This window comes from Pseudomonas sp. DL, from assembly GCF_047199225.1.
Taxonomy (GTDB): Bacteria; Pseudomonadota; Gammaproteobacteria; order Pseudomonadales; family Pseudomonadaceae; genus Pseudomonas; species Pseudomonas aeruginosa.
The window spans coordinates 1,521,235-1,578,905 of sequence record NZ_CP178323.1 but is presented as its reverse complement, the minus strand read 5'-3'; the positions used below and the strand labels follow the sequence as shown (position 1 = coordinate 1,578,905).

The following is a 57,671-nucleotide window of genomic DNA, read 5'->3' as shown; positions in this document are numbered from 1 at the left end:
CGCCTTCCGGCAACTGGCCATGGCGGTGGACACGCATATCTTCCGCGTCGCCAACCGCACCGGCATAGCACCGGGAAAGAACGTTCTGGAAGTGGAGAAGAAACTGCTGAAGTTCGTGCCGCGCGAGTACCTGCTCGATGCCCACCACTGGCTGATCCTGCATGGCCGCTACGTCTGCAAGGCGCGCAAGCCGCAATGCGGAAGCTGTCGGATCGAGGACCTGTGCGAATACAAGCACAAGACTTCAGACGATTGATCAACTATTCGAAATCCTATCTTTACGATTGAAAAAATCTTTTTTACCAGCCACGGCTTTGTCGCTATAAGGTGCGCCATTACCACCCCATAAGTTGGAGTGAATGTCATGGCAAAAGCCAAAGAAGAACTCGAGATCGACGACGAAGCCGGCGTTGAAGAGGATGACGGCGAGGAAACCAGCGTCGAGGTGGCCAAGACCAACCTGACCAAGCGTCGCATCATCGACAACCTGCTGGAAGAACGCCGCCTGCAGCGCCAGTTGTCGGACTACGACTTCGACTTGTGAGCAGCGACGTCCACACCGCAAGCAAGCCCCGCAATTGGCGGGGCTTCGTTTTTCCGGCGGCCATGAAAAGCCCGCCGAAGCGGGCCTGAACACCGGTGCGATCGAGCCGAGACCGCCATGCCCAGCCGGCACGCGCCGGGCGGCGGCCACGGCAACCGCTATCCGACGGTCGCCGTCCCGGCCGTCCCGGATAACGCCCTCAGGGTCGCAGTTCGAACAGCGCCGGCAGCGGCGGCCACTCCGAAGGCACCTTGCGGAAGCGACTGAAGCCGGCGGCCTCGGCCATCTGCCGCGCGCGGTCCTCGCCCATGAAGGCGCCGAGACCCTCGCCGCCGTGGGACAGCGAACAGGTCATGCAATACAGCGTGCTCTGCGGGTACATCACGCGACCGAACAGGTTCATGTTCTCGTGCAGTTCCTGCGACAGGTTGAGTTCCACCATCAGGTAGGTCCCATCGTCGGCGGTCGACTCGCGCAGGTCCTTCATCATCTGCTGCGGGTCGGTCGCGTCGTGGATGACCACGAAGGTCGTGACGAAGTCGAACTTCTTGCCCGCCAGCGCATCGGAATCGCTGACCTCGAAGCGCACCCGGTCGCCGACCCCCGCAGCCTCGGCGTTCGCCCGCGCGCGTTCGATGGACGGCGCGTGGAAGTCACAGCCATAGACCTGGGCTTCGGGGAACGCCTTGGCCATCATGATCGCGGCCAGCCCGCTGCCGCAGCCGAAATCGAGCACGCTGCCACCCGCCTGGAGCTTTTCCTTGACGCCATCCAGCGAAGGAATCCAGTGCTGCACGAGGAAGTGCTTGTACCAGGGCATGGTCATGCGCTCCATGCCTTCCCAGGTTTCCAGCGGGAAGGATTCCTCGGGGCAACCGCCGCCGCAGCGGAAGGCCTCGATGATCTTCGGCGCCATGCTCACGAAGGGCACGCTCAACTGGATGATCCCGCCGGCGAAATAAGGCGAGTCCTCGTCGGCGAGCACCGGGACGAACTCGGCCGGCAACCGATAGCTCCTGCTCTGCGGATCGTAGGCCAGGTAGTTGCCGGTGACCATGCTGCCCAGCCATTCGCGCAGGTAGCGGGTGGTGTAGCCGGTCTGCTGTGCCAGCTCCTCCAGGGTCACCCATTGGCCATGGGCGAGCGCCTTGAACAGCCCCAGGCGGTCGCCGATGTAGAGCATCGCGCCGCGCAGGGTATTGCCGTAGTCCTCCATGATCCGCGCTGAAAACTGCTTGACCTTCGCGGTTTCGATCTCGTTAGCCTTTGTCATTCTTGTTCTCCGTTGATGTGCAGTACCGCCGCCTCTGGCGGCGGGTGATTCAGTGGTGGCTGGCGACCTTGTCCAGCACCTTGTCGACGATGGTCCCGGCCATGCCGAGATGGGTCCGCGGCTCGAACAGCCTGGCCAGGGTTTCCTTCGGCATGACGGCGCCCACCCGCGGATCCGACTCGAGCGCCTGGCGCATCGGAATCCGCTTGCGCTGGCAGGCCTGGGTGATCTCGAAGATGATTTCGTAAGCGCTGCTCTTGCCCAGTTGCTTGGCCATCTCGAAGACGAACGCCTCGGTACAGATCGCATCGCTGTATGCATTCGCCGTCCGCGCCATGGTCTCGTCGTGGACCGTGAGCCCGTCGATGGTGTCGGTCAGCAGCGACAGCGCCATCAGCGCATAGTGGGAAACGTCCGCCACCGCACACCATTCCAGGCGCGTGCCGCGGTAGTCCCGCTCGTGCTCGAGGATCATGGCGTCCAACGCGAGCAGGACCTGGGCCTTGGCCAGCCGGGCCAGCACCACGACCTGCTCGCAGCCTTCCGGATTGCGCTTGTGGGGCATGGTGCTGCTACCGATCTGCTGCTGCGTCCAGCCCACCTCCAGCTCGCCGATCTCCCAGCGGTTCAGGGTGCGGATCTCGTCGGCGATCCGCGCCAGGGACGCGGTGACCATGGCCAGGGTGCTGACGAACTCGGTAACCCGGTCGCGGGACACGTGCCAACCCGCCAGCGGCACGTCCAGCGACAGCCGCCGCGCGAAGCTTTCGAGCAGGAGCATGGCCTCGTCGCCGAAGGCGGCCATCGTGCCCACGCCGCCGAACAGTTGCACCACCAGGATCCGCTTGCGCGCCTCGCCCAGGCGTTCGCGGTGACGCAGCAACTCGTCGATCCAGCCGGCCACCTTCAGCCCGAAGGTGGTTGGCAACGCCGGGATCGAGTGGGTCCTGGCGACCATCAGCGCATTGCGGGTCCCGCTCGCCAGCACCGAGAGCCGGTCCAGGAGGATGTCCAGCGCCCGCTCCGTTTCATCCAGCACATCGCGCATTTCCAGGGACTGCGCGGTGTCCTGGATATCCTGCGTGGTCGCGCCGAAATGCACGTACTCGCGCGCGCTGGGGCTGCAGTTCCGTTGCAGCGCACCCAGCAGGGGCATCAGCGAGTGCCCGGTGCTGGCCACGCCGTCGGCGATCTGCTGCAGGTCGACGGCCGAAAGCCTGGCGGCCTTCGCGATCTCCAGCGCGGCCTCGGGCGGGATGACGCCGACATCGGCCTGCGCCAGCGCCAGCGCCGCCTCCACGTCGAGCCAGCGTTGCAGGCGGCAGTGGCTACAGAAGATCCGTCGGCTCACCGGACCGGCGTAGCCGCCGCCATGGGTTTTAGAGTCAACGATGTGACTGTGTTCGTGCTTGCAGGACGACTCGGCCGGTGCGCCGCCGAAGCTCTGCGGATGCGCGGTGCACGAGGAACGGGCAAGCATTTCCAGCGATTCAGCATCCATCACCTATCCTCCATCACGTACTGGGACTGACCGGGATTTCCTTGGGAAGAGGCGGCGCCTTCGGGCCTGTCGCCCGACGCGCCGGTTCGTGGTTTGCCGGCGACCAGGTCGACCATCTCCGCGGCGAGGCCGACGTAGCCGACGGGGTCGAGCAGTTCTTCGAGCGCCTCGGCGCTGAAACAGCCGCGCAACCTTGGCTGCCCGAGCAGCGCCTCGCGGAACGGAACGCCCTGCCGCTGGGAGGCCTGGGTTATCTCATGGAGCAGTTCGTGGGCGGTCTGCTTGCCGAACTGCCCCGCCAGCGCGAGCATGACCCGCTCCGACAGGATCAGCCCACCCAGCAGGTCGAGGTTGGCGCGCATGCGTTCCTCGCGCACCTCGAGCCCCTCGGCCAGCACCGCCTCCATGCGGGTCAGCAAGGCGCCGGCGTAGACGAACAGCTCCGGCAACGCCGCCCACTCGATGCGCCAGGCGGTGCCGTCGCGCTCGTGCAACTGGAACGCGGCATCGGTGAGCGCCACCATCTGTGCCCGCACCAGCCGCGACAGCGCGCTGACCAGGTCGACCGACGACGGGTTCCGCTTGTGCGGCATGGTGCTGCTGCCCACCTGTCCCGGCCGGCTGCCCTCGCGTACCTCGTCGATTTCGCTGCGCTGCAGGTGGTAGATCTCGTTCGCCACCCGGCCCAGCGTCACCGACACCTGGACCAGCAACCCGGCAACCTCCAGCACCCGGTCCCGGGCGCTGTGCCAACTGGTCGACGGCGCGCCGAGGCCAAGCCTGGCCAGGGTTCGCCGCTGTAGCTCGAAGCCCTGGGCGCCGAACGACGCCAGGGTTCCCACGGCACCGGTCAGATTGCCGACCAGGACGCGTTCGCGCGCCTCGTCGAAGCGCGCCAGGTGACGGTCGATTTCATCCACCCAGACGGCGACCTTGTAGCCGAAGGTCGTGGGCAGCGCCTGCTGCCCGTGGGTGCGTGCAACCATCGGCGTGTGCTGGTGGCGCAGGGCGAGCGCCAGCAGATGGCCACGGATCGAATGCAGGAGCCCGAGCGTATGGCCCCAGGCTTCCTTGACCTGCAGCATCAGCCCGGTGTCGAGGATGTCCTGGGTGGTCACGCCATAGTGCACGTACTCCCCCCAGCTACCCTCGCACAACCTCGCCAGGGCGCGGATGGTAGGCACCAGCAGGTGCCCTGTCTCCAGGCTTTCGCGGCCCAGTTGGGTGAGGTCGAAGCGCTCCACCTGGGCGGCGCGGTCGATCTCCCGCGCCGCCTCGTGGGGGATGATGCCCATCTCGGCCTGGGTCGCCGCCAAGGCTCGCTCGACATCCAGCCACCTCCGCACCTGGTTGGTATCGGAAAAGATCGCGGCGAATGCCGGGGACGAGTAGGCGCCCCCGTGTATACGGGATTCCGTAATGTGACTTGGCATTTTCGAGTGCTCGCTTTGTCCCGGTGGAAGTCACTTGACGCTCTGCATCTCTTCCCAGATCGCGTCGTAATAGGCCCTTTCCACACGGAAGTGCTGCGATAGCGAGGTCAGGAACGCATTCTGGAACTGCACGTCCGGAATCCGCCGCGCGATGAGTTGCCATTCGCGCTTGGCCCGCGGCGGTACGAGGCTGATGTGGACCTTGTAGTACTCCGCCTGGTCCTCGCTCAGGCCGGCCTGGAGCAGGGCCCGATAGAGCTTTTCGTGGTTCCCCGGCACGACCAGTTCGGTGATGTAGAACACCGCCAGCCCCCAACCGACCTCGGCATGCCGGAAGGCACGGGCGCGATTGTTCAGGTAGGCGATTTCCTCGGGCATCGTCGACACGGCCTGGAAGTCCGCCTCCAGGCCGATGGCCTCGAGCAGCTTGGCCAGCAGGCGCGGATGCGAACCCTTTTCGTCTTCCTCGCCCAACTCGCCATAGAGGTAACGCGCGAGCGCCGCGGCCTCGTCCACATCGGTCAGGTTGACCAACAGGTCGGCCGCATCGCGGTACAGGCGGAAGGTGCGGAACCACTGGTGACGGAGGAACACCTGGAGCTGCGCGCGGGAGGCCGAGCCGGAGAACACGTACTGCGACATCGGGTGCCGCTCGCGGGACTGCGCGGCGATTTCCTGTTCGAGACGCTTCTGGAAATCCTCCTCGGACAGCGCCCTGGAAAGATCGGCGGCGGGCATGAAACGCTCTTCGACGCGATAGATCGCCCGGGCCAGCCAGCGCCGGGTCTGGGCGGTCGCCACGTCGTCGCTCAACGAAAGGACGTAGAGCAACTGCTGGTACGCGGCATAGGCCTGGCGGTCGCCCTTGAGCCCTGCCTCGGCCAGCGCGGCCAGCTTGCTCGCGGCGCTATCGATCTGGCGGGAAGTAGCGTGGACGGCCAGCGCATCGGCAACGATGCGTGCTTCTTCGATGGGCAGGTTCTGCAACTGCGGCAGGGAAAAATTGCGGGTATTCATCCTGTACTCCTTGTTCTTGTTCTGGATAGGCATCAGGCCATGGCCAGGGAATTCGCCTGCATCTGCTCCCAGAGCAGGTCGAAGTAGGCCCGGTTGATTTCGAAGTGGCGCGCCAGCGACTGCATGAACTGGCGCTGGAAGTCTTCGCTCGGCGCGAACTTGGCGATCAGCGCCCACATCTCCTCGGTATCGATCTCGTCCTGGGTGCCGTGCAGGCGATGGAACTCGCTGGGTTGCTCGGGCACGCCCAGGCGCTGCAGGAGTTCGTAGATGCGCCGGTGGTTGACGCAGCTCACCGACTCGACCGCGTACAGGAGCGCAAGGCCCCAGGCGACATCGGTGTGCCGCACGCAACGGATACGGTTGTTGAGGTAGGCCTTCTCCAGCGGATGCAGCGCCGGGAAATCGATGCGCAGCGGTATGTCGAAGTAGGTCATCAGGTGGGACAGCAACGCGGGGTGCGAGCGCTCCGGCGTCTCCGCCCCGGCCTCGCCGTAGAGGTTGCGGTAGAACACCGAGGCGTCCTCGATGTTTTCGAAGCGGAAGGCCAGCTCCGCCAGGAGGCTGTAGAAGTTGTAGGAACGGACCCAATGGTGTTCCAGGAAGAAGCGCACGTCCTCGACCGGCGGCGTGCCCTGGAACAGGTGGACCGACATGGGATGGCGCACCCGGCTGCGCGCCTCGATCTCGGCGTCGACCTTCTTGCGGAACTCCTCCACCGGGACGGCGCTGAAACCGGCCGGCTCGGGAGCGAAACGATCCTCGACCAGGTAGACCTGGCTCGCCATCCAGCGGCGGGTCGGCTCCGTATGCGGATCGCTGCCTACGTGCAGTTCCAGGAGCAACGCCTGGTACTGCGCGTAAGCCGAAGCATCGCCGCCCAGGCCTTTGGCCGTGACCGCGAGAATCGCCTCGAGCGCGAGCGTGATCTGGTCCAGGGAGGCACCGGGTTTCAAGGCTTCAGCCAGGAGAGCCGATGCATTTCGGGCAGGTTCCGACATTGTCCGCTGGGAACGGATATTCATATCGGAGGAAGAACTGCAGCATTGCTGTAACGGATTTGAAGTCATTTGGATCACCCTTGTTTTTGTTGTTGTGCGGGGCGACCGTAAAGCTTGCCACGGTGGCAAGGTCAAGCAATGCAGCGGCCTTCTCGGCGGACAACGGAGTTCGCCGAAAGGTGCTCTTCGATAACACTGGATGCGCTGCGAAAAACCCCGAGCTAAAGGCCTGCGAATCCATCGGAGAATAACCTTTAGGGTTTCCTGTCAGCGCCTCTTTCCGTTCACATAACTGTCACCTCGCGGCCGACTGAAATATTGATTTACAAATTCCAAAGCGTTCTTTCCACAATAGCCAAGCGCCATTGATGGCATATGGCGCGCAGACTTCAATGAAAATCATTTTCCTATTGCCGGCACTGGGCGAAACGCTACTATCCGACCCTACGCCTGCGTCATGCCCATGCACTCAACGGCCCTCCGGATAACCGGCCTCGCTCAACGCCTCGAGGAATGCGTGCTTGTCCAGAGTGCTCTCGACCCTAGCCTCGCGCCGAGGGGGATCGGTCTCTACGCGCGCCTGGGGATCGACGCCGTGCAGGATACGGGTGACAGTCTTGGCACAACCGCCGCAGGTCATGTTCGGAATATGGAAAGAAAACATCGCAACCTCCTGGTTTGTTGACTCCTGCGAACCATGAGTCCTGCCATCGTGACAAGGTCAACTCATAAATCTCTCAGGTAAACCAAACTTTCAAAAATTCATATGAATAGTTCCAGAGGTTATTCCGCAAACTTCAAACAACGGGCAAAGCCAAGAACGAACATATAGAACAACTCCGCCAGGCAATCGAGACACCGCATCAGCCAGCTCCACTCACCACTGAAGAACCTCTCGACGATATGTATTCGACGTCTCCGTGCGGCGCGAGCGCAGAGGCACAGGAGTGACTTCGTTCAATAAGAAACGGCGGGCAGCCGGAACGTACCTGAAGAACAATGAGAAAGTAATACTTCCCCACTCTTCTGAACATTGAAGTCCCGAGCAGATACTTTCCATCTGCCCTCTTCACTCATCCATCTGAATGAACTACCGAAAAAGAGTTCGGAACCGACTTATCGATAAGGCGGACAGGGACGAGCGATCCGCGCCAGGCAATCCGTACTCCCGGGGTTCGCCAAATAACCGGAGGACGCGCCGCACGGCCCTCGACCTAGGCAGTCGAGCGAAGGCCGGCGGCCGGAAACCGCCGGCGGCTGATCAGGAGCGACTGTCGCGCTGCCGTGCCACGCCTGGAGAGGTATCGTCGGTAGCCACGCCACAGCGCAGGCTTCCCAGCCACCACCCAGCGCCTTGTAGATACCCACGACGGCAAGGCGCTGCTCGGTGCGCGCGATGCTCAATGCGCGCCGGCTGAGGTAGTCCGAGCGTTCCGCCTCGAGCACGTCCAGGTACTCGCCGTCCCCCTGGACGAAGCGTTCCCGGGCCAGGCGCGCCGCCTCGCGATTGGCCGTCGCCTCGAGCAGGCGCAGGCGGAGCCTGTCAGCGGCAGCGCCATAGCCGTTGAAGGCATCATCGGTCTCCTGCAGGGCGCGCAGCACCGTCCGGTCGTAGAGGATCAATGCCTCCTGCGCACGGGCCTCGCTGGCGGCGATCCGCGCCCGCACGCGACCGCGGTCGAGTAACGCCCAGCGAATCACCGGGTTCAGGACGTTGAAGGACGTACCACTCTCGTCCAAAGCATCGAGATTGCCGGCGACCAGGCCGATCGAGCCGCGTACCTCGACCTGCGGATACAGCCCCGCGGTCTCGACGCCGATACGTGCGGTCGCGGCCGCCAGGTTGCGTTCGGCCGCGGCGATGTCGGCGCGACGCGCCAGCAGTCCCGCCGGATCGCCGACCCCGAGGGTGCGGAGCGTCAGCCTTTCCCCGGAGGCACGGGCGACCGGCGGGCTGAAGGCCTGCGGGGCTTCCGCGAGGAGAACGGCCAGCGCATTGCGGGTGGCGGCGCGGCGCCGTTCGAGGTCGGGCACGGCCGCCTCGACGTTGTGCAATAACGCTTCGGCGCGCAACCGGTCGAACTCGTGGGCGGAGCCGGCGCTGACCAGGCGCTCGACCATCTCCAGGCTGTCGCGCTGGTTGCCGGCGATGTCATGGACCACCGCAAGTTCGGCCTCGATGCCCTGTAGCTGGAACCAGGTCATGGCAACCGTAGCCGCGACGCTCGCCTGCACGTTGCGCAGCAGGGCCTCGCGCGAACCCGCCTGCGCCTCGGCGGCCTCCACCGAGCGCCGCACCCGGCCGAACAGGTCGATTTCCCAGGAAGCATCCAGCGCGCCGCGATAGGTCTCGATGTCGCGCTGCTGGCCGGCCGGTGTTTCCACCTCGCCGCGCCGCCGGGCCTGGTAATCGAACGCCGGCCCGCCGCGCGGCAGGAACTCCTCGCGGTTCTCGCGTAGCAGCGCCTTCGCTTCGTCCAGGCGCGCGCCGGCAAGGGCGATGTCGAGGTTCGCCGCGAGCGCCCGCTGGATCAGAGACTCCAGGGCTGGCTCGTCGAACCCGCGCCACCACTCGATCTCCACGCCACTGCCATCGATAGCCGCCGGCATCGCGCCGAAGCTGGCCGGTGCGGACGCGCTCGGCGGCGCATAGTCGGGCCCCACCGCGGCACAGCCGCCCAGCAGGATCAGCGCGCTCAACGAAGACCGCAGGTATCGCTTCATGGACGGCCTCCCTCCAGATGCGCCAGGCTGCCGCCGGCGCGTCGCTCCAGGCGCGCCGCCAGTGCCCGTACCAGTACGTAGAACACTGGCGTGAGGAACAGGCCGAACAGCGTTACCCCGAGCATCCCGGCGAATACCGCGACGCCCATGGCCTGGCGCATTTCCGCTCCGGCGCCGCTGGCCATGACCAACGGCACCACGCCGGCGATGAACGCCAGCGAGGTCATCAGGATCGGCCGCAGGCGCAGGCGGCAAGCCTCGACCACCGCCTCCAGCGCACGGGCGCCCTCGGCCTCCAGCGTGCGGGCGAACTCGACGATCAGGATCGCGTTCTTCGCCGCCAGGCCGACCAGCACCACCAGCCCGATCTGGACGAACACGTTGTTGTCGCCGCCCACCAGCCACACCCCGGCGATCGCGCTGAGCAGGCACATCGGCACGATCAGCAGGACCGCCAGCGGCAACAGCCAGCTGTTGTACTGCGCGGCGAGGATCAGGTAGGCCAGCAGCACGCACAGCGGGAAGATGAACAGCGCGCTGTTACCGGCCAGCTTCTGCTGGTAGGTCAGGTCGGTCCATTCGAAGGTCATGCCCTCGGGCAGCACTTCGCCGGCCAGGCGCTCCATCAACGCCACCGCCTGTCCCGAACTGACGCCGGGAAGCGCGCCGCCGCTGATATCGGCCGACGGATAGCCGTTGTAGTGGATCACCCGGTCGGGACCGGAGCTGGGCGTCACGGTGACGAACGAGGACAGCGGCAACATCGCCCCGGCGGCATTGCGTACCTGCAGGCGCCCGATGGCTTCGGCCTGCATGCGGTGCGGCGCATCGGCCTGGGCAGTGACCTTGTAGGTGCGCCCGAAGCGGTTGAAGTCGTTGATGTACAGCGAGCCGAGGTAGACCTGCAATGCCTCGAACACATCGGCCAGGCGAACGCCCTGGCTCTTCACCTTGGTGCGGTCGACCACCACCTCGAGCTGCGGGGCATTGATATCGAAGCTGGTCATCAAGCCCCCGAGCTGGCCGGACTCAGTGGCCTTCATCATCAGCACCTGGGTCTGCCTGGCCAGGGCTTCCAGCCCGGCGCCGCCGCGATCCTCGACCTGCATCTTGAAGCCGCCGATGGTTCCCAGCCCCGGTACCGGCGGCGGTGGGAAGACCCCGAGGAAGCCGTCGGGAATGCTGGCGAACTTGGCTTGCAGGCGCCCGGCGATGGCCAGCGCGCCGAGATCGGCGGAGGTGCGCGATTCGAACGGGTCGAGCATGAAGAACATGACCGCGGCGTTCGGCACGTTGACGAAGCCGTTCACCGACAGGCCCGGGAAGGCCACGACGCTCTCCACCCCCGGCTCGTCGAGGCCGATCCGGGACATCTGCCTGACCACCGCATCGGTACGCTCCAGCGACGCTCCGTTCGGCAACTGGGCGATGCCGACCAGATAGTACTTGTCCTGCATTGGCACGAAGCCCGGTGGCACCGCCTGGAAACCGACCCAGGTCAGGCCAAGCAGGCCCCCATACACCACCAGAGCCAGGCCGCTCACCCGCACCACCTTGCGCACCGCGTTGCCGTAGGCCTCGGGGGCATTTCGCAACGGTCGGCCGAGGACCTGGAGCAGTCGCTGGAAGCGCCCCGCCACCGCACCTCCGGCCGGCCGCGGACGCAACAGCAGGCCCGCCAGGGCCGGGCTGAGGGTCAGCGAGTTGAGCGCCGACAGGATGGTGGAGATGGCGATGGTCAGGGCGAACTGACGATAGAACTCGCCCTGCAGGCCACTGAGAAAGGCCGTGGGGATGAACACTGCCGCCAGCACCGAGGTGATCGCCATGATCGGTCCGGTAACCTCGTCCATCGCACGCCGCGCGGCCTGGAGCGGCGGCTCGCCGTTCTCGATGTGGCGCTCGACGTTTTCCACCACCACGATGGCGTCATCGACGACGATGCCGATCGACAACACCAGGCCGAACAACGACAGGGTATTCAGCGAGAAACCCATCAGGTGCATGACGGCGAAGGTGCCGACCAGCGAGACCGGCACGGCCATCAGCGGAATCAGCGAAGCACGCCAGCTACGCAGGAACAGCACCACCACCACCACGACCAGCAGGATCGCCTCCAGCAGGGTGGTGGCCACGGTCTGCAACGAAGCGCGGACGAACACCGTCGGGTCGTAGGCGATGCGCGCGCTCAGGCCGGCCGGGAAGTTGCCTTCGAGCCTCGCCACGGTGGCACGCACCGCTTCGGCGGTATCCAGCGCGTTGGCTCCGGGGCTCTGGATGATCTGCAAGGCCACCGCCGGCTCGCCGTCCAGCAGGCTGCGCAGCGCATAGGCATCGCCGCCCATCTCGATCCGCGCGACGTCGCGCAGGCGCGTCACCTGGCCGTCGGCGCCGGTGCGGACGATGATGTCGCCGAACTGCTCTTCGTCGCTCAGCCGCCCGAGGGTATTCACCGTGACCTGGAAGGCCGCGGTGGAGTCCGGCGCCTGGCCGACGGCGCCGGCCGCCGCCTGGACGTTCTGTTCGCGTACCGCGGCGATCACTTCGCCCGCCGTCAGCCCGCGCGCGGCGATCAGGTCGGGGTCGAGCCACAGGCGCATGCTGTACTCGCCGGCGCCCCACACCACCACATCGCTGATCCCCGGCAGGCGCAGCAGTTCGTCACGCACCTGGAGGTAGGCGTAGTTCGAGATGTACAGCGGGTCGTAGCGTTGCTCCGGCGACAGCAGGTGCACCACCATGAGGATGTCCGGCGAGGTCTTCTGGGTGACCACGCCCTGCCGCTGCACCTCGTCGGGCAGGCGCGAGAGCACCCGCGAGACCCGGTTCTGCACCTGGATCTGGGCCATGTCGGAATCGATGTGCTGGTCGAAGGTGATGGTCAGGATCATTCGCCCGTCGGTGGCCGACTGCGAGGACATGTACAGCATCCCCTCGACCCCGGTGATCGCCTGCTCCAGCGGCGTCGCCACCGTCTGCGCGATCACGTCGGGGTTGGCGCCGGGATAGGCGGTGGTCACCTGCACGGTCGGCGGCGTCACCGCCGGGTATTCGCTCAGCGGCAACTGGAAGAACGAAACGATGCCTCCGATCATCATCAGCACCGAAAGAACGATGGCGAAGATCGGCCTATCGATGAAGAAGCGTGGGAATGTCATTGTGCGGCCCCCACGGTCTTCGACAGGTCGACGGGCGTGCCATCGATTTCCGCAAGGCGCGGTGTGATCTGCATGTCCGGCCGGACCAGGCCCTTGACGACGATGCGCTCGCCCGGCTGCAGGCCCTGGCGGACGACCCGCAGGCCGTCGACCATCGGGCCGAGTTCCACCGGCCGGTACTGGGTCTTGTTGCCTTCGTCGACGACCAGCACATAGCGCCTGCCCTGGTCGGTGCCGATGGAATGGTCGGCGACCAGCACCTGCGCGCGAGGCTTGCCGGTCTCCAGCCTGACCTTGGCGAACAGCCCCGGCGTCAGTTGCCCGTCCGGGTTGTCCACCACCGCCCGAACCCGGACCGTGCCGGTCCCGCGGTCGGCGGTGTTGGCGAGGAAATCGAGGCGACTGCTTCGTCCATAGGACTCGTCGGTGAGCAGCGCCACCTTGACCCTGGGGGCCTGCTCGCCTTCCCTGCCGCGGGTCGGCGCCAGGGCCTGCAGGTAGGTGCGCTCGTCGACATCGAAGTACACGTACAGCGGATCGACCGAAACGATGCTGGTCAGCGCGGTGACGCCATTGGTGACGTAGTTGCCCTCGGTGACCTGGATATGCCCGACACGCCCGCCGATCGGTGCCGTCACCCGCGTGAAGCCGAGATCCAGTTGCGCCGCGTCGAGGGCGGCCCTGGCCGCATCGACCTGGGCCTTGCTGGCATTGCGCGAGGCGATGGCGCTGTCGAGCCGCTCCCGGGCGACGACCTTCCGCGCATACAGCAGCTCGGCTCGCTCGTGTTCGGTGCGCGCCAGCAACGCCGCGGCCTCGGCCTCGCGCAGGCGTGCCCTGGCGGCATCCTGCGCCGCCTTGAACACGCGCGGGTCGATGAGGAACAGTTGCTGGCCCTTCTCTACCAGGCGGCCTTCCGGCACCGTAACGTCCTGGATGTAGCCGGCGACGCGCGGCCGCAGTTCTACCTGCTCGACAGCGGTCAGCGAGCCGGTGAACTCGGCGTAGGGTGTCACCGGGCGAACCACCACCTCGGCTACGGGAACGCTTGGCGGGGCGCTCGCCGCTCCCGGCGGCGCCGATTCCCCGCAGCCAGCGATAAGGGCCGCGACACCTAGCGTCGCGGTGATGCGGATGAAGTGTCTGAGATTCATTGTTGTGCCTTCCTGGTCTGAGCCTGCGTGGCCTGGCTGGACGAAACCGCTTCCGTGGCCGGTTATCGACCTTGACACCTTGGCAAGGTCAACCCCCCTTTTTTCCGACCTCATGGCGAAGGCGCAGCGAGCTTTCGGCCGGTCACCGGGGGCGGGACGCCTGGCACGCTCGGAGACGCAGCGGGCAGCTCGGGAGGGTGGCGGAGGCAGGCCGACCGGCTATCGACGGCCGGCCCAGGGAAGAGGCGAAACGCCCCGTAGGAAGGGAAGTCCGGCAAAGGGCCGGTCGCCGGGACGGGGACGATCCCGATCTCGCAGCCGGTTGCCGGCCACATGGTAAAATCCGCCTTTGACCGTGAAGCTCGAGGCAATGAAAATGCGCATTCTCCATACCATGATCCGGGTCGGAAACATCGATCGCTCGATCGATTTCTATACCCGGGTGCTAGGCATGACCCTGCTCAGGAAGAACGACTATCCCGACGGCCAGTTCACCCTCGCCTTCGTCGGCTATGGCAACGAGGCGGATTCCGCGGTGATCGAGCTTACCCACAACTGGGGCGTGGATGCCTACGAGATCGGCACCGGCTACGGCCATATCGCCATCGAGGTCGACGACGCCTACCAGGCCTGCGACGACATCCGCAACAACGGCGGCCAGGTCACCCGCGAAGCCGGGCCGATGAAGCACGGTACCACCGTGATCGCCTTCGTGACCGACCCGGACGGCTACAAGATCGAACTGATCCAGAAGTCTTCCTGAACGGCCCCGGCTATCGCTTTCAGCAATCCGTAACGAAGAACCCCGGCTCATGGCCGGGGTTCTTCGTTCCATCGCAGGCGGCGCGCATCGATCAGGACAGCGTGCGGCCCTTGTTCGCGGCGATGCGCATGCGCAGCGCGTTGAGCTTGATGAAGCCCGCGGCATCGGCCTGGTTGTAGGCGCCGCCGTCTTCCTCGAAGGTCGCGATGTTGGCGTCGAACAGCGAGTCTTCGGACTTGCGGCCCACCACCACGACGTTGCCCTTGTACAGCTTCAGGCGCACTACGCCGTTCACGTTGACCTGCGAGGCGTCGATCATCTGCTGCAGCATCAGGCGCTCCGGGCTCCACCAGTAGCCGGTGTAGATCAGGCTGGCGTACTTGGGCATCAGCTCGTCTTTCAGGTGGGCCACTTCGCGGTCCAGGGTGATCGACTCGATGGCGCGGTGGGCCTTGAGCATGATGGTGCCGCCGGGGGTCTCGTAGCAGCCACGGGACTTCATGCCGACATAGCGGTTCTCGACGATGTCGAGGCGGCCGATGCCGTTGATCCCGCCGACGCGGTTCAGCTCGGTGAGCACCTCGGCCGGGGTCATGTCCTTGCCGTCGATGGCGACGATGTCGCCCTTGCGGTAGGTCAGCTCGATGTAGGTCGGGGTGTCCGGCGCGTTTTCCGGGGAAGCGGTCCACTTCCACATGTCTTCTTCGTGCTCGGTCCAGGTATCTTCCAGCACGCCGCCTTCGTAGGAGATATGCAGGAGGTTGGCGTCCATCGAGTACGGCGACTTCTTCTTGCCGTGGCGCTCGATCGGGATGCCGTGCTTCTCGGCATAGTCCATCAGCTTCTCGCGGGACAGCAGGTCCCACTCGCGCCAGGGCGCGATCACCTTGACGCCGGGCTTCAGCGCGTAGGCGCCCAGCTCGAAGCGGACCTGGTCGTTGCCCTTGCCGGTGGCGCCGTGGGAGATGGCGTCGGCGCCGGTCTCGTTGGCGATCTCGATCAGGCGCTTGGCGATCAGCGGACGAGCGATGGAAGTGCCCAGCAGGTACTCGCCTTCGTAGACGGTGTTGGCGCGGAACATCGGGTAGACGAAGTCGCGGACGAATTCTTCGCGCAGGTCGTCGATGTAGATTTCCTTGACGCCCATCGCGCGGGCCTTGGCGCGAGCCGGTTCGACTTCCTCGCCCTGGCCGAGGTCGGCGGTGAAGGTCACCACTTCGCAGTTATAGGTATCTTGCAACCACTTCAGAATTACCGAGGTATCCAGGCCGCCGGAATACGCCAGGACTACCTTCTTCACATCCGCCATGCCATCACTCCACGGGGGTCGTCACGAAAAGCGACAATTCTACGCAGGGCATTCGGGAAATTACAGAGGGGCGACAGCTTTAGACGCAAAAGCGACAGATTCTATCGTTTGCGCGACTCAAACCGTGGGTTTTCCCTGAAGCGAGGCGGCCGGAGGCTTCGGTGCGGCAGGTTCTGCCGCGGGCGGCGCCGGCTTGTCCTCGGCCTTCGGCGCTTCCGTCGCCGGCTCGACCACCGCCTCGCGCGACAGGTGCACGGTGACCCGGCGGTTGCGCGCACGGTTGGCGGCGCTGTTGTTGGCCACCAGCGGGTAGCGCTCGCCGTAGAAGCGCACGTTGATCTGGCTTTCCGGCACCCCGTTGCTCTTCAGGTACTCCTGCACCGCCAGCGCGCGGCGGCGCGACAGGTCGCGGTTGGTCAGGCGGTTGCCGCTGTTGTCGGAGTGCCCGTCGAGTTCGATCCGGTTGATGCTCGGATCGGCCTTGAGCAGTTGCAGGATGATGTCCAGCTTGGCTCGCGCCACGTCGTTCAGCGCCGTGCCGCCGTCGGGGAAGCCGACCTGGGCCAGCTTGACCTGGTCGAAGTTCACCGGCAGCAGCTTGGCGATGCAGGCCTGGTACTGGCTGTAGACGCTGGCGAAGCGCGCCGGCAGCAGGCGCACCTCCAGGCGATCGCCCTGCCAGGTGCGATGGCGGACCAGCGGGCTGCGCCCCTCGAGCAGGCCGGTGAGCAACCGACCGGCCTGTTGCTGGTTGCTGTTGAACGGCACCTCGCCGCTACCGATGCTGACCTGGCCAAGGTTGATGTCGCCCTGTCCCGGTCGCCAGGGCGGCGCGGCAGCCAGCAAGGTCGCCGACCCGCGCCCCAGCCACTGGGCCTCGGGCTTCAGGCGGAAGGTCGCCTGCTCGCCGGCACGCCGGACGAACTCGCCGACCCCGAAATTCGCCACCGGCTGCGACAGGCGGCATTCGAACTGGTCGCCTTCGACCTTCCACTCGACGCTCTCCAGCCGCGTCTGGAAGGTCACCGCCAGCGCCGGCAGGCTGCTGAGCAGGAAAGGCAATAGAAGAAGGCGCGGCTGCACGACGGCGGGCTCCGGGAAAGCGTCCAAATACGAAGGATGTATCGGACGGCCCGGACAAAACTTGATAGCGAGTGCCCCGCCCCCCCTTTTCCGGTAGCATTTCCCCCCACGAAATCCCGTCCTGGAAGCCCCATGTCCGACCGTCTCACCCTCCTGCGCCCCGACGACTGGCACATTCACCTGCGTGACGGTGCCGCGCTGGCCAATACCGTCGGCGACGCCGCCCGCACCTTCGGCCGCGCCATCGTCATGCCGAACCTGGTGCCGCCGGTGCGCAACGCCGCCGAAGCCGACGCCTACCGGCAGCGCATCCTCGCCGCCCGCCCCGCCGCCAGCCGCTTCGAGCCGCTGATGGTGCTGTACCTCACCGACCGCACCAGCGCCGAGGAAATCCGTACCGCCAAGGCCAGCGGCTTCGTGCATGCCGCCAAGCTCTATCCGGCAGGCGCCACCACCAACTCGGACTCTGGCGTGACCCGCATCGACAATATCTTCGAAGCGCTCGAGGCGATGGCCGAGGTCGGCATGCCGCTGCTGGTGCATGGCGAGGTGACCCGCGCCGAGGTCGACGTATTCGATCGTGAGAAGCAGTTCATCGACGAGCACCTGCGCCGGGTGGTCGAGCGCTTCCCGACCCTGAAGGTGGTCTTCGAGCACATCACCACCGGCGACGCCGCCCAGTTCGTCCGGGAAGCCCCGGCCAACGTCGGCGCGACCATTACCGCCCATCACCTGCTGTACAACCGCAACCACATGCTGGTCGGCGGTATCCGTCCGCACTTCTATTGCCTGCCGATCCTCAAGCGCAACACCCACCAGGAAGCCCTGCTGGACGCCGCGGTGAGCGGCAATCCGAAATTCTTCCTCGGCACCGACTCGGCGCCGCACGCCCGCCACGCCAAGGAAGCCGCCTGCGGTTGCGCCGGCTGCTACAGCGCCTACGCCGCCATCGAGCTGTATGCCGAGGCCTTCGAACAGCGCAATGCGCTGGACAAGCTGGAAGGCTTCGCCAGCCTGCACGGCCCGGACTTCTATGGCCTGCCGCGCAACACCGACCGGATCACCCTGGTCCGCGAGGAATGGCAGGCGCCCGCCAGCCTCCCCTTCGGCGACTTCGACGTGGTGCCGCTGCGCGCCGGCGAGACACTCCGCTGGAAACTGCTGGAGGCCGGGGCATGAGCGAAGACAACTTCGACGACGAATTCGACGGCAGCCTCCCCAGCGGCCCGCGCCATCCGATGGCGCGCCGCTTCCGCGGCTACCTGCCGGTAGTGGTGGACGTCGAGACCGGCGGCTTCAACTCGGCCACCGACGCGCTGCTGGAAATCGCCGCGACCACTGTCGGCATGGACGAGAAAGGCTTCCTGTTCCCGGAACACACCTACTTCTTCCGCATCGAGCCCTTCGAAGGCGCCAACATCGAGCCGGCCGCGCTGGAATTCACCGGCATCAAGCTTGACCACCCGCTGCGCATGGCGGTGCAGGAGGAAGCGGCACTCACCGAGATCTTCCGCGGCATCCGCAAGGCGCTGAAGGCCAATGGCTGCAAGCGGGCGATCCTGGTCGGCCACAACAGCAGCTTCGACCTCGGTTTCCTCAATGCCGCCGTGGCGCGTACCGGGATCAAGCGCAATCCGTTCCATCCCTTCTCCAGCTTCGACACCGCCACCCTGGCTGGCCTCGCCTACGGCCAGACGGTCCTGGCCAAGGCCTGCCAGGCCGCCGGCATGGAGTTCGACAACCGCGAGGCGCACTCGGCACGCTACGACACCGAGAAGACCGCCGAGCTGTTCTGCGGCATCGTCAACCGCTGGAAGGAAATGGGCGGCTGGATGGATGACGACGACTGAGCCTCGGCCCACTTAGGCGGATAACGCCAGGACGTTATCCGTCCTACGCGACCGGTCAGGCAATCTCCCCCTCTTCGGAGCGAGGCGCGTGACCTGGGATGGGGCTGCCGGCCCTCGCGAGCCCATGAAAAAGCCCCGCCGAAGCGGGGCTTTTTCCAACGCGCGAAGCAGGCTCTTCTTACAGCTTGCTGGCGTTCTCGGCTAGGTACTTGGCCACGCCTTCGGGCGATGCGGTCATGCCCTTGTCGCCCTTCTTCCAGTTGGCCGGGCAGACTTCGCCGTGCTCCTCATGGAACTGCAGGGCATCGACCAGACGCAGCAGCTCGTCCATGTTGCGGCCCAGCGGCAGGTCGTTGACGATCTGCGAGCGCACAACGCCTTCCTTGTCGATCAGGAACGCGCCACGGAAGGCCACGCCGCCGTCGGACTCGACGTCATAGGCCTTGGCGATCTCGTGCTTGGTGTCGGCCGCCAGGGTGTACTTGACGGCGCCGATGCCGCCCTTGTCCACCGGGGTGTTGCGCCAGGCGTTGTGGGTGAAGTGGGAGTCGATGGAAACGCCGATCACCTCGACGTTGCGCGCCTGGAATTCCGGGATGCGGTGGTCCAGGGCGATCAGCTCGGACGGGCAGACGAAGGTGAAGTCCAGCGGATAGAAGAACACCAGGCCGTACTTGCCCTTGATGGCCTCGGACAGGGTGAAGCTCTCGACGATCTCGCCATTGCCCAGTACCGCGGCAACGTTGAAGTCAGGCGCTTTCTTACCTACGAGTACGCTCATTCCATGTCTCCTTTAAGCGGAAGGTTGAAGGACGGCACCGCAGCCTGCCGGCTCCTCGTGAAGCCTCGATGGCAGGGGCGCCGTTCCCCGGGAAACAACCATCATACACCCCGCCCCAGCCGGCGCTAAGTCTTTGTCCGACAAAGCCATTTGTCGGGGGGCGAAAAAAACCCGACTAAAACGCTCCAGGGAACTTTGACAATCATTCTCATTATTATTAGTATCTTTTCCAACTCAACTTCCCAGTAGCCAGATCGCCATGTACGTCTGCCTCTGCCAAGGTGTTACCGACAACCAGATCCGCGATGCCATCTACGAAGGCTGCTGCAGCTATCGTGAGGTTCGCGAAGCCACCGGCGTCGGTACCCAGTGCGGCAAGTGCGCATGCCTGGCCAAGCAGGTGGTACGCGAAACCCTCAACGACCTGCAGAGTGCCCAGCCGGTACCGGCGTTCGGGACTACGGCGTTCGTCGCTGCCTGAAAAATATTTTTTATCCCTCTTTCAGAAGAACCGGGCCTGGCGCCCGGTTTTTTTATGCCTTCAATTCAATGACTTAGCGGCAGAACGCGGAAAGAAAACATTCGTATTCATATTCTTTTTCCCTTATATTTCAATAACTTAGGTTTGACACCCTGCTTCGTCGCGGCCAAACTTGGCGAATCACACCCACTACGACGGCAGGATTCGGCATGAAAGGCGACAAGAAAGTCATCCAGCACCTCAACAAGATCCTCGGCAACGAGCTGATCGCGATCAACCAGTACTTCCTCCACTCGCGCATGTGGAACGACTGGGGCCTGAAGCGCCTCGGCGCCCATGAGTACCACGAGTCGATCGACGAGATGAAGCATGCCGACAAGCTCATCGAGCGCATCCTGTTCCTCGAAGGCCTGCCCAACCTGCAGGACCTCGGCAAGCTGCTGATCGGCGAGAACACCCAGGAAATGCTGCAGTGCGACCTGAACCTGGAGCTGAAGGCGACCAAGGACCTGCGCGAAGCCATCGTGCATTGCGAGCAGGTGCACGACTACGTCAGCCGCGACCTGCTGAAGGACATCCTGGAGTCGGAAGAAGAGCACATCGACTACTTGGAAACCCAGCTGGGCCTGATCCAGAAAGTCGGCCTGGAGAACTACCTGCAGTCGCACATGCACGAAGACGACTGATCGGGAACCACGACGAAGCGCCGGCGGCCTGCCCCGCCGGCGCTTTTTTCTTGCCGCCAGAAAGCCTCAGGCGCTGCGCGGCCTGCGCCGGACCAGATCGGCGCGCAGGGCCAGCAACAGGCAAAGACCGACCAGTACCAGCAATGCCCAGCGCAGGCCGATCTCGTGGGCCAGCAGGCCGATCAGCGGCGGTCCCATCAGCAGTCCGCCATACCCCACGGTAGAGACGGCGGCGACCCCGATCACCGGATCGATGCCCGGCTGGTTGCCAGCAGCGCTGATCACGATCGGCACCATCACCGACAGTCCCAGGCCAACCACCCCGAAACCGGCGATGCTCAGCGCCGGCCAGGGGCTGAACAGCGCCACCAGCATGCCCAGCGTGGCCAGCGAACCCAGGCCGCGCAGCAACGGCGCATCGTCGATGCGTCCGCGCAGGCGGTCGCCGAACAGCCGCCCCACCACCATCGCCGCGGAAAACGCCGCGAAGCCCAGCGCCGCCACCCGCTCGGAAGCATCCAGAACGCTGTGCAGGAACAGCGCGCTCCAGTCAGCCACGCCGCCCTCGGAAACGAACGCGCAGAGAATCAGCAGGCCCAGGCCGAGCAAGGCCCGCGGCGGCAAGGTGAAGCCGCCGCCCTTGCGCGCGCCCGCCTTGCTCGGGTCCGGCGGAAGCAACGCGCGTACGAAGAATGGCAGGCTCAGCAGGCCGAGTGCGGTGAGAATGAGGAAGTGCCAGAACGGCGTCAGTCCGGCCAGGGCCGCGGCGCTCAACGCACCGACCAGGCAACCGAGGCTGTACATGCCATGCAGCATGGACATGCAGGGCTTGCCGAGCAGGCGCTCGACATCCACCGCCTGGATGTTCATCGCCACGTCCATCCCGGCGAAGCTCACGCCCAGCACGTAGAAGGCCAACGCCAGTTGCCACCAGCCCTGGCTCAGGCCGAGCAGCGGAAACACCAGCAGCATGATCAGGCAACCGCCGATCACTACGCTGCGGCTGCCGATGCGCTGGACCAGGAAACCGCTCAACGGGAACGCCGTGAGCGCGCCGACCCCGACGCCGAGCAGGGCCTGGCCGAGCGCGCGCTCGTCCAGCTGGGTCTGCTCCTTGAGCGCCGGGATGCGTCCCATCAGGTTGCCGATGACCAGCCCGGCCATGGCGAAGAAATAGATGCAAGCCAGGCGACCCTGGCGAGGATTGACTTCCGACATGGAGGCTCCCGGTTTCCTTGCTGGTTTCTCCGGACAAAAAAGAAACCCCGCACAAGGCGGGGCTCTTCGTCGGATGCGCGGATCAGGCGTTGGCTTTGGCCGCCGCGTCCTTGACCAGGGTCTGCAGTTCGCCCTTCTCGAACATCTCGGCGAGGATGTCGCTGCCGCCGACCAGTTCGCCATTGACCCACAGCTGCGGGAAGGTCGGCCAGTTCGCGTACTTCGGCAGGTTGGCGCGGATTTCCGGGTTCTGCAGGATGTCGACGTAGGCGAACTTCTCGCCACAGGCCATCAGCACCTGGGCCGCGCGCGAGGAGAAACCGCACTGCGGGGCGTTCGGCGAACCCTTCATGTACAGCAGGATGGGGTTGTTGGCGATCTGCTCTTTAATGGTTTCGATGATGTCCATGGCTTACCTCAACAGGAACGTTTCGACACGGTAACTCGGCAAATAATGACCGGTATTGTATCGGAAAGCCTAGCGCGACGCTCGGCTTTACTCTCGCGTTCCGTCGACCCGCTCAGGCCGCTTCCACCTCCACCGGCAGGCCGTTGAGCGCGGCGTTACCCGACAGCAGGTCGAGATGACGCTCGTCGGTCAGGTCGTTGGCGCTGACGCCGGCCTGGGCGCGGGCGATCGCCAGTTGCACGCCGGGCCGCGCGTGGCCCCAGCCGTGCGGCAGGCTGACCACCCCGGGCATCATCTCGCTGCTCGCCGCCACCTCCACCTCGACGCTGCCGACCCGCGAGCGCACCCGCACCCGTTGCCCGTCGACCAGGCCGCGACCTTCCAGGTCCCGCGGGTGCATCAGCAACTGGTGACGCGGCTTGCCCTTCACCAGGCGATGGTAGTTGTGCATCCAGGAATTGTTGCTGCGCACGTGGCGTCGTCCGATCAGCAGCAACTGGTCGGACGCAGGCAGCGGCTGTGCGGCGAAGCGTTGCAGGTCGTCGACGAACAGCGGCGGCGCGGCCTGGATGCGCTGGTCGGCGGTCTTCAGGCGCGGCGCCAGGTTCGGCCGCAGCGGCCCGAGGTCGATGCCGTGGGGATGTTCGCGCAGAGTGGCCAGGCTCAGCCTGTGCTCGGAACGGTCGCCGTAGGCGCCAGCGCGCAGGCCGAGGTCGATCATCTGCTGCGGCTCCAGGGTCGGTTTCAGCTCCAGGCCGTTGCGCGCGGCGAAGGCCCGCGCCAGGCCGACGAAGATCTCCCAGTCGTGCAGCGCACCCTCGGGACGCGGCAGCACGGCCTCGTTGAAACGGGTCACGTTACGCACGGCGAAGACGTTGAAGGTGGTGTCGTAGTGATCGTGCTCCAGCGGCGCGGTGGGCGGCAGGATGAGATCGGCGTAGCGGGTCGTCTCGTTGATGTAGAGGTCGATGCTGAGCATGAACTCCAGGCCGTCCAGGGCCTGTTCGAGCCGCCTCCCGTTGGGCGTGGACAGCACCGGGTTGCCGGCTACCGTGACCAGCGCGCGCACCTGCCCCTCGCCTTCACCGAGGATTTCTTCCGCCAATGCCGCCACCGGCAGTTCGCCGCCATATTCCGGCAGCCCCGAGACGCGGCTGCGCCAACGGCCGAAGTGGCCACCCGAGGTACTCGCCACCAGGTCCAGGGCCGGCGAGGTGCACAGCGCGCCACCGACCCGGTCGAGGTTGCCGGTGACCAGGTTGATCAGTTGCACCAGCCACTGGCAGAGCGTGCCGAAGGCCTGGGTGGAAACGCCCATCCGGCCATAGCAGACCGCCCGTTCGGCGGCGGCGAAATCCCGCGCCAGTTGGCGAATGCTTTCGGCCGGCACGCCACAGCGCGCGCTCATGGACTCGGCGTCGAAGGCCGCGACCGCCTCGCGCACCCGCTCCAGCCCGTCGACCGGCAGCGGCGTGGGGCGACCGAGGTTCTCCTCGAACAGGGTGTTGAGTATCCCGAGCAACAGCGCCGCATCCTGGCCGGGACGAATGAACAGGTGCCGGTCGGCGATAGCCGCGGTCTCGCTGCGCCGGGGATCGACCACCACCAACCGGCCGCCGCGTGCCTTCAGCGCCTTCAGGCGCTTCTCCACGTCCGGCACGGTCATGATGCTGCCGTTGGACGCCAGCGGGTTGCCGCCGAGCACCAGCATGAAGTCGGTGTGGTCGATGTCGGGGATCGGGATCAACAAACCATGGCCGTACATCTGCTGGCTGACCAGGTGATGCGGCAACTGGTCGACGGAAGTCGCGGAGAAGCGGTTGCGCGTTTTCAGCAGGCCGAGGAAGTAGTTGCTATGGGTCATCAGGCCGTAGTTGTGCACGCTCGGATTGCCCTGGTAGACCGCCACCGCATCGTTGCCATGGCGCTCGCGGATCTCGCCGAGGCGGCTGGCCACCAGCGCGAAGGCCTCGTCCCAGCCGATCGGCTGCCACTCGCTGCCGACCCGACGCAACGGCTGGCGCAGGCGGTCGGGGTCGTCCTGGATGTCCTGCAGGACCACCGCCTTGGGACAGACATGGCCGCGGCTGAAGCTGTCCTGCGGGTCGCCCTTGATCGAGCGGATCCGCGGCACGCCGCCCTCGTCGCTCTCGGTCTCGATGGCGAGCCCGCAGATGGCCTCGCAGAGATGGCACGCACGGTAGTGGAGGGTCTTGCTCATGGCTCGCCTCTTCATTGTCGTCGCCGGCCGTCGCGGCCCGGCGCGTACGCGAGGACCAGACGACCGGTCTAGTCGTCGAATCGGCACTATGCGGCGCCTTCCGCCGCCGCGCCAGCAGCGTCAGTCGGCTGAATCGCCAGGCATCAGGCTGGCCGATGGGCGCGGTAGAGGGGAGGCGTGCCGTTTGTCCGGCTGTCAACTATCCACCTGGGAATTCCGGCGCGGCGAAAGCCGGTGCTAAACCTTGTCTCTTCGAGTCCACCCCTGTCCGACAAGACCAATAAAGCGTGGAGACCGCATGACCGACGACCACTCCTTCCGCCCTCGCCCCACCTCGTTGTCAGCCGCCCTGCTGCTGGGCGCCTGGATCGCCCAGCCGGCCACGGCCGCCTATGTCGAAGCCGGTCGGCCCGGCGATCCGGCCAGTTGGCGCTCCGCCGAATACCAGCAGGACTGGGGCCTGGAACGGATGCGGGCCGACCAGGCCTATGCCGCCGGCATCGACGGCCAGGGCGTGAAGATCGGCGAGATGGACTCCGGTTTCGACCCGAGCCATCCGGATACCCCCGCCTCGCGCTACCAGCCGGTGACGGCCAGCGGCACCTATGTCGACGGCACGCCGTTCAGCGTCAGCGGCGCGATGAACGGCAACAACGACTCCCACGGCACCCACGTCGGCGGCACCCTCGGCGCCTCGCGCGACGGCGTCGGCATGCACGGGGTGGCCTACGCGGCACAGGTGTACGTCGCCAACACCAACCAGAACGACAGCTTCCTGTTCGGCCCGACGCCCGACCCGAACTATTTCAAGGCCGCCTACCAGGCGCTGGCCGACGCCGGGGTGCGGGCGATCAACAACAGTTGGGGCAGCCAGCCCAAGGACGTCAGCTACGAGACCCTCGACGGCCTGCACGCCGCCTATGCCCAGCACTACGGGCGCTCCACCTGGCTGGACGCCGCCGCCGGCGTCTCCCGCCAGGGCGTGATCAACGTCTTCAGCGCCGGCAACAGCGGCTACGCCAACGCCAGCGTGCGCTCCGCCCTGCCCTACTTCCAGCCGGACCTGGAAGGCCACTGGCTGGCCGTGTCCGGCCTCGACCAGCAGAACGGCCAGCGCTACAACCGCTGCGGCATCGCCAAGTACTGGTGCATCACCACACCCGGCCGCCTGATCAACAGCACCATGCCCGGCGGCGGCTATGCCAACAAGTCCGGTACCTCGATGGCCGCGCCCCACGCCACCGGCGCGCTGGCCCTGGTCATGCAGCGCTATCCGTACCTGAACAACGAGCAGGCGCTGCAGGTTCTGCTGACCACCGCCACCCAGCTCGACGGCACGCCGACCGGCGCCCCCACCGACACCGTCGGCTGGGGCGTGCCGGATCTCGGTCGGGCGATGCATGGGCCTGGACAATTGCTCGGCCGCTTCGAGGCCAACCTCCCGGCCGGCCTGCGCGACGAATGGAGCAACCCGATTTCCGATAGCGCCCTGCTCCAGCGCCAGGCCGAGGACGCCGCCGAGCACGCGGCCTGGCAGCGGACGCTGAAGGACAAGGGCTGGGAAAACGGCTTGCCGGCCGGTGCCAGCCAGCAGGAACGCACCGACTATGCCATCGGCATGGCCCGCGACCAGGCCGCCGCCCAGCGCCAGTACCAGGGCAGCCTGGTCAAGGCCGGTGCCGGCAGCCTGGTCCTGAGCGGCGACAGCACCTATCGCGGGCCGACCCTGGTCGATGGCGGGCTGCTCAGCGTCGACGGTTCGCTGCTGTCCGCCGTCGAAGTCAATGCCGGCGGCACCCTCGGCGGCAGCGGCAGGATCGGCGGCCTGCTGGCGCGCTCCGGCGGCACGGTGGCCGCGGGCAACTCCATCGGCACCCTGGAGGTCGCCGGGGACCTGCGCTTCGAATCCGGCTCGACCTACGCGGTGGAGCTTTCGGAAAGCGCCAGCGACCGGATCGTCGCCAGCGGCAAGGCGAGCATCGCGGGCGGCAACGTCACCCTGGCCATGGAAAACAGCCCCGACCTGCTCAGCCAGTCCCAGGTCGAGAGCCTGGTCGGCCGCCGCTACGACATCCTCGACGCCGCCGGCGGCATCGACGGGCGCTTCGACGCGGTATTGCCGAACTACCTGTTCCTCGGCGGCACCCTGGACTACGCGGCCAACGCCATCCGCCTGGATATCGGACGCAACGGCACGACCCTCGCCAGCGTCGCGCAGACGCCCAACCAGGCGGCGGTCGCTGGGGCCGTGGAAACGCTCGGCGCCGGCAACCCGGTCTACGAAAGCCTGCTCCTGTCGGAAAACGCCGCAACCGCCCAACGGGCCTTCCAGCAATTGTCCGGGGAAATCTACCCGGCGCTCGCCGGCCTGTTGCTCAACGACAGCCGCTATCTGCGCGACAGCGTCGGCGAACGCCTGCGCCAGACCAGCGACGGCGAGGCCGGCGGGGAGGCTCCCGAAGGCTGGTTCAAGGCGCTCGGCTCCTGGGGCAAGAGCGCCGATGGCAGCCACGGTAGCGAAGGCTACCGGCATTCGGTCGGCGGCTTCCTGCTCGGCGTCGACAGCCAGGTCGCCAGCGACACGCGCCTCGGCCTGGTGGCCGGCTACAGCAACAGCTCGCTGAACATGGACAGCAGCCTGCAATCCTCCGCCAGCATCGACAGCTACCACCTCGGCGCCTACCTCGGCCGGCAATTGCAGCAATGGCGCCTGAGCCTCGGCGCGGCGCACGCCTGGCACCGCGCCGAGGTCAAGCGCGACCTGCAATACGGCGCCGTGGCCGGCAAGCAGAAGGCCAAGCTCGACGCACAGAGCAGCCAGTTGTTCGCCGAGGCCGCCTACGCGTTGGGCTGGCGCAGCCTGGAGCTGGAACCCTTCGCCGGGCTGGCCTACGTGCACGTCGCCAGCGATGACTTCCGCGAACGCGGTAGTGCCGCGGCCCTGGAGGGTGGCGACGACAACCTGGACGCCGCCTTCACCACCCTGGGCCTACGCGCGAAACGGCATTTCGAGCTGGATGCCGGACGCCGCCTGGCGCTCTCCGGCACCCTCGGCTGGCGCCACAACCTGAGCGACACCACCCCGCAACGCCACCTGGCGTTCGCCAGCGGCAGCCAGCCATTCAGCGTGGAAAGCGTGGCCCTGTCCCGCGACGCCGCGCTGCTCGGCGTCGACGCCAGCCTAGCGGTGAATCGCGAAGTGAGCGTGCGGCTGGGCTACAACGGCCTGCTGGGCAGCCGCGAGAAGGACCATGGCGTCGGACTGGCCGTCGACTGGCGTTTCTGACTTCGGTTACGAGGGCATGCCAGCCGTTGGATGGGTTCCGGCGGGCGGCAAGGGGAAAAAGCCACTTCATTGCCCTCGGTCACGAAACCGCTGCAAATATGAGAAAAAGACCTAACTAAAGGATTCATGCGAAATGCATAGCGCTATACTGTCCATCCAGCGCTGTACTATCCCTTCCAGCGCTGATCGCGACCCGGTGCCCGCACCACCGTGCCGCACGAGCCCCGGAGATCCGCACCTCCGGGGCTCACCTTTTGCTCCTCTCGCGCCCTCCTTCCCCGACTGAGCCCCTGCCCCTGCAAATCCGCGACGAGTGTCCGCAATGCGGCCATTCGATGAACGAGCGGCCGAACGGCGGGCGCCCAGGCTGCCTGCGCACAGTCGCGGAACGGGTCAGGCCTGGCGGAAGAAGATCATGCCGAACAGCACCGCCAGGGCGCTGAGGAACGACAACCCGGTTTGCCCCAGGACCATCAGGATCGCGGCCGCCGCCGTGCTCAGCGCATGCCAGCCCCAGAGCAGGCACGACAGGTTGAGGACGATGCCGGCCAGGGCCAGGTGACGCTTGCGGCTGCGCCTGAGCAGGCCGGCCAGGCCCAGCACCAGGCCGCAGGTCGATACCGCGAAGACCGCCAGCAGGGCGGCGAACAGGCCGAGCAGATGGTTCTCGTCGCTGAGGTCGATCCGCTCGCCGAGCGCCAGCGCCATCACCACCAGCGCGATGGCGACACCGGCCAGGGCGAGGAACAGCGACAGGCCGCCCAGCCGCGATTGGCGCAATGGCCGTGCCGGCGGCGCGGCGGCGAGTGTTTCTCCCGTGTGCATGTTCGACCTCCCTGGTCCGAAACCCGCCTCCTCCATGAAGGCATTCGGGCGCGCACAGCATAAAGCGTCGCCCCGCCCAACCGATAGATCGACGAGGCGGGACTTTGGCGGCGGGACAACGGCGAAGACCCGGGGAAAAACCCCGTAACCCGCGCCTTCCAAGCCCCTCCTTGTGTTTCCGCGACATTTCCTTATAAGATCGCGCCTTCCCCTATTTTCCCGCACGTTGCGGTCCCGCCGCAGGTCCAGTCCCGTTTTCTCTCGCGAAAGCCGGCCAGTGCCTCGGCCAGCAGTAAAAATAAAAGGTAGTCAGCGATGAGCGTACGGCACTTTCTCTCGTTTATGGATTACAGCCCCGAAGAGCTGATCGGTCTGATCCGCCGCGGCAGCGAGCTGAAGGACCTGCGCAACCGAGGCGTGCTCTACGAGCCGCTGAAGAGCCGGGTCCTGGGCATGGTCTTCGAGAAGGCTTCGACCCGTACCCGCCTGTCCTTCGAAGCCGGGATGATCCAGCTCGGCGGCCAGGCGATCTTCCTCTCCCCGCGCGACACCCAGCTCGGCCGCGGCGAGCCGATCGGCGACAGCGCCCGGGTCATGTCGCGGATGCTCGACGGCGTGATGATCCGCACCTTCGCCCACGCCACCCTGACGGAATTCGCCGCGCACTCGAAGGTGCCGGTGATCAACGGCCTGTCCGACGACCTGCACCCCTGCCAGTTGCTCGCCGACATGCAGACCTTCCACGAGCACCGCGGCAGCATCCAGGGCAAGACCGTGGCCTGGATCGGCGACGGCAACAACATGTGCAACAGCTATATAGAAGCGGCGCTGAAGTTCGACTTCCAGCTGCGCGTGGCCTGCCCCGAGGGCTACGAGCCGAAGGCCGAGTTCGTCGCCCTTGCCGGCGACCGCCTGCGCGTCGTCCGCGACCCGCGCGAGGCGGTGGCCGGCGCGCACCTGGTGAGCACCGACGTGTGGGCCTCGATGGGCCAGGAAGACGAAGCCGCCGCGCGCATCGCCCTGTTCCGTCCCTACCAGGTGAACGCCGCGTTGCTCGATGGGGCCGCCGACGATGTACTATTCATGCACTGCCTGCCGGCCCACCGCGGCGAGGAAATCAGCGAAGAGTTGCTGGACGACCCGCGCTCGGTAGCCTGGGATCAGGCAGAGAACCGTCTGCACGCGCAGAAGGCCCTCCTCGAATTGCTGATCGAACACGCCCATTACGTCTGAGCCCATGAGCCACGACCTGCTGCTGAACCTGAAAGATCTCGCCTGCGGCTACGCCTCGCAGAAAGTGGTGCAGGACCTCGACCTGCACCTCAATGCCGGAGACATCGGCTGCCTGCTGGGTCCTTCGGGATGCGGCAAGACCACCACCCTGCGCGCCATCGCCGGCTTCGAGCCGGTGCTGGCCGGGCAGATCGAGCTGGGCGGCGAAGTCATCTCGCGTCCCGGCTTCACCCTGGCGCCGGAGAAACGCCGGATCGGCATGGTGTTCCAGGACTACGCGCTGTTCCCCCATCTCAGCGTGGCCGACAATGTCGGCTTCGGCATCCGCAAGCATCCACAACGCGAGCGCCTGGTGCGCGAGCTTCTGGAGCTGGTCAAGCTCGACCACCTCGCCGCGCGCCACCCCCACGAACTCTCCGGCGGCCAGCAACAACGGGTGGCCCTGGCCCGCGCGCTGGCGCCCGAACCGCTGTTGCTGCTGCTCGACGAACCCTTCTCCAACCTCGACGTGGAACTGCGCCGCAGCCTCAGCCAGGAGGTTCGCGAGATCCTCAAGGCACGCGGCACCAGCGCGATCCTGGTGACCCACGACCAGGAAGAAGCCTTCGCCGTCTGCGACCACATCGGCGTGTTCAAGGAAGGTCACCTGGAACAGTGGGACACTCCCTACAACCTCTACCACGAGCCGCTGACGCCCTTCGTCGCCAGCTTCGTCGGCCAGGGCTACTTCATTCGCGGCCAGTTGCTCAGCCCCGATACGGTGCAGACCGAACTCGGCGTGATCCGCGGCAATCGCGCCTACAGCCTGCCTTCCGGCAGCGCGGTAGACGTCCTGCTGCGCCCGGACGACCTGGTGCACGCGCCGCAGGGCGAGCTGAAGGCGCGGATCGTCGGCAAGACCTTCCTCGGCGCCGCCACCCTGTACCGCCTGCAATTGCCCACCGGTACCCAGCTGGAATCGATCTTCCCCAGCCATGCCGACCACCAGCCGGGCGATGACGTCGGTATCCGCGTCGCCGCCGACCACCTGGTGGTGTTCGCCGCCCGGGGCAGCGTCGCCGCGCACCTCGCTCCCGTCCAGGCCTGATACCTCGGCGCCGTTCGGTCGGCGGCGCCTTTCCCTATCGACCGCATAGGTGGAGCCGGACGTCTCCAGCCCCTACAATCGCCCGACGATTCGAGGAGCCTGAACGATGCTGATGGTGATTTCCCCCGCCAAGACCCTGGACTACGAGACCCCGCCGGTCACCCACCGCTTCACCCAGCCGCAATACCTGGACCACGCCCAGGAACTGATCCAGCAACTGCGCCAGCTCACGCCACTGCAGATCAGCGAACTGATGAAGCTTTCCGACAAGCTCGCCGGCCTGAATGCCGCTCGCTACGCCAGCTGGCATCCGGAGTTCACCCCGGAGAACGCCAAGCAGGCGTTGCTCGCCTTCAAGGGCGATGTCTACACCGGCCTCAACGCGGAAGACTTCGGCGAGGACGATTTCGCCTTCGCCCAGGATCACCTGCGCATGCTCTCCGGTCTCTACGGCGTGCTGCGCCCGCTCGACCTCATGCAGCCCTATCGACTGGAAATGGGCACCCGCCTGGCCAACGCCCGTGGCAAGGATCTCTACGCCTTCTGGGGCGAGCGTATCAGCCAGTGGCTGAACGAAGCGCTGGCCGCCCAGGGCGACGACGTGCTGCTCAACCTGGCCTCCAACGAGTACTTCGGCGCGGTGAAGCGCAAGGCACTGCAAGCGCGGGTCATCGACACCGAGTTCAAGGACCTGAAGAACGGCCAGTACAAGATCATCAGCTTCTACGCCAAGAAGGCTCGCGGCATGATGGCTCGCTACGTGATCCGCGAGCGCCTGCGCGACCCGGCCGGGCTGAAGGACTTCAATGCCCACGGCTATTACTTCAGCGCCGAGCAATCCGGCCCGGATCAGCTGGTATTCCTCAGGGACGCCCCGCAAGACTGATCTCCCCGGCCCGCCGTCCTGGCGGGCCGCTCCTCTTTCGGCACGCCGACGCCTCCTGGCGCTACCGTTCGTCCCTCCGACACCCCTGCTGCGTCGCCTTTCTCCCCGGAAAAGCCCTTGTGGCGAATAGGCCTACTCAACCGTTCGTCTGCAAGTCATTCGGAACTGCATCACATTTTTTCACACCCAGCCCACCTGCTTTTTCCCAATTCGAGGCGGAAATGCCATCTCCGGCGTAATCCATTGGCCATTACCAGCCTCCCGCCATTACATGCAAATTACGATTGCAAAGTGCATGGGTCGAAGATTAAGGAATCCTTAAGGTTTGCTTAAGGCGGTAAAAGCGGCTTCTGTTTCATTCCGGTGACGCGGAACTTTCAGCCGCCATGCATTCTGCAACTAGTGGCCATTGGCAGGCATTTAACGGAAAGGCCATCAAGTTGGTATCAAGTGATATCAAACGGATATTTCCAAATATTTCGCGAGCGGGACAAACGGCCGGAACTTCCCTCGCAGAGAAAACATCCTATCACCGCGATGCCTATCGATAGTTATGGGCAGAGCAACTTGAAACCGTCTCGAATAATCGGACTCCGCTCCGAGGGACAAACTCAACCTGTTGAAATTAAAGGCCTTTAGAAACTTGAATTCTATGGACCGAACTAAAACGAAGCATCCAAGGTCGGGTTATGCACCGTTATTGAAACCCACCTGAAACATTAAAGGGCATGAACTTATAACTTGCCCTATTAGAGTGCCGAACAACTAAGCACTCTATTCGAAACTGCCTGAAGGCGGATCAAGGGCTCTGGATCGGGGCTCGTAGTAACGGCTCGCCAGATAGGGAAGTGGCCATACGGCCACCTCATTAACGGCGCGACAAACAATCGAGGTGAATGCGATGCGAATCAGCATCTTTGGTTTGGGCTATGTCGGTGCAGTATGTGCTGGCTGCCTGTCGGCACGCGGTCATGAAGTCATTGGTGTGGATGTCTCCAGCACCAAGATCGACCTGATCAACCAGGGCAAGTCGCCCATCGTCGAACCGGGCCTGGAAGCGTTGTTGCAGCAAGGCCGGCAGACCGGACGGCTGTCGGGCACCACCGACTTCAAGAAGGCCGTGCTGGACTCCGACGTATCGTTCATCTGCGTCGGCACGCCGAGCAAGAAGAACGGCGACCTGGACCTGGGCTACATCGAGACCGTCTGCCGCGAGATCGGCTTCGCCATCCGCGAGAAGTCCGAACGCCACACCGTGGTGGTGCGCAGCACCGTACTGCCGGGCACCGTCAACAACGTGGTGATCCCGCTGATCGAGGACTGCTCGGGCAAGAAGGCCGGGGTCGACTTCGGCGTCGGCACCAACCCCGAATTCCTCCGCGAGAGCACCGCGATCAAGGACTACGACTTCCCGCCGATGACCGTGATCGGCGAACTGGACAAGCAGACCGGCGACCTTCTCGAGGAAATCTACCGCGAGCTGGACGCGCCGATCATCCGCAAGACCGTCGAGGTCGCCGAGATGATCAAGTACACCTGCAACGTCTGGCACGCCGCCAAGGTCACCTTCGCCAACGAGATCGGCAACATCGCCAAGGCGGTCGGCGTCGACGGCCGCGAGGTGATGGACGTGATCTGCCAGGACCACAAGCTCAACCTGTCGCGCTACTACATGCGTCCCGGCTTCGCCTTCGGCGGCTCCTGCCTGCCCAAGGATGTACGCGCCCTCACCTATCGCGCCAGCCAGCTGGACGTCGAGCACCCGATGCTCGGTTCGTTGATGCGCAGCAACTCCAACCAGGTGCAGAAGGCCTTCGATCTCATCACCAGCCACGACACCCGCAAGGTCGGTCTGCTCGGCCTGTCGTTCAAGGCCGGCACCGACGATTTGCGCGAAAGCCCGCTGGTGGAGCTGGCCGAGATGCTCATCGGCAAGGGCTACGAGTTGCGCATCTTCGACCGCAACGTCGAATACGCGCGTGTCCACGGGGCCAACAAGGAATACATCGAGTCGAAGATTCCGCACGTCTCCTCACTGCTGGTCTCCGACCTCGACGAAGTGGTGGCGAGTTCCGATGTGCTGGTGCTGGGCAATGGCGACGAGCTGTTCGTCGACCTGGTGAACAAGACCCCGAGCGGCAAGAAGCTGGTCGACCTGGTGGGCTTCATGCCGCACACCACCACTGCCCAGGCCGAGGGCATCTGCTGGTAGCGGGCCGCCCCCTGGCCCCGTGAGCCGGTAAAGAACCTCTTTATCGCCCTCGGACCGAAGGCCGTCTCCGCGGCGTGCGCCATAACAACAACAAGCGCACGCCGGCGTCGAGGCCAAGGTCCCCAGCCCGATGGAACTGATGATGGAAACTTACAAACGTGGCCTCGCCGAAGCCACCGGCTGGCTGGTGTTCCTCAGCCTGCTGATGGTGCTCGCGCTGGCAGTGCCGAAGACCGTGTTCGACGCCGACTCCAAGGATTTCATCCTGCTTATCGGCGCCGTCGGCATCTGGCGCTACTCCATGGGCGGCGTGCACTTCCTGCGCGGCATGCTGTTCCTCCACGTGGTCTACCCGTACTACCGCCGGCGCGTGCGCCAGTTGGGCAGCGCGGCCGACCCGTCGCACGTGTTCCTGATGGTCACCAGTTTCCGCATCGACGCCCTGACCACTGCCATGGTCTATCGCTCGGTGATCCGCGAAGCCATCGACAGCGGCTACCCGACCACCGTGGTCTGCTCCATCGTCGAGATGTCCGACGAGGTCCTGGTCCGTTCTCTGTGGGAGAAGATGAACCCGCCGGACCGGGTCAGCCTCGACTTCGTGCGGATTCCCGGCACCGGCAAGCGCGACGGCCTGGCCTATGGCTTCCGCGCGATTTCCCGGCACCTGCCGGACGACGACGCGGTGGTCGCGGTGATCGACGGCGACACCGTGCTCGACCACGGCGTGGTGAAGAAGACCGTGCCCTGGTTCAAGCTCTTCCCCAACGTCGGCGGCCTCACCACCAATGAATTCTGCGAAGTGCAGGGCGGCTACGTGATGAGCGAGTGGCACAAGCTGCGCTTCGCCCAGCGCCACATCAACATGTGCTCGATGGCCCTGTCCAAGCGCGTGCTGACCATGACCGGACGGATGTCGGTGTTCCGCGCCCGGGTGGTGACCAACCCCGAGTTCATCACCGACGTCGAGAACGACCACCTGGAGCACTGGCGCCTGGGTCGCTTCAAGTTCCTCACCGGCGACGACAAGTCCAGCTGGTTCAGCCTGATGCGCCTGGGCTACGACACCTTCTACGTGCCCGACGCGGCGATCAACACGGTCGAGCACCCGCCGGAGAAGAGCTTCATCAAGGCCAGTCGCAAGCTGATGTACCGCTGGTACGGCAACAACCTGCGGCAGAACTCGCGCGCGCTCAAGCTCGGCGCGCGGCGCCTGGGCTGGTTCACCATGCTGGTGCTGTTCGACCAGCGCGTCTCGATGTGGACCAGCCTGCTCGGCCTGGTGGTGGCGATCCTCGCCAGCCTCAAGTACAGCATCGCCTTCCTGCTGGTGTACCTGCTCTGGATCGGCCTCACCCGCCTGGTGCTGACCCTGCTCCTCTCGCTCTCCGGGCACCGCATCGGCCCGGCCTATCCGCTGATCCTCTATTACAACCAGATCGTCGGCGCGCTGGTGAAGATCTACGTGTTCTTCCGCCTCGACCGGCAGTCCTGGACCCGCCAGCCGACCAAGCTGGAGCGCGGCCTGGCCAGCTTCCAGCGCTGGTTCAACGCCTGGTCGTCGCGGGCCATGACCTTCTCTGCCGCCAGCATCTTCGTCGCCGTGCTGCTGACCATCGTATGACCACCGAATCGACTACGGACAACGCCAGGGCCGCGGCCCGCGCGCAAATCGACCCAGATTGGACCGAACAGGACCCGACACCATGAATACAGCCGTCAACGTCAACGTCGTGCACGAATCCGAAGCCCAGCGCCAGTTCGCCCGGGTCAAGCTGCCGGCGCGCATCCGCTACATCGGCGCCAACCGCGAAGGCGTCGACGCACGCCTGCTGGATCTCTCCGCCGGCGGCTTCGCCTTCACCGCGAGCGGCGCACCGATCCAGCCCGGCGACCTGTACAAGGGCAAGCTGCTGTTCCAGGTCGACAGCATCAGCTTTTCCCTCGAAGTGGAGTTCCAGGTGCGCTCGGTGGACCCCGCCAGCCGCCGCGTCGGCTGCGAGTTCCAGAACCTCAAGCCGCGCGAGGTGGCGGCCCTGCGCTACCTGATCACCTCCTACCTGGCCGGCGAGGTGATCGGCGTCGGCGACATGCTCAACACCCTCCAGCGCGAGAACTTCACCAAGGCCCGCAAGCAGGGCGGCGGCAACGGCGGGATGGGCTTCTTCGGCCGGGTCCGGGCGGTGACCCTGAGCACCGCGATCTTCGTCGTCGGAGTCGGCGCCTTCGCCTTCATCCTCAACCAGATGTACAACCTGTACTTCGTCACCCATGCCGATTCCGGCGTGGTCAGCGTCCCCAACCAGCAGATCACCATGCCCCGCGAGGGCACCGTGCAGAGCCTTCTCGGGCCCAACGCGGAAGTCGCCAAAGGCGCGCCGATCGCTACCTTCTCGGCCAACCTGCTGGACATGCTCAAGGGCAACCTGACCGAGGAGCAGCTCAACCCGGGCAACATCGAGAAGCTCTTCGGCCACCAGATGAAAGGGACCCTGACCAGCCCCTGCGACTGCCGCGTGGTCCAGCAACTGGTAGCCGACGGGCAATACGCCAACAAGGGCCAGGTGATCTTCACCCTCGCGCCGCGCGACAGCGTGGCCAGCATCGAGGCACGCTTCCCCTACCGCAACGCCGCCGAGCTGGCGCCGGGCACCCGGGTGAACTTCCAGGTCGCCGGCGACGGCGTCAACCGCAGCGGCCGCATCGTCAACACCGCGCCGGTGGACGGCGACCTGTCCTCGGAAATCCGCGTGCAGATCCAGCCCGACCAGCCGCTCGACGCCCAGTACGCCGGCCGCCCGGCCGAGGTCAGCATCGGCGGCCTGCCCGGCCGCACCCTGCTGAACAAGGCCGTGACCCTGGCCACCGCTCGCTGACCGGTACCCGACCATGAAGATGCCCATCCTCCCTCCCCTGCCCCTGGCGTCCCGGCACCTGCTGCTGGCCTCGGCCATCGCCCTGGCCGCCGGCTGCGCCGGACTGCCCGACCAGCGCCTGGCCCAGGAGGCCCTGGAGCGCGGCGACCTCGCCACCGCCCAGAGCAACTACCAGGCCCTGGCCGCGATGGGTTACGCCGACGCCCAGGTCGGCCTCGCCGACATGCAGGTCGCCAGCGGCGACAGCGCCCAGCAGGCCAAGGCCGAAAAGCTCTACCGCGAGGCCGCGCAGACCTCGCCGCGGGCCCGCGCGCGCCTTGGCAAGTGGCTGGCGGCCAAGCCCGGCGCCAGCGACGCCGAGCACCGCGAGGCCGAGCGCCTGCTCAGCCAGGCCTTCGAACAGGGCGAGGACAGTGCCCTGGTGCCGCTCATCGTGCTCTACCTGCAGTACCCGCAGTCCTGGCCGGAAATCGACCCGCAGCAGCGCATCGACCAGTGGCGCGCGCGCGGACTGCCGCAGGCCGACCTGGCGCAGATCATCCTCTACCGCACCCAGGGCACCTACGCCCAGCACCTGGGCGAGATCGAGCAGGTCTGCCAGCGCTGGCTGCGGCGCATGGACGTGTGCTGGTACGAACTGGCCACGGTCTACCAGATGCAGGGCAACGCGGAAAAGCAGAAGGTCCTGCTCGAACAGCTGCGCGCCGCCTACAAGGCCGGCCGGGTGCCCGGCGAGCGGGTCGACTCGGTGGCCGGGGTGCTCGCCGACGGCGAACTCGGCCAGCCCGACCCGCAGACCGCCCAGGCGCTGCTGGAAGAGATCGCGCCGAGCTACCCCGCGGCCTGGGTCAGCCTGGCCAAGCTGCTCTACGACTATCCCGACCAGGGCGACCTGGAAAAGATGCTCGGCTACCTGAAGAACGCCCAGGACGCCGCCCAGCCACGCGCCGAACTGCTCCTCGGGCGCCTCTACTACGACGGCAAGTGGGCGCCGCAGGACCCGCGCAAGGCCGAGCGGCACCTGCTCAAGGCCGCCGCCAGCGAACCCCAGGCCAACTACTACCTGGGGCAGATCTACCGCCGCGGCTTCCTCGGCAAGGTCTATCCGCAGAAGGCCGTCGACCACCTGATCCTCGCCGCCCGCGCCGGCCAGGCCAGCGCCGACATGGCCCTGGCCCAGCTCTGGTCGCAGGGCCGCGGCATCCAGCCGAACCGGGTCAACGCCTACGTCTTCGGCCAGCTCGCCGTGCAGCAGCAGGTACCGCAGGCCAGCGACCTGCTCGGGCAGATCGAAGCGCAACTGCCGCCGGCCGAACGCAGCCAGGCGCAGCAATTGCTTAAGCGCGAACAACAGAGCCGCGGCAACAACTGGCAGGCCACCGTCAGCCTGCTGCAGAGCCAGGACTCGCCGATCAACGAAGAAGAGCCAGAAAGCCTATGAACAGCTCCCGTTCCGTCAACCCGCGGCCGTCCTTCGCGCCGCGCGCCCTGTCCCTGGCCATCGCCCTGCTGCTCGGCGCGCCGGCGTTCGCCGCCGGCAGCGGCGAGGCACCGAAGAACTTCGGCCTGGACGTGAAGATCACCGGCGAATCGGAAAACGATCGCGACCTCGGCACCGCTCCCGGCGGCACCCTCAACGACATCGGTATCGACCTGCGGCCCTGGGCCTTCGGCCAGTGGGGCGACTGGAGCGCCTACTTCATGGGCCAGGCGGTGGCCGCCACCGACACCATCGAGACCGACACCCTGCAATCGGACACCGACGACGGCAACAACAGCCGCAACGACGGTCGCGAGCCGGACAAGAGCTACCTCGCCGCACGCGAATTCTGGGTCGACTACGCCGGCCTCACCGCCTACCCCGGCGAGCACCTGCGCTTCGGCCGCCAGCGCCTGCGGGAAGACAGCGGCCAGTGGCAGGACACCAACATCGAGGCGCTGAACTGGAGCTTCGAGACCACCCTGCTCAACGCCCACGCCGGAGTCGCCCAGCGTTTCAGCGAATACCGCACCGACCTCGACGAACTGGCTCCGGAGGACAAGGACCGCACCCATGTGTTCGGCGACATCTCCACCCAGTGGGCGCCGCACCACCGCATCGGCGTGCGCATCCACCACGCCGACGACAGCGGCCACCTGCGCCGCCCCGGCGAGGAAGTCGACAACCTCGACAAGACCTATACCGGCCAGCTCACCTGGCTCGGCATCGAGGCTACCGGCGATGCCTACAACTATCGTTCGAGCATGCCGCTGAACTACTGGGCCAGCGCCACCTGGCTGACCGGCGACCGCGACAACCTGACCACCACCACGGTCGACGACCGGCGCATCGCCACCGGCAAGCAGAGCGGCGACGTCAATGCCTTCGGCGTCGACCTCGGCCTGCGCTGGAACATCGACGAGCAATGGAAGGCCGGCGTCGGCTACGCCCGCGGCAGCGGCGGTGGCAAGGACGGCGAGGAGCAGTTCCAGCAGACCGGGCTGGAGAGCAATCGCTCCAACTTCACCGGCACCCGCTCGCGCGTGCACCGCTTCGGCGAAGCCTTCCGCGGCGAACTGAGCAACCTCCAGGCAGCCACCCTGTTCGGCTCCTGGCAACTGCGCGAGGACTACGACGCGAGCCTGGTCTACCACAAGTTCTGGCGCGTCGACGACGACTCCGACATCGGTACCAGCGGCATCAACGCCGCCCTGCAACCGGGCGAGAAGGACATCGGCCAGGAACTCGACCTGGTGGTGACCAAGTACTTCAAGCAAGGCCTGCTGCCGGCCTCGATGAGCCAGTACGTCGACGAGCCCTCGGCGCTGATCCGCTTCCGCGGCGGCCTGTTCAAGCCGGGCGACGCCTACGGGCCGGGCACCGACTCGACCATGCACCGCGCCTTCGTCGACTTCATCTGGCGCTTCTGAGCCCCGCGAGGAAACCGGACATGCCCGACATTTCCCTTTCGATCCCCCGCCGCCGGCTCCCGCGCCTGCGCCCGCTGGCCGCGGCAGTGCTCGGCGCGGTGCTGCTGCACGGCCAGGCGTGGGCGGCGCAGCCGGTGGAGAAACCGCAGCCGGTCCCGGCGCAGGCCGGCAACGAGCCGGGCCTGACCCAGGGCCTGAAGGAAACCGGCAACTACACGGTGACCACCGCGCCGGCCGAACCGTTGCACCTGGACCCGCCGAAACTGCCCGACCTCTCCGGCTACACCGCCGCCGCGGTGGAAGCCAAGATCGTGCGCAAGCCGGGTGGCCACGCCAGCGTGCAGCGCATGGTCCAGCAGCAGCCGCTGAAGGAGTTCACCGGTGGCAGCAACCGCCTCGCCGAATGGGTCAAGCGCCAGCGCCAGATGCCCCAGGCGATCTTCATCGAAGGCGGCTACGTGAACCTCGCCCAGCTCGCCGGCAAGCTTCCCGCCAGCGCGCTGGAACAGGTCGAGCCGGGGGTGTTCGTCGCCCGCCTGCCGATCGTGGTCAGCCAGGGCGCGACCCTCGACATCGACAAGCAGGTCAAGGAACTGCGCCTGTCCCAGGAGCGCGGCGCGTTCCTGGTCAACGACGGCATGCTGTTCGTCCGCGACAGCAAGGTCACCGGCTGGAGCGAATCGAAGAAGGAGCCGGCCTGGTTCAAGACGCCCAACGAGTTCCGTCCGTTCCTGATCTCCTGGGGCGGCGCCGAGGTGTACCTGAGCAACAGCACCTTCACCAGCTTCGGCTACAACGCCTCCAAGGCCTACGGCATCTCCATCTCGCAGTACAGCCCGGGCATGGACAAGCAGATGAAGCGCCCGCGCCCCAAGGGCTGGGTGATCGACTCGACCATCGTCGACAGCTGGTACGGCTTCTATTGCTACGAGGCCGACGACCTGGTGGTGAAGGGCAACACCTACCGCGACAACATCGTCTACGGCATCGACCCGCACGACCGTTCGCACCGCCTGATCATCGCCGACAACACCGTCCACGGGACCAGGAAGAAGCACGGCATCATCGTCTCGCGGGAAGTCAACGACAGCTTCATCTTCAACAACCGCAGCTACGAGAACAAGCTTTCCGGGATCGTCCTCGACCGTAACAGCGAGGGCAACCTGGTGGCCTACAACGAGGTCTATCGCAACCATTCCGACGGTATCACCCTCTACGAGAGCGGCGACAACCTGCTCTGGGGCAACCAGGTCCTGGCCAACCGCCGCCACGGCATCCGCGTGCGCAACAGCGTGAACATCCGCCTCTACGAGAACCTCGCGGCGGGCAACCAGCTGATCGGCGTGTACGGCCACATCAAGGACCTCACCAACACCGACCGCAACATCGCCCTCGACCCATTCGACACCAAGGTCTCGCTGATCGTGGTCGGCGGCAAGCTCGCCGGCAACGGCTCCGGCCCGCTCTCGGTGGATTCGCCGCTGAGCCTCGAACTGTACCGGGTGGCGATGCTCGCCCCGACCAAATCCTCCGGCATCAGCCTGCCCGGCGTTCTCGGCGAGAAGCAGGACCAGATCCTCGACCTGCTGGTGCGCCAGGACAAGGCGGTGCTGATCGACCCCGTGGAAAGCCAGGCCGAACTCCAGGACTGAGGACCCAGACGCATGAAAACCCGCACTTCCCGACTGTTCCGCCTGAGCGCCCTGGCCGCCGGCCTCTGCCTGGCCCAGGCAGCCCTGGCCGCCGACCCCGGCGCGGCGCCGAGCTACCAGGCGCTGCCGGCCGGCAACCTGTGCCCGGCCGCCGCCGACGACTCGCGCTACAACACCAAGTACCTGGGCTTCTTCACCCACCTGGTGCAGGCCCAGGACGACTGGCTGTTCCGCACCACCTACGACCTGCGTACCGACTTCGGCACCAGCGCCGAAGGCTGGCGCGAACTCCGCGCACTGCGCGACGAACTCAAGCGCAAGGGCATCGAGCTGGTGGTGGTCTACCAGCCGACCCGCGGCCTGGTGAACCGCGAGAAGCTCAGCCCGGCGGAAAAGGCCGGCTTCGACTACGAGCTGGCGAAGAAGAACTACCTGGCGACCATCGCCCGCTTCCGCCAGGCCGGCATCTGGACCCCGGACTTCTCGCCGCTGTTCGACGAGAAGGAGGAGCACGCCTACTACTTCAAGGGCGACCACCACTGGACTCCCCATGGCGCCCGGCGCAGCGCGAAGATCGTGGCCGAGACGCTGAAGCAGGTGCCCGGCTTCGAGGAGATCCCGAAGAAGCAGTTCGAAAGCAAGCGCGTCGGCCTGCTGTCCAAGCTCGGCACCTTCCACAAGGCCGCCGCGCAACTCTGCGGCAACAGCTACGCCACCCAGTACGTCGACCGCTTCGAGACCGAGCCGGTGGGCGCCAGCGACAGCGGCGACCTGTTCGGCGACGGCGGCAACCCGCAGATCGCCCTGGTCGGCACCTCCAACAGCGGCCCGGCCTACAACTTCGCCGGCTTCCTGGAGGAGTTCAGCGGCGCCGACATCCTCAACAACGCGGTGTCCGGCGGCGGCTTCGACAGTTCGCTGCTGGCGTACATGACCAGCGAGGAATTCCACAAGAACCCGCCGAAGATCCTCATCTGGGAATTCGCCACCCACTACGACATGGCGCAGAAGAGCTTCTACCGCCAGGCCATGCCGCTGGTGGACAACGGCTGCTCCGGCCGGAAGACCGTACTCAGCCGCAAGGTCAAGCTGCGCCAGGGCCGCAACGAGGTGCTGCTGAACAGCGCCGCGCTACCGATCCGTAGCGGCAGCTACGTCGCCGACGTGACCTACAGCGACCCTTCGGTACACGAGTTGAAGAACACCATCTGGTACATGAACGGCCGCCGCGAGCAGTTGAAGATCGAGCAGTCGAAAGCCGTCGATACCGGCGGCCGCTACGTCTTCCAGCTGCGCAACGACAGCGACTGGGCCGACCAGCAGTTCCTTTCCCTGGAAATCGAAGCGCCGGAGGACATGCCCCAGGGCCTGGAGGTCCAGGCCAGCATCTGCCAGGCGGCGCCCGCCAAGGCCAGCCAGTCGGTGGCCGGGAGGTAAACGATGAAAACGTCCCACCTGATCCGTATCGCCCTGCCCGGTGCCCTCGCCGCGGCATTGCTCGCCAGCCAGGTCAGCCAGGCCGCCGACCTGGTACCCCCGCCCGGCTACTACGCGGCGGTCGGCGAGCGCAAGGGCAACGCCGGCAGCTGCCCCGCGGTGCCGCCGCCGTATACCGGCAGCCTGGTCTTCACCAGCAAGTACGAAGGCTCCGATTCGGCGCGGGCGACCCTCAACGTCAAGGCGGAGAAGACCTTCCGCTCGCAGATCAAGGACATCACCGACATGGAGCGCGGCGCCACCAAGCTGGTCACCCAGTACATGCGCAGCGGCCGCGACGGCGACCTGGCCTGCGCACTGAACTGGATGAGCGCCTGGGCCCGCGCCGGCGCCTTGCAGAGCGACGACTTCAACCACACCGGCAAGTCCATGCGCAAATGGGCGCTGGGCAGCCTCTCCGGCGCCTACATGCGCCTGAAGTTCTCCAGCTCGCGGCCGCTCGCGGCCCACGCCGAGCAGAGCCGGGAAATCGAGGACTGGTTCGCCCGGCTCGGCACCCAGGTAGTCCGCGACTGGAGCGGCCTGCCGCTGAAGAAGATCAACAACCATTCCTACTGGGCGGCCTGGTCGGTGATGTCCACCGCGGTGGTGACCAACCGCCGCGACCTCTTCGACTGGGCGGTGAGCGAGTTCAAGGTCGCCGCCAACCAGGTCGACGAGCAGGGCTTCCTGCCCAACGAACTCAAGCGCCGCCAGCGCGCCCTCGCCTACCACAACTATGCGCTGCCACCGCTGGCGATGATCGCCGCGTTCGCCCAGGTCAACGGCGTCGACCTGCGCCAGGAGAACCACGGCGCCCTGCAGCGCCTGGCCGAGCGGGTGATGAAGGGAGTCGACGACGAGGAAACCTTCGAGGAGAAGACCGGCGAGGACCAGGACATGACCGACCTCAAGGTCGACAACAAGTACGCCTGGCTGGAGCCCTACTGCGCCCTCTACCGCTGCGAGCCGAAGATGCTCGAGGCGAAGAAGGACCGCGAGCCGTTCAACAGTTTCCGCCTCGGCGGCGAAGTGACGCGGGTGTTCAGCCGCGAAGGGGGAAGTTGAGGGCGTGGCGGGAAGCGGGCGCACAGGCCGGGGGCCACGCGCCCCTCTACCCCGCTCGCCGACCAGGCGCCACACCCCGACCCATGCGCGACAGACGCGGGCGGGCGCAACACCTTAGGCAACACCACGGGGAGGAAAACGGCGGGTCGTCCCGCCTTTCCTCGAGCGCTCCAGGGCGCGGAAAGGCAGGGCCGACCTGAATGGTTGACGCTCTAGAGAGAGAGACGGCATGGTCTTTTCTTCAAACGTGTTCCTGTTCCTGTTCCTGCCGGTCTTTCTCGGCCTGTACTACCTGAGCGGCGAACGTTACCGGAACCTGCTGCTGCTGATCGCCAGCTACGTGTTCTACGCCTGGTGGCGGGTGGACTTCCTCCTGCTGTTCGCCGGGGTCACCGTCTTCAACTACTGGATCGGCCTGCGCATCGGCGCCGCCGGCGTACGCACCAGGGCCGCGCAACGCTGGCTGATCCTCGGCGTGGTGGTCGACCTCTGCGTGCTCGGGTACTTCAAGTACGCCAACTTCGGCGTCGACAGCCTCAACGAGATCATCACCTCGTTCGGCATGCAGCCGTTCGTGCTGACCCACATCCTGCTGCCGATCGGCATCTCCTTCTACACCTTCGAGTCGATCAGCTACATCATCGACGTCTACCGCGGCGATACCCCGGCGACCCACAACCTGATCGACTTCGCCGCCTTCGTCGCGATCTTCCCGCACCTGATCGCCGGCCCGGTGCTGCGCTTCAAGGACCTGGTCGACCAGTTCAACCACCGCACCCACACCGTCGACAAGTTCGCCGAAGGCTGCACCCGCTTCATGCAGGGCTTCGTCAAGAAGGTGTTCATCGCCGACACCCTGGCCGCCCTCGCCGACCACTGCTTCGCCCTGCAGAACCCGACCACCGGCGACGCCTGGCTCGGCGCCCTGGCCTACACCGCGCAGCTCTACTTCGACTTCTCCGGCTACAGCGACATGGCCATCGGCCTCGGCCTGATGATGGGCTTCCGCTTCATGGAGAACTTCAACCAGCCCTACATCAGCCAGTCGATCACCGAGTTCTGGCGGCGCTGGCACATCAGCCTGTCGACCTGGCTGCGCGACTACCTCTACATCAGCCTGGGCGGCAACCGCGGCAGCACCTTCCAGACCTACCGCAACCTGTTCCTGACCATGCTCCTCGGCGGCCTGTGGCACGGCGCCAACTTCACCTACATCATCTGGGGCGCCTGGCACGGCATGTGGCTGGCGATCGAGCGGGCCCTCGGAGTGAACGCCGCGCCGCGCGTGCTCAACCCTTTGAAGTGGGCGTTCACCTTCCTCCTGGTGGTGATCGGCTGGGTGATCTTCCGCGCCGAGAACCTGCAGGTCGCCTGGCGCATGTACGAAGCCATGTTCAGCTTCGGCACCTGGCAGCTCTCCGAACTGAACCGCGCCAGCCTCACCGGCCTGCAGGTCGGCACCCTGGTCCTGGCCTACCTGGTGCTGGCGTTCTTCGGCCTGCGCCAGTTCTACAACCAGCCATTGCAGACCAAGGCGCCCAAGGCCGCGGCGAACAGCGACGAAGTGGCCGCCGACGGCCCGGCCAGTGCCCAGCCGCGCGCCCCGCGCGAGGCCGCCGGCGACCCGGCGGCGATCGCCTACTCGCCGAGCGGCGCGCTGGTCTACCAGCCGAGCTGGCTCAGCCAGTTGCCCGTCCTGGCCACCCGCCTGGCGCTGCTCCTGCTGTTCGCCGCCTCGGTGCTGAAGCTCTCCGCGCAGAGCTACTCGCCATTCCTCTACTTCCAGTTCTGAGCGAGGCCCACGCCATGACACAGAGCATTTCCCGCCCCCTGCAATACGCCTATATCGCCGCCTTCGGCGGGCTGCTGCTGGGGCTCGCCGGATGGTCGCTGAAGAGCGTGCCGGGCTTCTCCGCCGCGGCCGATACGCCACTGCTCAACGGCAAGCTGGCGCACGCCTTCGAAGCCCACTACGACAAGGAATTCCCGATCAAGCGCCTGGGCACCAACCTCTGGGCCGCACTCGACTACACGCTGTTCCACGAAGGCCGCCCCGGCGTGGTGATCGGCAAGGACGGCTGGCTGTTCACCGACGAAGAGTTCAAGCCGGCACCGAGCGGCCAGCAACTGGAAGACAACTGGGCACTGGTACGCGGCGTGCAGCGGGAGCTGAACCGGCGCGGCGTCAAGCTGGTGCTCGCGGTGATCCCGGCCAAGGCCCGCCTGTATCCCGAGCACATCGGCCGCGAGCAGCCGGCCGCGCTGCACGACAGCCTCTACCAGGACTTCCTGGCCCGCGCCCGCGCCGCCGGCATCGACAGTCCCGACCTGCTCGGCAGCCTGCGCCAGGCCAAGGACAACGGCGCGGTGTTCCTGCGCACCGACACCCACTGGTCGCCGCTCGGCGCGGAAACCGTGGCCCAGCGCCTCGGCGCGGAGATCCGCGAGACGCACCTGCTGGATGTGCCGGCGCAGAACTTCGTCACCCGCGTCGGCGAAGAACGCACGCACAAGGGCGACCTGCTCAGCTTCCTGCCGCTGGACCCGCTGTTCGACGAACTGCTGCCGCGTCCGGAGCAGTTGCAGCAACGCACCACCGAAGCCGCGCCGGCACTGCCGGGCGGCCAGCAGTCCGGCGCGGGCGACGACCTCTTCGGCGATAGCCAGCAACCGCGCCTGGCGCTGGTCGGCACCAGCTACAGCGCCAACCCCAGGTGGAACTTCGAGGGCGCGCTGAAACAGGCGCTGTCCGCCGACCTGATCAATTACGCGAAGGAAGGCAAGGGCCCCCTCGAACCGATGCTGGAACTGCTGCAGGACGAAGGCTTCCGCAAGGACCCGCCGCAACTGCTGGTCTGGGAGTTTCCCGAGCGCTACCTGCCGATGGCCAGCGACCTCAGCCAGTTCGACGCCGACTGGGTCGCCCAGCTGAAGGCCAGCGGCGGCCGCGATGAGCGCCTGGCCGCCAGCCGCAACGATTGAACGAACACAGCCAAGGCTGTTTACCCACGGGGCCGAGCGCCCCGCTGAAGAAGAAGCAACGGAGGAATACCCATGAACCCGATGACCCGCCGCCACACCTGGACCCGCCTGGCCTGCGCACTTTCCCTCGGCGTCGCCGCATTCGCCGCGCAGGCCGACGAGGGCGCCCTGTACGGGCCCCAGGCACCCAAGGGCTCGGCCTTCGTCCGCGCCTACAACGCCGGCAACAGCGAACTCGACGTGTCGGTCGGCAGCACCAGCCTGAACGACGTCGCGCCGCTCGGTTCCAGCGACTTCAAGTTCCTCCCCCCCGGCAGCTACACCGCCCAGGTCGGCCAGCAGAGCCTGCCGGTCAAGCTCGACCCGGACAGCTACTACACCCTGGTCAGCCAGCCCGGCGGCAAGCCGCAGCTGGTGGCCGAGCCGCCGTTCAAGAACAAGCAGAAGGCGCTGGTGCGGGTGCAGAACCTCAGCGGCTCGAAGCTGACCCTGAAGACCGCCGACGGCAAGACCGACGTGGTCAAGGACGTCGGCCCGCAAAGCCACGGCGACCGCGAGATCAACCCGGTAAAGGTGAACCTGGCGCTGTTCGACGGCAGCAAGAAGGTCAGCGACCTGAAGCCGGTCACCCTGGCCCGCGGCGAGGTGGTCTGCCTGTATGTCACCGGCAGCGGCGGCAAGCTCGCGCCGGTCTGGGTCAAGCGCCCGGTGAAGGCGGACTGAGACCGACCGGGAGGGGCTCGCCCCTCCCGGCATTCCACACAACAAGACCGGCCCGACACCGGCGCACCAACCGTCAGCGCTCCCGCAGAAGGAGCGCACTGGAGAGGTCACCCGGGGCTCCGTGGAGCCCGGTAACGAGATATCCCGCCGCACGGCGGGATCCCTAGACAGACGCATCGCTTCAAGGAGAAACAACATGATCCCAGTAATCCTTTCCGGTGGCAGCGGCTCGCGACTCTGGCCTCTTTCCCGCAAGCAGTACCCCAAGCAGTTCCTCGCCCTTACCGGCGACGACACCCTGTTCCAGCAGACCATCAAGCGCCTGGCCTTCGACGGCATGCAGGCACCGCTGCTGGTGTGCAACAAGGAGCACCGCTTCATCGTCCAGGAACAGCTGGAGGCACAAAACCTGGCGAGCCAGGCGATCCTCCTCGAACCCTTCGGCCGCAACACGGCGCCGGCGGTGGCCATCGCCGCGATGAAACTGGTCGCCGAAGGCCGCGACGAACTGCTGCTGATCCTTCCCGCCGACCACGTGATCGAGGACCAGCGCGCCTTCCAGCAGGCCCTGGCGCTGGCCACCAACGCCGCCGAAAAGGGCGAGATGGTGCTCTTCGGCATTCCCGCCAGCCGCCCCGAGACCGGCTACGGCTACATCCGCGCGAGCGCCGATGCGCAACTGCCGGAAGGCGTCAGCCGGGTGCAGAGCTTCGTCGAGAAGCCCGACGAAGCCCGCGCCCGCGAGTTCGTCGCCGCCGGCGGCTACTACTGGAACAGCGGCATGTTCCTGTTCCGCGCCAGCCGCTACCTGGAAGAACTGAAGAAGCACGACGCCGACATCTACGACACCTGCCTGCTGGCCCTGGAGCGCAGCCAGCACGACGGCGACCTGGTGAACATCGACGCCGCCACCTTCGAATGCTGCCCGGACAACTCCATCGACTACGCGGTGATGGAGAAGACCTCACGCGCCTGCGTGGTGCCGCTGTCCGCCGGCTGGAACGATGTCGGCAGCTGGTCGTCGATCTGGGACGTGCACGCCAAGGACGCCAACGGCAACGTCACCAAGGGCGACGTGCTGGTCCACGACAGCCACAACTGCCTGGTGCACGGCAACGGCAAGCTGGTCTCGGTGATCGGCCTGGAGGACATCGTGGTGGTGGAAACCAAGGACGCCATGATGATCGCCCACAAGGACCGGGTGCAGGACGTCAAGCACGTGGTCAAGGACCTCGACGCCCAGGGCCGTAGCGAGACCCAGAACCACTGCGAGGTCTACCGCCCGTGGGGCTCCTACGACTCGGTGGACATGGGCGGCCGCTTCCAGGTCAAGCACATCACCGTGAAGCCCGGCGCGCGCCTCTCGCTGCAGATGCACCACCACCGCGCCGAGCACTGGATCGTGGTTTCCGGGACCGCCCAGGTGACCTGCGACGACAAGACCTTCCTGCTCACCGAGAACCAGTCGACCTACATCCCGATCGCCTCCGTGCACCGCCTGGCCAACCCCGGCAAGATCCCGCTGGAGATCATCGAGGTGCAGTCCGGCAGCTACCTCGGCGAGGACGACATCGAGCGCCTGGAAGACGTCTACGGGCGCACCGCAGAACCGGCCCTGCAAGTGGTCGCCGGCAGCCGCTGAAGCGTCGACCCGGCCCCCTGGCGGAGCGATCCGCCAGGGGGTTGTTTTTTTCCGACAACCTACGGGATTGACTTTCCCTGGCCCTCCCCATGTTTCCATGAAGTTTCCGGAATATTCACGGGGAGCGGACATCAAGTATTAATGAACCCTTAAAGAAACAGGACTCGGGTTATTAATAAAAGCCACTCAGAAAACACCCGAGATCCATTCCAACCAACCCTGCAAGCCCCTGAAAACGAGGCTTCCGGCTTTATCCTCCAGTTTCTTCGAGTTCGTTCAGTCTTCATTCAGCCGTTGTTAAGCGAGTCTTAACAAACGTTCAGGCAGCATTCAGCGACATATAAATAACCTCTTCGTACCGCCCTCCCAGTACCGAGGCTTCATTACATGTCACTGGACTTTCTGCCATTCTCCCGGCCAAGCATCGGCGAGGACGAAATCGCCGCCGTGGAGCAGGTCCTGCGTTCCGGCTGGATCACCACCGGTCCGAAGAACCAGGAGCTCGAACAGCGCTTCGCCGAACGCCTCGGCTGCCGCCACGCAGTGGCGCTATCCTCGGCCACCGGCGCCCTGCACGTCACCCTGCTGGCGCTGGGCATCGGCCCCGGCGACGAAGTGATCACGCCGTCGCTGACCTGGGTCTCCACCGCCAACGTCATCACCCTGCTCGGCGCCACCCCGGTGTTCGTCGACGTCGACCGCGACACCCTGATGTGTTCGGCGCAGGCAGTGGAAGCCGCCATCGGCCCGCGCACCCGCGCCATCGTGCCGGTGCACTACGCCGGCTCCACCCTGGATCTCGAAGGCCTGCGCACGGTCGCCGGGCGCCACGGCATCGCCCTGGTCGAGGACGCCGCCCACGCGGTCGGCAGCGAATACCGCGGGCGCCCGGTAGGCTCCCGCGGCACGGCGATCTTTTCCTTCCACGCGATCAAGAACCTGACCTGCGCCGAAGGCGCGATGTTCGTCAGCGACGACAGCGCCCTCGCCGAACGGGTCCGCCGCCTCAAGTTCCACGGCCTCGGGGTCGATGCCTACGACCGCCTGAGCCATGGACGCAAGCCGCAGGCGGAAGTGATCGAGCCCGGTTTCAAATACAACCTGGCCGACCTCAACGCCGCCCTCGCGCTGGTCCAGCTCAAGCGCCTGGACGCGCTCAACGCGCGCCGCCAGGCCCTCGCCGAACGCTACCTGGAGCGCCTCGCCGGCCTGCCGCTGGCGCCGCTCGGCCTGCCCGCGCACAAGCAGCGCCACGCCTGGCACCTGTTCATCCTGCGCATCGACGCCGAGGCCTGCGGCCTGGGCCGCGACGCCTTCATGGAAGCCCTGAAGGCGCGCGGCATCGGTAGCGGCATCCATTTCATCGCCAGTCACCTGCACCACTACTACCGCCAGCGCCAGCCGCGCCTGAGCCTGCCCAACAGCGAGTGGAACTCGGCCCGCCTGTGCTCCATCCCGCTGTTCCCCGACATGCGCGACGACGACATCGAGCGCGTCGCCCGCGCCATCGAGGACATCCTGGAGAAACGTCGATGAAGCCCTATCCGATCGACCTGGTCTCGGTGGTGATCCCGGTCTACAACGAGGAAGCCAGCCTGCCCGAACTGCTGCGCCGCACCGAGGCCGCCTGCCTGGAGCTGGGCCGCGCCTTCGAGATCGTGCTGGTCGACGACGGCAGCCGCGACCGCTCCGCGGAACTCTTGCAGGCCGCCGCCGAACGCGACGGCAGCGCCGTGGTGGCGGTGATCCTCAACCGCAACTACGGCCAGCACGCGGCGATCCTCGCCGGCTTCGAGCAGTCCCGTGGCGACCTGGTGATCACCCTCGATGCCGACCTGCAGAACCCGCCGGAGGAAATCCCGCGCCTGGTGGAGCGCGCCGCGCAGGGCTACGACGTGGTCGGCAGCATCCGCGCCGAGCGCCAGGACTCGGCCTGGCGGCGCTGGCCTTCGCGCCTGGTGAACCTGGCGGTGCAGCGCTCCACCGGGGTCGCCATGCACGACTACGGCTGCATGCTGCGCGCCTACCGGCGCAGCATCGTCGAAGCGATGCTGGCCTGCCGCGAACGCAGTACCTTCATCCCGATCCTGGCCAACGGCTTCGCCCGGCATACCTGCGAGATCCGCGTCGCCCACGCCGAGCGCGCCCACGGCGAATCGAAATACAGCGCGATGCGCCTGCTCAACCTGATGTTCGACCTGGTCACCTGCATGACCACCACGCCGCTGCGCCTGCTCAGCCTGGTCGGCGGCGGCATGGCCCTGGCCGGCTTCCTCTTCGCCCTGTTCCTCCTCGTGCTGCGCCTGGCCTTCGGCGCCGCCTGGGCCGGCAACGGCCTGTTCGTGCTGTTCGCCGTGCTGTTCATGTTCAGCGGCGTGCAGTTGCTCGGCATGGGCCTGCTCGGCGAGTACCTCGGGCGCATGTACAGCGACGTGCGCGCGCGGCCGCGCTTCTTCATCGAGCGCGTGGTCCGCGCCACGCCCTCCGCGCTTCCCTCGGCCCTGCAGCGGGCCGGTTTCACCTCTTCATCCAGCGAGCCTTCCACGCCATGACCTCGAAAGCCGTCGTCTTCGCCTACCACGACATCGGTTGCACCGGTATCGAAGCCCTGCTCAATGCCGGCTACGAGATCGCCGCCGTCTTCACCCATGCCGACGACCCACGGGAAAACACCTTCTACGCCTCGGTCGCACGCCTCTGCGCCGAGCGCGGCATTCCGCTGCACGCGCCCGAGGACGTGAACCATCCGCTGTGGCTGGAGCGCATCCGCCAACTGCGCCCGGACTTCCTGTTCTCCTTCTACTACCGCCGCCTGCTCGGCGCCGAGCTGCTCGCCTGCGCCGCACGCGGCGCCTACAACCTGCACGGTTCGCTGCTGCCGCGCTACCGCGGACGCGCCCCGGCGAACTGGGTGCTGGTCAACGGCGAAACGCAGACCGGGGTGACCCTGCATCGCATGATCGAGCGCGCCGACGCCGGGCCGATCCTCGCCCAGCAGGCCGTCGCCATCGACCCCGAGGACACCGCCCTGAGCCTGCACGGCAAGCTGCGCAAGGCCGCCGGCGCCCTGCTGCGCGACAGCCTGCCGCTGCTCGCCCTCGGCGTGCTGCCGGAAGTCGAGCAGGACGAGAGCCAGGCCAGCCACTTCGGCCGGCGCACCCCGGCGGACGGCCTGCTCGACTGGCACAGGCCGGCACGGCAGTTGTACGACCTGGTGCGCGCGGTGACCCAGCCCTACCCTGGCGCCTTCTGCCAGGTCGGCGAACAGAAGCTGATCGTCTGGAGCGCCGAGGTGGTCGCCGGCAACCACGGCCGCGAGCCGGGCAGCGTACTGTCCTGCGACCCGCTGCGGATCGCCTGCGGCGAGGACTCGCTGGTGCTGCGCTTCGGCCAGCGCGGCGAGCGCGGCCTGTACCTGGCCGGCACGCAACTGGCCACCGAGCTGGGCCTGGTCGAGGGCGCGCGCCTGCGTGGCGCGGCATGCAGTCCGCAGCGCCGCACGCGGGTGCTGATCCTCGGGGTCAACGGCTTCATCGGCAACCACCTGTCCGAACGCCTGCTGCGCGACGGTCGCTACGAGGTCCACGGCATGGACATCGGCTCCGACGCCATCGAACGGCTCAAGGCCGACCCGCATTTCCACTTCGTCGAAGGCGACATCGGCATCCATTCGGAGTGGCTCGAATACCATGTGAAGAAATGCGACGTGATCCTGCCGCTGGTGGCCATCGCCACGCCCATCGAGTACACGCGCAACCCGCTGCGGGTGTTCGAACTGGACTTCGAGGAAAACCTGCGGATCGTCCGCTACTGCGTGAAATACGGCAAACGCGTGGTGTTCCCTTCCACCTCCGAGGTCTACGGCATGTGCCAGGACCCGGACTTCGACGAAGACCGCTCGAACCTGGTGGTCGGGCCGATCAACAAGCAGCGCTGGATCTACTCGGTGTCCAAGCAGTTGCTCGACCGGGTGATCTGGGCCTACGGCCAGCAGGGCCTGCGCTTCACCCTGTTCCGTCCGTTCAACTGGATGGGCCCGCGCCTGGACCGCCTGGATTCGGCGCGGATCGGCAGCTCGCGGGCGATCACCCAGCTCATCCTGCACCTGGTCGAAGGCACGCCGATCCGCCTGGTCGACGGCGGCGCGCAGAAGCGCTGCTTCACCGACGTCGACGACGGCATCGAGGCCCTCGCGCGGATCATCGACAACCGCGACGGCCGCTGCGACGGGCAGATCGTCAACATCGGCAACCCGGACAACGAGGCGAGCATCCGCCAGCTCGGCGAGGAACTGCTGCGCCAGTTCGAGGCCCACCCGCTGCGCGCGCAGTTCCCGCCCTTCGCCGGCTTCCGCGAGGTGGAGAGCCGCAGCTTCTACGGCGACGGCTACCAGGACGTGGCCCACCGCAAGCCGAGCATCGACAACGCCCGGCGCCTGCTCGACTGGCAGCCCACCATCGAACTGCGCGAGACCATCGGCAAGACCCTCGACTTCTTCCTCCACGAAGCGCTCCGCGAGCGCGAGGCACAGGCGTGATCCAGGCCGGCCTGCGCATCGACGTCGACACCTTCCGCGGCACCCGCGACGGGGTGCCGCGGCTGCTCGAGCTGCTCGACGAAGCCGGGCTGAAGGCGACCTTCTTCTTCAGCGTCGGCCCGGACAACATGGGCCGCCACCTCTGGCGCCTGGCGCGCCCGGCGTTCTTCTGGAAGATGCTCCGCTCGCGCGCCGCCAGCCTGTATGGCTGGGACATCCTGCTGGCCGGCACCGCCTGGCCGGGCAAGCCGATCGGCCGCGAACTCGGCCCGCTGATGCGGCGGACCCAGGCCGCCGGCCACGAGGTCGGCCTGCACGCCTGGGACCACCATGCCTGGCAGACCCACGCCGGCGTCTGGAGCGTGCAGCAGCTCGGCGAGCAGATCCGCCGCGGCAGCGATTGCCTGGCGGACATCCTCGGCCAGCCGGTGCGTTGTTCCGCCGCCGCCGGTTGGCGCGCCGACGGCCGGGTGGTCGAGGCCAAGCAGCCCTTCGGCTTCCGCTACAACAGCGACTGCCGCGGACGCGGCGCGTTCCGCCCGCGCCTGGCCGACGGCAGCCCTGGCATCCCGCAGGTGCCGGTGAACCTGCCGACCTTCGACGAGGTGGTCGGCCCCGGCCTGCCGCGCGAGGCCTACAACGACTTCATCCTGGAACGCTTCGCCGCTGGCCGCGACAACGTCTACACCATCCACGCCGAGGTCGAGGGGCTGCTCCTCGCCCCGGCGTTCCGCGAACTGCTGCGGCGCGCCGAACGGCGCGGCATCCGCTTCCGCCCGTTGGGCGAACTGCTGCCGGACGATCCGCGCAGCCTGCCGCTGGCCGAACTGGTGCGCGGCCGCCTGGCCGGCCGCGAGGGCTGGCTGGGAGTGCGCCAGCCATGAGCCGCCGCCAGACCTGTTCGCTGCTGCTGATCGCCTTCGGCCTGTTCTACCTGGTTCCATTGAGCAACCATGGCCTGTGGATTCCCGACGAGACCCGCTACGCGCAGATCAGCCAGGCGATGCTGCTGGGCGGCGACTGGGTGTCGCCGCACTTCCTCGGCCTGCGCTACTTCGAGAAGCCGGTCGCCGGCTACTGGATGATCGCCCTCGGCCAGGCGGTCTTCGGCGAAAACCTGTTCGGCGTGCGCATCGCCTCGGTCGTCGCCACCGCCCTCAGCGTCCTGCTCGCCTACCTGCTGGCCCGCCGCCTGTGGCGCGACCCGCGCACCAGCCTGGCATGCGCGCTGCTCTACGCCAGCTTCGGCTTGATCGCCGGGCAGTCCGGCTATGCCAACCTCGACCCGCAATTCACCTTCTGGGTCAACCTGAGCCTGGTGGCGCTGTGGCATGCCCTCGACGCGGGGAGCCGCCGCGCGCGCCTGCTCGGCTGGACCCTGCTCGGCCTCGCCTGCGGCATGGGCTTCCTGACCAAGGGCTTCCTCGCCTGGCTGCTGCCGGTACTGGTCGCCCTGCCCTACATGCTCTGGCAGCGGCGCTGGCGCGAGCTGCTTGGCTACGGAGCGCTGGCGGTGCTGGCGGCGCTGCTCGTCTGCCTGCCCTGGGCGCTCGCCGTGCATGCGCGGGAAGCGGACTACTGGCGGTTCTTCTTCTGGCACGAACACATCCGCCGCTTCGCCGGCGAAGACGCCCAGCACTCTCGCCCGTGGTGGTTCTACCTGCCGTTGCTGGCGGTCGCCTGCCTGCCCTGGAGCGGCCTGCTGCCGAGCGCGCTGCGCCAGGCCTGGCACGAGCGGCGCCAAGCGCCGGTGGTCTTCCTGGCGCTATGGCTGCTGTTGCCGCTGGCGTTCTTCAGCCTGAGCCGGGGCAAGCTGCCGACCTACATCATGCCCTGCCTGCTGCCGCTGGCACTGCTCATGGGCCACGCCCTGGTGCAGCGGCTGCGCCTGGGGAACAGCGTCGCGCTGCGCGGCAACGGGCTGCTCAACCTGGGCCTGGCGCTCCTCGCGCTGGCGGCCCTGGCCTACCTGCAACTGCGCAAGCCGGTGTACCAGGAAGAACCCTTCGAGCTGTTCCTGGTCCTGCTGGTGATCGGCGCCTGGGCCGCCGCCGGCCTCGCCCAGTGGCGCTACCCGCTACGCGCCTGGGCCGCGCCGCTGCTGGCGAGCTGGGTGCTGATCGCGCTGCTGCCGGCAGCGATGCCCAACCATGTGGTGCAGAACAAGACCCCCGACCTGTTCGTCGCCGAACACCTCGATGAACTGACCGGCGCCCGCCATCTGCTGAGCAATGACCTCGGCGCCGCCTCGGCCCTCGCCTGGCGCCTGCGTCGTAGCGACGTGACGCTCTACGACACGCGCGGCGAGCTGAAGTACGGCCTCTCCTACCCCGAGCACAGCCAGCGCAGCGTGCCCTTGGCAGACATCCGCCAGTGGCTCTGGCGGGCACGCCAGGACGGCTCGATTGCCGTGCTGCTGCGGATCAACAGCGCCAGCGACCGCTACCAGCTGGCGCTGTTGCCGGGCGACGGCGAACGCTACCGGAACGGCAACCTGGTCCTGGCGATCCTGCCGCAGGTGCGCCCATGAGCGCCGCGCTGCTGCTCGCCACCCTGCTCATGACCGGCCTCGGCCAGGTTGCGCAGAAGCTCACCGTGGAGCACTGGCGCCTGGTCGCCGCCGACGGCTGGACGGCGCGCCTGCGCAGTCCGTGGCCGTGGCTGGCGCTGCTCGCCCTCGGGCTCGGCCTGCTCTGCTGGCTGCTGCTCCTGCAACGGGTGGAAGTCGGCAGCGCCTATCCGATGCTGGCGCTGAACTTCGTCCTGGTCACCCTGGCGGCACGCTTCGTCTTCGATGAGCCGGTGGATCGCCGCCACCTCGCCGGCCTGTTGCTGATCGTCGCCGGCGTGGCCCTGCTCGGGAGGAGCGCATGAACGCGCTACGCGGCTGGCTGGCGGCGCTGGGCAGCGTGCTGCTGGCCAGCGCCGCCCAGCTCGGCATGCGCTGGGGCATGAGCCGCCTGCCGCTGCCTGAAGCCTGGGCCGGGCAAACGCCGGAGCGCGCCGCGTTGCTCGCGGTAGCCCTGGCGGTGGCGGCCTACGCCGCCTCTCTGCTGTGCTGGCTGGCCGCCCTGCGCCACCTGCCGCTGGGCCGCGCCTACAGCCTGTTGAGCGCCAGCTACGCGCTGGTCTACCTGCTGGCGGCGAGCCTGCCCGCGTTCGATGAAACCTTCAGTACCAGCAAGACCCTGGGCGTAGGCCTGGTGGTGCTCGGCGTGTTGACCGTCAACGCCCGCCGCACCGCTGCCGCGCCCGCGCATCATCCGTCGAGGAAAGCACCATGAAGATCAGCGTATTCGGCAGTGGCTATGTAGGACTGGTGCAGGCCGCCGTCCTCGCCGAAGTGGGCCACGATGTACTGTGCATGGACATCGACCGGAACAAGGTCGAACGCCTCGCGCAGGGCCTCGCCAGCATCTACGAACCCGGGCTCGACGCCTTGCTGCGCGAAGGCCTGGACAGCGGCCGCCTGCGTTTCAGCAGCGATGCGCGCCTGGCCGTGGAGCACGGCCGGGTGCAGTTCATCGCGGTCGGCACCCCGCCTGGCGAGGACGGCGCGGCCGATCTCGGCGCGGTCTTCGCGGTGGCCGATGCCATCGCCGAGCACCGCCGCAAGCCCGTCATCGTGGTGGAGAAATCGACCGTCCCGGTAGGCACCGGCGACCGCCTG

At 66.5% G+C, this 57,671-nt stretch carries 47 protein-coding genes and 1 pseudogene (2 of these 48 only partly in view); 31 read left to right on the top strand and 17 right to left on the bottom strand.

The window, feature by feature from the left end:
• Together nth and ACI766_RS07350 are read left to right on the top strand one after the other, a co-directional pair.
• Positions 1 to 256: the 3' portion of an endonuclease III gene (gene nth / locus ACI766_RS07355; protein WP_003092050.1), read on the top strand. Its footprint begins 383 nt before the window's first position; the window shows 256 of its 639 coding nt (coding positions 384–639); its start codon lies off the left edge, out of view; it ends in the stop codon at positions 254 to 256.
• A 108-nt stretch (positions 257 to 364) separates the two neighbouring features.
• Complete coding sequence (locus tag ACI766_RS07350; RefSeq protein ID WP_003092052.1) at positions 365 to 544, top strand: PA3496 family putative envelope integrity protein; 180 nt, start codon at positions 365 to 367, stop codon at positions 542 to 544.
• 199 nt (positions 545 to 743) lie between these two features.
• On the opposite strand, the gene ACI766_RS07345 is transcribed toward ACI766_RS07350, so the two are convergent.
• From ACI766_RS07345 to mexP, 10 genes and pseudogenes are all read right to left on the bottom strand, one after another.
• Positions 744 to 1,817, bottom strand: coding sequence for a class I SAM-dependent methyltransferase (locus tag ACI766_RS07345; RefSeq protein ID WP_003092054.1), 1,074 nt, complete (start codon positions 1,815 to 1,817; stop codon positions 744 to 746).
• A gap of 49 nt (positions 1,818 to 1,866) precedes the next feature.
• Positions 1,867 to 3,318: an adenylosuccinate lyase family protein gene (locus ACI766_RS07340; RefSeq protein ID WP_003092055.1), complete on the bottom strand. Its 1,452-nt coding sequence runs from the start codon at positions 3,316 to 3,318 to the stop codon at positions 1,867 to 1,869.
• On the bottom strand, positions 3,318 to 4,751 hold the full coding sequence (gene purB / locus ACI766_RS07335) for an adenylosuccinate lyase (protein ID WP_012613755.1): 1,434 nt from the start codon (positions 4,749 to 4,751) through the stop codon (positions 3,318 to 3,320). The genes ACI766_RS07340 and purB overlap by 1 nt, the downstream gene beginning before the upstream one ends.
• A 30-nt stretch (positions 4,752 to 4,781) precedes the next feature.
• Positions 4,782 to 5,768, bottom strand: a complete 987-nt coding sequence (locus tag ACI766_RS07330) for an HOASN domain-containing protein (RefSeq protein WP_003112894.1) — start codon at positions 5,766 to 5,768, stop codon at positions 4,782 to 4,784.
• A 32-nt stretch (positions 5,769 to 5,800) separates the two neighbouring features.
• Positions 5,801 to 6,838 (bottom strand): HOASN domain-containing protein, encoded by a 1,038-nt coding sequence (locus ACI766_RS07325; protein WP_004345331.1) that lies wholly within the window; start codon positions 6,836 to 6,838, stop codon positions 5,801 to 5,803.
• Positions 6,729 to 7,010: a hypothetical protein gene (locus tag ACI766_RS07320; RefSeq protein ID WP_161789441.1), complete on the bottom strand. Its 282-nt coding sequence runs from the start codon at positions 7,008 to 7,010 to the stop codon at positions 6,729 to 6,731. The genes ACI766_RS07325 and ACI766_RS07320 overlap by 110 nt, the downstream gene beginning before the upstream one ends.
• Positions 7,011 to 7,238: 228 nt before the next feature.
• Positions 7,239 to 7,433, bottom strand: a complete 195-nt coding sequence (locus ACI766_RS07315; protein WP_003092060.1) for a heavy-metal-associated domain-containing protein — start codon at positions 7,431 to 7,433, stop codon at positions 7,239 to 7,241.
• 597 nt (positions 7,434 to 8,030) lie between these two features.
• Positions 8,031 to 9,493: pseudogene (opmE, locus tag ACI766_RS07310) on the bottom strand (multidrug efflux transporter outer membrane subunit OpmE).
• Entirely contained in the window at positions 9,490 to 12,651 is a 3,162-nt protein-coding gene (gene mexQ / locus ACI766_RS07305) for a multidrug efflux RND transporter permease subunit MexQ (RefSeq protein WP_087823856.1), read from the bottom strand. Before mexQ ends, opmE begins: the two are co-directional and overlap by 4 nt.
• Positions 12,648 to 13,805 carry a multidrug efflux RND transporter periplasmic adaptor subunit MexP gene (mexP, locus tag ACI766_RS07300; RefSeq protein ID WP_023119440.1) on the bottom strand — a complete coding sequence of 386 codons (1,158 nt, stop codon included), beginning with the start codon at positions 13,803 to 13,805 and terminating at the stop codon, positions 12,648 to 12,650. The genes mexQ and mexP overlap by 4 nt, the downstream gene beginning before the upstream one ends.
• Positions 13,806 to 14,181: 376 nt before the next feature.
• Here mexP and gloA point away from each other — a divergent pair, with 376 nt between their 5' ends.
• Positions 14,182 to 14,568 (top strand): lactoylglutathione lyase, encoded by a 387-nt coding sequence (gene gloA / locus ACI766_RS07295; protein WP_003110007.1) that lies wholly within the window; start codon positions 14,182 to 14,184, stop codon positions 14,566 to 14,568.
• Between the two features lie 91 nt (positions 14,569 to 14,659).
• On the opposite strand, the gene ACI766_RS07290 is transcribed toward gloA, so the two are convergent.
• Both ACI766_RS07290 and motY read right to left on the bottom strand, forming a co-directional pair.
• Positions 14,660 to 15,877 carry an argininosuccinate synthase gene (locus tag ACI766_RS07290; protein WP_023119441.1) on the bottom strand — a complete coding sequence of 406 codons (1,218 nt, stop codon included), beginning with the start codon at positions 15,875 to 15,877 and terminating at the stop codon, positions 14,660 to 14,662.
• A gap of 117 nt (positions 15,878 to 15,994) precedes the next feature.
• On the bottom strand, positions 15,995 to 16,960 hold the full coding sequence (motY, locus tag ACI766_RS07285; RefSeq protein WP_003092066.1) for a flagellar protein MotY: 966 nt from the start codon (positions 16,958 to 16,960) through the stop codon (positions 15,995 to 15,997).
• Between the two features lie 132 nt (positions 16,961 to 17,092).
• Here motY and pyrC point away from each other — a divergent pair, with 132 nt between their 5' ends.
• Both pyrC and rnt read left to right on the top strand, forming a co-directional pair.
• Positions 17,093 to 18,139, top strand: coding sequence for a dihydroorotase (gene pyrC / locus ACI766_RS07280; RefSeq protein WP_003092068.1), 1,047 nt, complete (start codon positions 17,093 to 17,095; stop codon positions 18,137 to 18,139).
• Positions 18,136 to 18,810 (top strand): ribonuclease T, encoded by a 675-nt coding sequence (gene rnt, locus ACI766_RS07275; protein WP_003092070.1) that lies wholly within the window; start codon positions 18,136 to 18,138, stop codon positions 18,808 to 18,810. Before pyrC ends, rnt begins: the two co-directional genes overlap by 4 nt.
• 178 nt (positions 18,811 to 18,988) lie before the next feature.
• Here rnt and ACI766_RS07270 read toward each other — a convergent pair whose 3' ends face one another.
• Positions 18,989 to 19,591 carry a peroxiredoxin gene (locus ACI766_RS07270; RefSeq protein ID WP_003092073.1) on the bottom strand — a complete coding sequence of 201 codons (603 nt, stop codon included), beginning with the start codon at positions 19,589 to 19,591 and terminating at the stop codon, positions 18,989 to 18,991.
• A gap of 259 nt (positions 19,592 to 19,850) precedes the next feature.
• Between ACI766_RS07270 and ACI766_RS07265 the strand changes: the two genes are divergently transcribed.
• Positions 19,851 to 20,072, top strand: a complete 222-nt coding sequence (locus ACI766_RS07265; protein WP_003092075.1) for a bacterioferritin-associated ferredoxin — start codon at positions 19,851 to 19,853, stop codon at positions 20,070 to 20,072.
• Positions 20,073 to 20,281: 209 nt separating this feature from the next.
• Positions 20,282 to 20,758, top strand: coding sequence for a bacterioferritin BfrB (gene bfrB / locus ACI766_RS07260; RefSeq protein WP_003092078.1), 477 nt, complete (start codon positions 20,282 to 20,284; stop codon positions 20,756 to 20,758).
• A 66-nt stretch (positions 20,759 to 20,824) separates the two neighbouring features.
• On the opposite strand, the gene ACI766_RS07255 is transcribed toward bfrB, so the two are convergent.
• The 3 genes from ACI766_RS07255 to ACI766_RS07245 all read right to left on the bottom strand — a co-directional run bounded on the left by ACI766_RS07255 (position 20,825) and on the right by ACI766_RS07245 (position 24,606).
• Positions 20,825 to 21,976: an MFS transporter gene (locus ACI766_RS07255; protein WP_003104266.1), complete on the bottom strand. Its 1,152-nt coding sequence runs from the start codon at positions 21,974 to 21,976 to the stop codon at positions 20,825 to 20,827.
• An 82-nt stretch (positions 21,977 to 22,058) separates the two neighbouring features.
• Positions 22,059 to 22,385, bottom strand: coding sequence for a Grx4 family monothiol glutaredoxin (gene grxD / locus ACI766_RS07250; RefSeq protein WP_003092082.1), 327 nt, complete (start codon positions 22,383 to 22,385; stop codon positions 22,059 to 22,061).
• A 112-nt stretch (positions 22,386 to 22,497) separates the two neighbouring features.
• A complete protein-coding gene (locus ACI766_RS07245) occupies positions 22,498 to 24,606 on the bottom strand; it encodes a molybdopterin oxidoreductase family protein (RefSeq protein WP_023104612.1) in 2,109 nt (702 codons plus the stop codon).
• A gap of 298 nt (positions 24,607 to 24,904) precedes the next feature.
• On the opposite strand from ACI766_RS07245, the gene ACI766_RS07240 reads away from it, so the two are divergent.
• Positions 24,905 to 27,892, top strand: coding sequence for an autotransporter domain-containing protein (locus ACI766_RS07240; protein WP_003104263.1), 2,988 nt, complete (start codon positions 24,905 to 24,907; stop codon positions 27,890 to 27,892).
• A 393-nt stretch (positions 27,893 to 28,285) separates the two neighbouring features.
• Here the strand turns inward: ACI766_RS07240 and ACI766_RS07235 are convergent, their stop codons facing one another.
• Positions 28,286 to 28,717 (bottom strand): hypothetical protein, encoded by a 432-nt coding sequence (locus ACI766_RS07235; RefSeq protein WP_003110011.1) that lies wholly within the window; start codon positions 28,715 to 28,717, stop codon positions 28,286 to 28,288.
• 315 nt (positions 28,718 to 29,032) lie between these two features.
• On the opposite strand from ACI766_RS07235, the gene argF reads away from it, so the two are divergent.
• The 23 genes from argF to ACI766_RS07120 all read left to right on the top strand — a co-directional run.
• Positions 29,033 to 29,950 carry an ornithine carbamoyltransferase gene (gene argF, locus ACI766_RS07230; RefSeq protein ID WP_087823854.1) on the top strand — a complete coding sequence of 306 codons (918 nt, stop codon included), beginning with the start codon at positions 29,033 to 29,035 and terminating at the stop codon, positions 29,948 to 29,950.
• A gap of 4 nt (positions 29,951 to 29,954) precedes the next feature.
• On the top strand, positions 29,955 to 31,037 hold the full coding sequence (locus ACI766_RS07225) for an ABC transporter ATP-binding protein (RefSeq protein ID WP_003092092.1): 1,083 nt from the start codon (positions 29,955 to 29,957) through the stop codon (positions 31,035 to 31,037).
• Between the two features lie 106 nt (positions 31,038 to 31,143).
• Positions 31,144 to 31,923, top strand: coding sequence for a peroxide stress protein YaaA (yaaA, locus tag ACI766_RS07220; protein ID WP_003092094.1), 780 nt, complete (start codon positions 31,144 to 31,146; stop codon positions 31,921 to 31,923).
• Positions 31,924 to 32,824: 901 nt separating this feature from the next.
• Positions 32,825 to 34,135 carry a GDP-mannose 6-dehydrogenase gene (gene algD, locus ACI766_RS07215; protein WP_003110461.1) on the top strand — a complete coding sequence of 437 codons (1,311 nt, stop codon included), beginning with the start codon at positions 32,825 to 32,827 and terminating at the stop codon, positions 34,133 to 34,135.
• A gap of 139 nt (positions 34,136 to 34,274) precedes the next feature.
• Positions 34,275 to 35,759, top strand: a complete 1,485-nt coding sequence (gene alg8 / locus ACI766_RS07210; RefSeq protein WP_003119545.1) for a mannuronan synthase — start codon at positions 34,275 to 34,277, stop codon at positions 35,757 to 35,759.
• A gap of 82 nt (positions 35,760 to 35,841) precedes the next feature.
• Positions 35,842 to 37,011: an alginate biosynthesis protein Alg44 gene (gene alg44, locus ACI766_RS07205; protein WP_003092101.1), complete on the top strand. Its 1,170-nt coding sequence runs from the start codon at positions 35,842 to 35,844 to the stop codon at positions 37,009 to 37,011.
• A 13-nt stretch (positions 37,012 to 37,024) separates the two neighbouring features.
• Positions 37,025 to 38,452, top strand: a complete 1,428-nt coding sequence (gene algK / locus ACI766_RS07200) for an alginate biosynthesis TPR repeat lipoprotein AlgK (RefSeq protein WP_003112887.1) — start codon at positions 37,025 to 37,027, stop codon at positions 38,450 to 38,452.
• On the top strand, positions 38,449 to 39,921 hold the full coding sequence (algE, locus tag ACI766_RS07195) for an outer membrane porin AlgE (protein ID WP_003110464.1): 1,473 nt from the start codon (positions 38,449 to 38,451) through the stop codon (positions 39,919 to 39,921). Before algK ends, algE begins: the two co-directional genes overlap by 4 nt.
• Before the next feature lie 20 nt (positions 39,922 to 39,941).
• Positions 39,942 to 41,573 carry a mannuronan 5-epimerase AlgG gene (gene algG / locus ACI766_RS07190; protein ID WP_003453577.1) on the top strand — a complete coding sequence of 544 codons (1,632 nt, stop codon included), beginning with the start codon at positions 39,942 to 39,944 and terminating at the stop codon, positions 41,571 to 41,573.
• Positions 41,574 to 41,585: 12 nt separating this feature from the next.
• Positions 41,586 to 43,010 (top strand): alginate biosynthesis protein AlgX, encoded by a 1,425-nt coding sequence (algX, locus tag ACI766_RS07185; protein ID WP_003092107.1) that lies wholly within the window; start codon positions 41,586 to 41,588, stop codon positions 43,008 to 43,010.
• 3 nt (positions 43,011 to 43,013) lie between these two features.
• The gene (gene algL, locus ACI766_RS07180; protein WP_003453578.1) at positions 43,014 to 44,117 is read left to right on the top strand and encodes an alginate biosynthesis protein AlgL; all 1,104 of its coding nucleotides are present in this window, start codon (positions 43,014 to 43,016) and stop codon (positions 44,115 to 44,117) included.
• A 229-nt stretch (positions 44,118 to 44,346) separates the two neighbouring features.
• Positions 44,347 to 45,909, top strand: coding sequence for an MBOAT family O-acyltransferase (locus ACI766_RS07175; protein WP_003110467.1), 1,563 nt, complete (start codon positions 44,347 to 44,349; stop codon positions 45,907 to 45,909).
• Positions 45,910 to 45,923: 14 nt separating this feature from the next.
• Positions 45,924 to 47,099, top strand: coding sequence for an alginate O-acetyltransferase (algJ, locus tag ACI766_RS07170; protein ID WP_003092111.1), 1,176 nt, complete (start codon positions 45,924 to 45,926; stop codon positions 47,097 to 47,099).
• 72 nt (positions 47,100 to 47,171) lie between these two features.
• Entirely contained in the window at positions 47,172 to 47,822 is a 651-nt protein-coding gene (gene algF, locus ACI766_RS07165; RefSeq protein WP_003092112.1) for an alginate O-acetyltransferase AlgF, read from the top strand.
• 196 nt (positions 47,823 to 48,018) lie between these two features.
• On the top strand, positions 48,019 to 49,464 hold the full coding sequence (locus tag ACI766_RS07160) for a mannose-1-phosphate guanylyltransferase/mannose-6-phosphate isomerase (protein ID WP_003092113.1): 1,446 nt from the start codon (positions 48,019 to 48,021) through the stop codon (positions 49,462 to 49,464).
• A 387-nt stretch (positions 49,465 to 49,851) separates the two neighbouring features.
• Positions 49,852 to 51,000: a UDP-4-amino-4-deoxy-L-arabinose aminotransferase gene (gene arnB, locus ACI766_RS07155; protein WP_003130049.1), complete on the top strand. Its 1,149-nt coding sequence runs from the start codon at positions 49,852 to 49,854 to the stop codon at positions 50,998 to 51,000.
• Positions 50,997 to 52,016, top strand: a complete 1,020-nt coding sequence (gene arnC, locus ACI766_RS07150) for an undecaprenyl-phosphate 4-deoxy-4-formamido-L-arabinose transferase (RefSeq protein ID WP_003112880.1) — start codon at positions 50,997 to 50,999, stop codon at positions 52,014 to 52,016. The genes arnB and arnC overlap by 4 nt, the downstream gene beginning before the upstream one ends.
• On the top strand, positions 52,013 to 54,001 hold the full coding sequence (gene arnA / locus ACI766_RS07145; protein WP_003112879.1) for a bifunctional UDP-4-amino-4-deoxy-L-arabinose formyltransferase/UDP-glucuronic acid oxidase ArnA: 1,989 nt from the start codon (positions 52,013 to 52,015) through the stop codon (positions 53,999 to 54,001). The genes arnC and arnA overlap by 4 nt, the downstream gene beginning before the upstream one ends.
• A complete protein-coding gene (gene arnD, locus ACI766_RS07140; RefSeq protein ID WP_003112878.1) occupies positions 53,998 to 54,885 on the top strand; it encodes a 4-deoxy-4-formamido-L-arabinose-phosphoundecaprenol deformylase in 888 nt (295 codons plus the stop codon). The genes arnA and arnD overlap by 4 nt, the downstream gene beginning before the upstream one ends.
• The gene (arnT, locus tag ACI766_RS07135; protein ID WP_003112877.1) at positions 54,882 to 56,531 is read left to right on the top strand and encodes a lipid IV(A) 4-amino-4-deoxy-L-arabinosyltransferase; all 1,650 of its coding nucleotides are present in this window, start codon (positions 54,882 to 54,884) and stop codon (positions 56,529 to 56,531) included. Before arnD ends, arnT begins: the two co-directional genes overlap by 4 nt.
• A complete protein-coding gene (locus tag ACI766_RS07130) occupies positions 56,528 to 56,875 on the top strand; it encodes an EamA family transporter (protein WP_003112876.1) in 348 nt (115 codons plus the stop codon). The genes arnT and ACI766_RS07130 overlap by 4 nt, the downstream gene beginning before the upstream one ends.
• Positions 56,872 to 57,285, top strand: a complete 414-nt coding sequence (gene arnF, locus ACI766_RS07125; RefSeq protein WP_003110472.1) for a 4-amino-4-deoxy-L-arabinose-phosphoundecaprenol flippase subunit ArnF — start codon at positions 56,872 to 56,874, stop codon at positions 57,283 to 57,285. The genes ACI766_RS07130 and arnF overlap by 4 nt, the downstream gene beginning before the upstream one ends.
• Positions 57,282 to 57,671, top strand: the 5' end (the start) of a protein-coding gene (locus tag ACI766_RS07120; protein ID WP_003163481.1) for a UDP-glucose 6-dehydrogenase. Its footprint extends 1,005 nt past the window's final position; the window shows 390 of its 1,395 coding nt (coding positions 1–390); the start codon lies at positions 57,282 to 57,284; the stop codon falls past the right edge of the window. Before arnF ends, ACI766_RS07120 begins: the two co-directional genes overlap by 4 nt.

Excerpts from the sequence above, each read along its gene's own strand:
- algD (WP_003110461.1), top strand. The coding sequence starts at position 32,825 with ATGCGAATCAGCATCTTTGGTTTGGGCTATGTCGGTGCAGTATGTGCT.
- arnB (WP_003130049.1), top strand. The coding sequence starts at position 49,852 with ATGTCACTGGACTTTCTGCCATTCTCCCGGCCAAGCATCGGCGAGGAC.
- ACI766_RS07320 (WP_161789441.1), bottom strand. The coding sequence starts at position 7,010 with ATGGATTCGCAGGCCTTTAGCTCGGGGTTTTTCGCAGCGCATCCAGTG.
- alg44 (WP_003092101.1), top strand. The coding sequence starts at position 35,842 with ATGAATACAGCCGTCAACGTCAACGTCGTGCACGAATCCGAAGCCCAG.
- grxD (WP_003092082.1), bottom strand. The coding sequence starts at position 22,385 with ATGGACATCATCGAAACCATTAAAGAGCAGATCGCCAACAACCCCATC.
- ACI766_RS07330 (WP_003112894.1), bottom strand. The coding sequence starts at position 5,768 with ATGAATACCCGCAATTTTTCCCTGCCGCAGTTGCAGAACCTGCCCATC.
- arnC (WP_003112880.1), top strand. The coding sequence starts at position 50,997 with ATGAAGCCCTATCCGATCGACCTGGTCTCGGTGGTGATCCCGGTCTAC.
- ACI766_RS07245 (WP_023104612.1), bottom strand. The coding sequence starts at position 24,606 with ATGAGCAAGACCCTCCACTACCGTGCGTGCCATCTCTGCGAGGCCATC.
- arnA (WP_003112879.1), top strand. The coding sequence starts at position 52,013 with ATGACCTCGAAAGCCGTCGTCTTCGCCTACCACGACATCGGTTGCACC.
- algF (WP_003092112.1), top strand. The coding sequence starts at position 47,172 with ATGAACCCGATGACCCGCCGCCACACCTGGACCCGCCTGGCCTGCGCA.
- algK (WP_003112887.1), top strand. The coding sequence starts at position 37,025 with ATGAAGATGCCCATCCTCCCTCCCCTGCCCCTGGCGTCCCGGCACCTG.
- bfrB (WP_003092078.1), top strand. The coding sequence starts at position 20,282 with ATGAAAGGCGACAAGAAAGTCATCCAGCACCTCAACAAGATCCTCGGC.
- ACI766_RS07130 (WP_003112876.1), top strand. The coding sequence starts at position 56,528 with ATGAGCGCCGCGCTGCTGCTCGCCACCCTGCTCATGACCGGCCTCGGC.
- pyrC (WP_003092068.1), top strand. The coding sequence starts at position 17,093 with ATGTCCGACCGTCTCACCCTCCTGCGCCCCGACGACTGGCACATTCAC.
- ACI766_RS07225 (WP_003092092.1), top strand. The coding sequence starts at position 29,955 with ATGAGCCACGACCTGCTGCTGAACCTGAAAGATCTCGCCTGCGGCTAC.
- yaaA (WP_003092094.1), top strand. The coding sequence starts at position 31,144 with ATGCTGATGGTGATTTCCCCCGCCAAGACCCTGGACTACGAGACCCCG.
- ACI766_RS07350 (WP_003092052.1), top strand. The coding sequence starts at position 365 with ATGGCAAAAGCCAAAGAAGAACTCGAGATCGACGACGAAGCCGGCGTT.
- ACI766_RS07255 (WP_003104266.1), bottom strand. The coding sequence starts at position 21,976 with ATGTCGGAAGTCAATCCTCGCCAGGGTCGCCTGGCTTGCATCTATTTC.
- mexP (WP_023119440.1), bottom strand. The coding sequence starts at position 13,805 with ATGAATCTCAGACACTTCATCCGCATCACCGCGACGCTAGGTGTCGCG.
- ACI766_RS07315 (WP_003092060.1), bottom strand. The coding sequence starts at position 7,433 with ATGTTTTCTTTCCATATTCCGAACATGACCTGCGGCGGTTGTGCCAAG.
- purB (WP_012613755.1), bottom strand. The coding sequence starts at position 4,751 with ATGCCAAGTCACATTACGGAATCCCGTATACACGGGGGCGCCTACTCG.
- gloA (WP_003110007.1), top strand. The coding sequence starts at position 14,182 with ATGCGCATTCTCCATACCATGATCCGGGTCGGAAACATCGATCGCTCG.
- algX (WP_003092107.1), top strand. The coding sequence starts at position 41,586 with ATGAAAACCCGCACTTCCCGACTGTTCCGCCTGAGCGCCCTGGCCGCC.
- arnT (WP_003112877.1), top strand. The coding sequence starts at position 54,882 with ATGAGCCGCCGCCAGACCTGTTCGCTGCTGCTGATCGCCTTCGGCCTG.
- algG (WP_003453577.1), top strand. The coding sequence starts at position 39,942 with ATGCCCGACATTTCCCTTTCGATCCCCCGCCGCCGGCTCCCGCGCCTG.
- ACI766_RS07235 (WP_003110011.1), bottom strand. The coding sequence starts at position 28,717 with ATGCACACGGGAGAAACACTCGCCGCCGCGCCGCCGGCACGGCCATTG.
- ACI766_RS07325 (WP_004345331.1), bottom strand. The coding sequence starts at position 6,838 with ATGACTTCAAATCCGTTACAGCAATGCTGCAGTTCTTCCTCCGATATG.
- algL (WP_003453578.1), top strand. The coding sequence starts at position 43,014 with ATGAAAACGTCCCACCTGATCCGTATCGCCCTGCCCGGTGCCCTCGCC.
- argF (WP_087823854.1), top strand. The coding sequence starts at position 29,033 with ATGAGCGTACGGCACTTTCTCTCGTTTATGGATTACAGCCCCGAAGAG.
- rnt (WP_003092070.1), top strand. The coding sequence starts at position 18,136 with ATGAGCGAAGACAACTTCGACGACGAATTCGACGGCAGCCTCCCCAGC.
- ACI766_RS07265 (WP_003092075.1), top strand. The coding sequence starts at position 19,851 with ATGTACGTCTGCCTCTGCCAAGGTGTTACCGACAACCAGATCCGCGAT.
- mexQ (WP_087823856.1), bottom strand. The coding sequence starts at position 12,651 with ATGACATTCCCACGCTTCTTCATCGATAGGCCGATCTTCGCCATCGTT.
- algE (WP_003110464.1), top strand. The coding sequence starts at position 38,449 with ATGAACAGCTCCCGTTCCGTCAACCCGCGGCCGTCCTTCGCGCCGCGC.
- ACI766_RS07290 (WP_023119441.1), bottom strand. The coding sequence starts at position 15,877 with ATGGCGGATGTGAAGAAGGTAGTCCTGGCGTATTCCGGCGGCCTGGAT.
- ACI766_RS07160 (WP_003092113.1), top strand. The coding sequence starts at position 48,019 with ATGATCCCAGTAATCCTTTCCGGTGGCAGCGGCTCGCGACTCTGGCCT.
- ACI766_RS07175 (WP_003110467.1), top strand. The coding sequence starts at position 44,347 with ATGGTCTTTTCTTCAAACGTGTTCCTGTTCCTGTTCCTGCCGGTCTTT.
- arnF (WP_003110472.1), top strand. The coding sequence starts at position 56,872 with ATGAACGCGCTACGCGGCTGGCTGGCGGCGCTGGGCAGCGTGCTGCTG.
- ACI766_RS07270 (WP_003092073.1), bottom strand. The coding sequence starts at position 19,591 with ATGAGCGTACTCGTAGGTAAGAAAGCGCCTGACTTCAACGTTGCCGCG.
- ACI766_RS07240 (WP_003104263.1), top strand. The coding sequence starts at position 24,905 with ATGACCGACGACCACTCCTTCCGCCCTCGCCCCACCTCGTTGTCAGCC.
- ACI766_RS07345 (WP_003092054.1), bottom strand. The coding sequence starts at position 1,817 with ATGACAAAGGCTAACGAGATCGAAACCGCGAAGGTCAAGCAGTTTTCA.
- alg8 (WP_003119545.1), top strand. The coding sequence starts at position 34,275 with ATGATGGAAACTTACAAACGTGGCCTCGCCGAAGCCACCGGCTGGCTG.
- algJ (WP_003092111.1), top strand. The coding sequence starts at position 45,924 with ATGACACAGAGCATTTCCCGCCCCCTGCAATACGCCTATATCGCCGCC.
- ACI766_RS07340 (WP_003092055.1), bottom strand. The coding sequence starts at position 3,318 with ATGGATGCTGAATCGCTGGAAATGCTTGCCCGTTCCTCGTGCACCGCG.